The organism is Specibacter cremeus (assembly GCF_003946885.1).
In the GTDB taxonomy this organism is placed as follows: Bacteria; Actinomycetota; Actinomycetes; order Actinomycetales; family Micrococcaceae; genus Specibacter; species Specibacter cremeus.
Genome location: NZ_RWKQ01000036.1, coordinates 1 through 48,125, shown reverse-complemented (window position 1 = coordinate 48,125; position 48,125 = coordinate 1). Strand labels below are relative to the sequence as shown.

General features: G+C 68.1%; 50 protein-coding genes and 2 pseudogenes. 19 read left to right on the top strand and 33 right to left on the bottom strand.

What is annotated here, in order from left to right; all coding sequences use genetic code 11:
* The 4 genes from EJC77_RS21370 to EJC77_RS14125 all read right to left on the bottom strand — a co-directional run.
* A partial coding sequence (locus EJC77_RS21370; RefSeq protein WP_276309079.1) for a recombinase family protein occupies positions 1–469 on the bottom strand: 469 nt, incomplete at its 3' end.
* Positions 470–850: 381 nt separating this feature from the next.
* A complete protein-coding gene (locus EJC77_RS14135; protein ID WP_125613839.1) occupies positions 851–2,026 on the bottom strand; it encodes a cupin domain-containing protein in 1,176 nt (391 codons plus the stop codon).
* 32 nt (positions 2,027–2,058) lie between these two features.
* Entirely contained in the window at positions 2,059–3,039 is a 981-nt protein-coding gene (locus tag EJC77_RS14130; protein WP_125613836.1) for an ester cyclase, read from the bottom strand.
* Positions 3,040–3,151: 112 nt separating this feature from the next.
* Positions 3,152–4,147, bottom strand: a complete 996-nt coding sequence (locus EJC77_RS14125) for a LacI family DNA-binding transcriptional regulator (protein ID WP_125613833.1) — start codon at positions 4,145–4,147, stop codon at positions 3,152–3,154.
* 89 nt (positions 4,148–4,236) lie between these two features.
* Between EJC77_RS14125 and hisD (EJC77_RS14120) the strand changes: the two genes are divergently transcribed.
* Genes hisD (EJC77_RS14120) through EJC77_RS14110 form a run of 3 tightly spaced genes read left to right on the top strand, consistent with a single transcriptional unit; the run spans position 4,237 to position 7,096 of the window.
* On the top strand, positions 4,237–5,589 hold the full coding sequence (hisD, locus tag EJC77_RS14120; protein ID WP_205787348.1) for a histidinol dehydrogenase: 1,353 nt from the start codon (positions 4,237–4,239) through the stop codon (positions 5,587–5,589).
* Positions 5,586–6,344 (top strand): SDR family NAD(P)-dependent oxidoreductase, encoded by a 759-nt coding sequence (locus EJC77_RS14115; protein WP_125613826.1) that lies wholly within the window; start codon positions 5,586–5,588, stop codon positions 6,342–6,344. Before hisD (EJC77_RS14120) ends, EJC77_RS14115 begins: the two co-directional genes overlap by 4 nt.
* Positions 6,341–7,096, top strand: coding sequence for an HpcH/HpaI aldolase family protein (locus EJC77_RS14110; protein WP_125613823.1), 756 nt, complete (start codon positions 6,341–6,343; stop codon positions 7,094–7,096). The genes EJC77_RS14115 and EJC77_RS14110 overlap by 4 nt, the downstream gene beginning before the upstream one ends.
* A gap of 133 nt (positions 7,097–7,229) precedes the next feature.
* Here the strand turns inward: EJC77_RS14110 and EJC77_RS14105 are convergent, their stop codons facing one another.
* The 10 genes from EJC77_RS14105 to EJC77_RS14060 form a co-directional block, all read right to left on the bottom strand.
* Positions 7,230–7,892 carry an alpha/beta fold hydrolase gene (locus EJC77_RS14105; RefSeq protein WP_125613820.1) on the bottom strand — a complete coding sequence of 221 codons (663 nt, stop codon included), beginning with the start codon at positions 7,890–7,892 and terminating at the stop codon, positions 7,230–7,232.
* Positions 7,893–7,936: 44 nt separating this feature from the next.
* Positions 7,937–8,827, bottom strand: coding sequence for a carbohydrate ABC transporter permease (locus EJC77_RS14100; protein WP_125613817.1), 891 nt, complete (start codon positions 8,825–8,827; stop codon positions 7,937–7,939).
* Complete coding sequence (locus EJC77_RS14095; RefSeq protein WP_125613814.1) at positions 8,824–9,696, bottom strand: carbohydrate ABC transporter permease; 873 nt, start codon at positions 9,694–9,696, stop codon at positions 8,824–8,826. Before EJC77_RS14095 ends, EJC77_RS14100 begins: the two co-directional genes overlap by 4 nt.
* Positions 9,697–9,779: 83 nt before the next feature.
* The gene (locus EJC77_RS14090; RefSeq protein ID WP_164520428.1) at positions 9,780–11,096 is read right to left on the bottom strand and encodes an ABC transporter substrate-binding protein; all 1,317 of its coding nucleotides are present in this window, start codon (positions 11,094–11,096) and stop codon (positions 9,780–9,782) included.
* 76 nt (positions 11,097–11,172) lie between these two features.
* Positions 11,173–12,525: a histidinol dehydrogenase gene (gene hisD / locus EJC77_RS14085; protein WP_125613809.1), complete on the bottom strand. Its 1,353-nt coding sequence runs from the start codon at positions 12,523–12,525 to the stop codon at positions 11,173–11,175.
* Positions 12,526–12,636: 111 nt separating this feature from the next.
* Complete coding sequence (locus EJC77_RS14080) at positions 12,637–13,512, bottom strand: carbon-nitrogen hydrolase family protein (protein WP_125613806.1); 876 nt, start codon at positions 13,510–13,512, stop codon at positions 12,637–12,639.
* A 265-nt stretch (positions 13,513–13,777) separates the two neighbouring features.
* Entirely contained in the window at positions 13,778–13,951 is a 174-nt protein-coding gene (locus EJC77_RS14075) for a helix-turn-helix domain-containing protein (RefSeq protein ID WP_125613802.1), read from the bottom strand.
* Positions 13,952–14,322: 371 nt separating this feature from the next.
* The gene (locus EJC77_RS21140; protein ID WP_240630262.1) at positions 14,323–14,490 is read right to left on the bottom strand and encodes a hypothetical protein; all 168 of its coding nucleotides are present in this window, start codon (positions 14,488–14,490) and stop codon (positions 14,323–14,325) included.
* Positions 14,491–14,786: 296 nt separating this feature from the next.
* Entirely contained in the window at positions 14,787–15,239 is a 453-nt protein-coding gene (locus EJC77_RS14065; protein ID WP_125613799.1) for a hypothetical protein, read from the bottom strand.
* The gene (locus EJC77_RS14060) at positions 15,239–15,697 is read right to left on the bottom strand and encodes a MerR family transcriptional regulator (RefSeq protein ID WP_205787346.1); all 459 of its coding nucleotides are present in this window, start codon (positions 15,695–15,697) and stop codon (positions 15,239–15,241) included. The genes EJC77_RS14065 and EJC77_RS14060 overlap by 1 nt, the downstream gene beginning before the upstream one ends.
* Before the next feature lie 825 nt (positions 15,698–16,522).
* Here EJC77_RS14060 and EJC77_RS14055 point away from each other — a divergent pair.
* The 4 genes and pseudogenes from EJC77_RS14055 to EJC77_RS14040 all read left to right on the top strand — a co-directional run bounded on the left by EJC77_RS14055 (position 16,523) and on the right by EJC77_RS14040 (position 19,225).
* Positions 16,523–17,695 carry an alkaline phosphatase family protein gene (locus EJC77_RS14055; RefSeq protein WP_164520426.1) on the top strand — a complete coding sequence of 391 codons (1,173 nt, stop codon included), beginning with the start codon at positions 16,523–16,525 and terminating at the stop codon, positions 17,693–17,695.
* A gap of 135 nt (positions 17,696–17,830) precedes the next feature.
* Complete coding sequence (locus tag EJC77_RS14050) at positions 17,831–18,367, top strand: hypothetical protein (protein WP_125613793.1); 537 nt, start codon at positions 17,831–17,833, stop codon at positions 18,365–18,367.
* A gap of 104 nt (positions 18,368–18,471) precedes the next feature.
* A pseudogene (locus tag EJC77_RS14045) lies at positions 18,472–18,660 on the top strand (chromate transporter); the annotation flags it as partial.
* Between the two features lie 166 nt (positions 18,661–18,826).
* Positions 18,827–19,225, top strand: coding sequence for a nuclear transport factor 2 family protein (locus tag EJC77_RS14040; RefSeq protein WP_125613789.1), 399 nt, complete (start codon positions 18,827–18,829; stop codon positions 19,223–19,225).
* Between the two features lie 110 nt (positions 19,226–19,335).
* On the opposite strand, the gene EJC77_RS14035 is transcribed toward EJC77_RS14040, so the two are convergent.
* The 4 genes from EJC77_RS14035 to EJC77_RS14020 form a co-directional block, all read right to left on the bottom strand.
* Complete coding sequence (locus EJC77_RS14035; protein ID WP_125613786.1) at positions 19,336–19,995, bottom strand: GntR family transcriptional regulator; 660 nt, start codon at positions 19,993–19,995, stop codon at positions 19,336–19,338.
* Positions 19,996–20,115: 120 nt separating this feature from the next.
* On the bottom strand, positions 20,116–21,108 hold the full coding sequence (locus EJC77_RS14030; RefSeq protein WP_125613783.1) for a transketolase family protein: 993 nt from the start codon (positions 21,106–21,108) through the stop codon (positions 20,116–20,118).
* Positions 21,105–21,971: a transketolase gene (locus EJC77_RS14025; RefSeq protein WP_420820319.1), complete on the bottom strand. Its 867-nt coding sequence runs from the start codon at positions 21,969–21,971 to the stop codon at positions 21,105–21,107. Before EJC77_RS14025 ends, EJC77_RS14030 begins: the two co-directional genes overlap by 4 nt.
* 35 nt (positions 21,972–22,006) lie before the next feature.
* A complete protein-coding gene (locus EJC77_RS14020; RefSeq protein WP_125613778.1) occupies positions 22,007–23,344 on the bottom strand; it encodes an MFS transporter in 1,338 nt (445 codons plus the stop codon).
* A gap of 205 nt (positions 23,345–23,549) precedes the next feature.
* Between EJC77_RS14020 and EJC77_RS14015 the strand changes: the two genes are divergently transcribed.
* From EJC77_RS14015 to EJC77_RS14000, 4 genes and pseudogenes are all read left to right on the top strand, one after another.
* On the top strand, positions 23,550–24,440 hold the full coding sequence (locus tag EJC77_RS14015; RefSeq protein ID WP_125613848.1) for a sugar phosphate isomerase/epimerase family protein: 891 nt from the start codon (positions 23,550–23,552) through the stop codon (positions 24,438–24,440).
* On the top strand, positions 24,437–25,213 hold the full coding sequence (locus tag EJC77_RS14010) for an SDR family NAD(P)-dependent oxidoreductase (protein WP_125613775.1): 777 nt from the start codon (positions 24,437–24,439) through the stop codon (positions 25,211–25,213). The genes EJC77_RS14015 and EJC77_RS14010 overlap by 4 nt, the downstream gene beginning before the upstream one ends.
* Before the next feature lie 30 nt (positions 25,214–25,243).
* Positions 25,244–26,985 (top strand): annotated as a pseudogene (locus tag EJC77_RS14005) (dihydroxyacetone kinase family protein).
* A 2-nt stretch (positions 26,986–26,987) separates the two neighbouring features.
* Entirely contained in the window at positions 26,988–27,494 is a 507-nt protein-coding gene (locus EJC77_RS14000; RefSeq protein ID WP_125613772.1) for a ribose-5-phosphate isomerase, read from the top strand.
* 119 nt (positions 27,495–27,613) lie between these two features.
* On the opposite strand, the gene EJC77_RS13995 is transcribed toward EJC77_RS14000, so the two are convergent.
* The 4 genes from EJC77_RS13995 to EJC77_RS13980 form a co-directional block, all read right to left on the bottom strand.
* Complete coding sequence (locus EJC77_RS13995; RefSeq protein ID WP_125613769.1) at positions 27,614–28,666, bottom strand: NAD-dependent epimerase/dehydratase family protein; 1,053 nt, start codon at positions 28,664–28,666, stop codon at positions 27,614–27,616.
* Positions 28,663–29,571: an MTAP family purine nucleoside phosphorylase gene (locus tag EJC77_RS13990; protein WP_125613766.1), complete on the bottom strand. Its 909-nt coding sequence runs from the start codon at positions 29,569–29,571 to the stop codon at positions 28,663–28,665. The genes EJC77_RS13995 and EJC77_RS13990 overlap by 4 nt, the downstream gene beginning before the upstream one ends.
* A gap of 68 nt (positions 29,572–29,639) precedes the next feature.
* Positions 29,640–30,947: a uracil-xanthine permease family protein gene (locus tag EJC77_RS13985; RefSeq protein ID WP_125613763.1), complete on the bottom strand. Its 1,308-nt coding sequence runs from the start codon at positions 30,945–30,947 to the stop codon at positions 29,640–29,642.
* 99 nt (positions 30,948–31,046) lie between these two features.
* Positions 31,047–31,358: an ArsR/SmtB family transcription factor gene (locus EJC77_RS13980; protein WP_125613760.1), complete on the bottom strand. Its 312-nt coding sequence runs from the start codon at positions 31,356–31,358 to the stop codon at positions 31,047–31,049.
* A 54-nt stretch (positions 31,359–31,412) separates the two neighbouring features.
* Between EJC77_RS13980 and EJC77_RS13975 the strand changes: the two genes are divergently transcribed.
* Positions 31,413–32,345 carry a cation diffusion facilitator family transporter gene (locus EJC77_RS13975; RefSeq protein WP_125613757.1) on the top strand — a complete coding sequence of 311 codons (933 nt, stop codon included), beginning with the start codon at positions 31,413–31,415 and terminating at the stop codon, positions 32,343–32,345.
* Positions 32,346–32,495: 150 nt separating this feature from the next.
* Here EJC77_RS13975 and pgm read toward each other — a convergent pair whose 3' ends face one another.
* Positions 32,496–34,139: a phosphoglucomutase (alpha-D-glucose-1,6-bisphosphate-dependent) gene (pgm, locus tag EJC77_RS13970; RefSeq protein ID WP_125613754.1), complete on the bottom strand. Its 1,644-nt coding sequence runs from the start codon at positions 34,137–34,139 to the stop codon at positions 32,496–32,498.
* Between the two features lie 70 nt (positions 34,140–34,209).
* Positions 34,210–35,511, bottom strand: coding sequence for an SdrD B-like domain-containing protein (locus tag EJC77_RS13965; protein ID WP_125613751.1), 1,302 nt, complete (start codon positions 35,509–35,511; stop codon positions 34,210–34,212).
* 136 nt (positions 35,512–35,647) lie between these two features.
* On the opposite strand from EJC77_RS13965, the gene EJC77_RS13960 reads away from it, so the two are divergent.
* The 4 genes from EJC77_RS13960 (at position 35,648) to EJC77_RS13945 (ending at position 37,764) form a co-directional block, all read left to right on the top strand.
* On the top strand, positions 35,648–36,088 hold the full coding sequence (locus tag EJC77_RS13960) for a DUF4190 domain-containing protein (protein ID WP_240630260.1): 441 nt from the start codon (positions 35,648–35,650) through the stop codon (positions 36,086–36,088).
* Between the two features lie 76 nt (positions 36,089–36,164).
* The gene (locus tag EJC77_RS13955; RefSeq protein ID WP_125613746.1) at positions 36,165–36,491 is read left to right on the top strand and encodes a rhodanese-like domain-containing protein; all 327 of its coding nucleotides are present in this window, start codon (positions 36,165–36,167) and stop codon (positions 36,489–36,491) included.
* Positions 36,492–36,518: 27 nt separating this feature from the next.
* A complete protein-coding gene (pheA, locus tag EJC77_RS13950; protein WP_125613743.1) occupies positions 36,519–37,463 on the top strand; it encodes a prephenate dehydratase in 945 nt (314 codons plus the stop codon).
* A 118-nt stretch (positions 37,464–37,581) separates the two neighbouring features.
* Positions 37,582–37,764 carry a hypothetical protein gene (locus tag EJC77_RS13945; RefSeq protein ID WP_125613740.1) on the top strand — a complete coding sequence of 61 codons (183 nt, stop codon included), beginning with the start codon at positions 37,582–37,584 and terminating at the stop codon, positions 37,762–37,764.
* A 2-nt stretch (positions 37,765–37,766) separates the two neighbouring features.
* On the opposite strand, the gene EJC77_RS13940 is transcribed toward EJC77_RS13945, so the two are convergent.
* On the bottom strand, positions 37,767–38,828 hold the full coding sequence (locus EJC77_RS13940) for a diacylglycerol/lipid kinase family protein (RefSeq protein ID WP_125613737.1): 1,062 nt from the start codon (positions 38,826–38,828) through the stop codon (positions 37,767–37,769).
* 50 nt (positions 38,829–38,878) lie between these two features.
* Here EJC77_RS13940 and serS point away from each other — a divergent pair, with 50 nt between their 5' ends.
* Together serS and EJC77_RS13930 are read left to right on the top strand one after the other, a co-directional pair.
* Positions 38,879–40,156 carry a serine--tRNA ligase gene (serS, locus tag EJC77_RS13935; RefSeq protein WP_125613734.1) on the top strand — a complete coding sequence of 426 codons (1,278 nt, stop codon included), beginning with the start codon at positions 38,879–38,881 and terminating at the stop codon, positions 40,154–40,156.
* A 74-nt stretch (positions 40,157–40,230) separates the two neighbouring features.
* Positions 40,231–41,097 (top strand): HAD family hydrolase, encoded by an 867-nt coding sequence (locus EJC77_RS13930; RefSeq protein ID WP_125613731.1) that lies wholly within the window; start codon positions 40,231–40,233, stop codon positions 41,095–41,097.
* A 36-nt stretch (positions 41,098–41,133) separates the two neighbouring features.
* Here the strand turns inward: EJC77_RS13930 and EJC77_RS13925 are convergent, their stop codons facing one another.
* From EJC77_RS13925 to EJC77_RS13895, 8 genes are all read right to left on the bottom strand, one after another.
* Positions 41,134–41,397, bottom strand: coding sequence for a MerR family DNA-binding protein (locus EJC77_RS13925; protein WP_164520424.1), 264 nt, complete (start codon positions 41,395–41,397; stop codon positions 41,134–41,136).
* Positions 41,398–41,449: 52 nt separating this feature from the next.
* On the bottom strand, positions 41,450–42,298 hold the full coding sequence (locus EJC77_RS13920; RefSeq protein WP_125613725.1) for a class I SAM-dependent methyltransferase: 849 nt from the start codon (positions 42,296–42,298) through the stop codon (positions 41,450–41,452).
* Positions 42,295–43,896 carry a radical SAM protein gene (locus EJC77_RS13915; protein WP_125613722.1) on the bottom strand — a complete coding sequence of 534 codons (1,602 nt, stop codon included), beginning with the start codon at positions 43,894–43,896 and terminating at the stop codon, positions 42,295–42,297. The genes EJC77_RS13920 and EJC77_RS13915 overlap by 4 nt, the downstream gene beginning before the upstream one ends.
* A complete protein-coding gene (locus EJC77_RS13910) occupies positions 43,893–44,273 on the bottom strand; it encodes a hypothetical protein (protein ID WP_125613719.1) in 381 nt (126 codons plus the stop codon). The genes EJC77_RS13915 and EJC77_RS13910 overlap by 4 nt, the downstream gene beginning before the upstream one ends.
* Entirely contained in the window at positions 44,270–44,425 is a 156-nt protein-coding gene (locus EJC77_RS20425) for a DUF427 domain-containing protein (protein ID WP_164520423.1), read from the bottom strand. The genes EJC77_RS13910 and EJC77_RS20425 overlap by 4 nt, the downstream gene beginning before the upstream one ends.
* Entirely contained in the window at positions 44,422–45,210 is a 789-nt protein-coding gene (locus EJC77_RS13905; RefSeq protein WP_205787344.1) for a Crp/Fnr family transcriptional regulator, read from the bottom strand. The genes EJC77_RS20425 and EJC77_RS13905 overlap by 4 nt, the downstream gene beginning before the upstream one ends.
* Entirely contained in the window at positions 45,207–45,662 is a 456-nt protein-coding gene (locus EJC77_RS13900) for a DUF6789 family protein (protein ID WP_125613717.1), read from the bottom strand. Before EJC77_RS13900 ends, EJC77_RS13905 begins: the two co-directional genes overlap by 4 nt.
* Positions 45,663–45,782: 120 nt before the next feature.
* On the bottom strand, positions 45,783–47,237 hold the full coding sequence (locus EJC77_RS13895; protein WP_205787342.1) for a dihydrolipoyl dehydrogenase family protein: 1,455 nt from the start codon (positions 47,235–47,237) through the stop codon (positions 45,783–45,785).
* A gap of 192 nt (positions 47,238–47,429) precedes the next feature.
* Here EJC77_RS13895 and EJC77_RS13890 point away from each other — a divergent pair, with 192 nt between their 5' ends.
* Positions 47,430–48,071 carry a class I SAM-dependent methyltransferase gene (locus tag EJC77_RS13890; protein ID WP_125613714.1) on the top strand — a complete coding sequence of 214 codons (642 nt, stop codon included), beginning with the start codon at positions 47,430–47,432 and terminating at the stop codon, positions 48,069–48,071.
* Positions 48,072–48,125: the final 54 nt, after the last annotated feature.

Sequence of the window (48,125 nt, the reverse complement as noted above, 5' to 3'; positions counted from 1 at the left end):
CGACTGGAACTACACCGTAACCGCCGCTCCGAAGGAGAAAACGACACGCCCGGATGAACCGAAATAATTTATGTGCGAGCCCTAAGGCCTCCGCGGTCCCCATGGCCGGGACCCGCCGGTAGAGGGTGGGGACGGAGACGCCGAGGCTGCTGGCAACTTCCCGGGGCGGTGTCCCCTGGTTGAGGAGCATGCGGGCGGAGCGGACCTTGGACTCCGTCATGAGTCGTTTGCGGTCTCCGATCCTGCCTTGTTCCCTGGCAGCTTGCAGGCCGGCCTGGGTGCGTTCGACCATGAGCTCCCGCTCCATCTGGGCGAGGGAGGCCATCACGTTGAAGAAGAAGCGCCCGGAGACCGTGGTGGTGTCGATCGCATCGGTGAGGCTGACGAAACCGATGCCGCGCTCGTTCAGCCCGCCGGCGAAGTCCAGAAGGTCTTTCACGCTCCGGCCGAGACGGTCCAGCTTCCTCACGACAAGGGTGTTGCCCCAGGGCCGATGCAAAGTCGTGGTGGAACTGTCGGCCGGCTGCCGGCGACACGTGCCCTCGGGCCAGTCTGGATCATTTCTGGGCTGGGCATGAGGTGCAGGTATGCGTCGTGTGCGTGTCCCAGAGGACGGCATGTCCTTCGAAGGAGGGCATGAGGCTTCCCTCTGTGACGAAGCGTGCGCTGTCGTGCCCGACCGCAGTCCACCACCCGGTTTCGGTGCAGTGGTCCCCCGTGCGGAGCATGAGGGAGAGAGTGGTTTCACGTCGGGTGGCGGGGCAGGGCATGACGACATTCCTTGTGGATGGTGGCAAGCGGGAGGGCCCAGAGTGGGGATCCGCCGATGCGGCTCCCCACTCTCGCGTGGTCAGTCGTCCTCTGCGGCGTCTTCCATGACGGCTGTGGGGGCGATGTATCCGTTGGGGTCGATGACCCGGCCGGCGTCGTGAGCAGCGGCGGAAACCTCGGGCGCCCATTCGAGGCGCACCCTGTCGTCGCCCGCGTTGATCACCAGGAGCTCTCCGGTTTCCTCGGTTGCGGTGGTCTCGCCCGCTTCGAGGCAGCGGAACTCCCGCCATGCGCCGGCCGGGACCGAGAATGAATCGGAGGGGCCGAGCACGAGGCTCGTGTCCGGGTCGCCGTTGAGCGTGATCGACCAGCGTCCGGACTTCACGAGCACGACCTGGGGTCGCTCGTGGCGGTGCCGCAGCACGCCCTCGCCCGGCTGTGCCCGCAGGCATGCGAGGTTGAAGCTGTGCGGTTCGTGGATCGGCGGAACCTGCCGGCGGTCCTCGCTCATGCCGTAGCCGATGACCAGGGCCAGCTGGGCGCCGCCGCCGGGCACAGCATTGCACAGGAGCGCGTGGTCGCTGTAGACGCGGTCGCCGGACTGGATGACGCGGGAGCGCATCTGCTCGGGGGAGTAGCTCGTGAGCTCGTCGATGAATCGCTGCCGCATGGGCTTGATGAGCGCGGTGTCCTTCGGGATCTCATCGCCCGCCACGGTGTCGATGAGCCGATTGTCGGCGGTGAGGTGCAGGCCGTAGGATTCGGCGTCGCGGAGCACGGACGGGCCCCAGATGATGCCACCGGTGTCGTCGTGGCCGAGGACCGTGTACAGGACGCCGTCGTCGGGACCCTCGTTCGTGAAGCCGCGGAAGATCCAGGTGGGGACGGAGATGATGTCACCGTCCGTGGCGACGTATTCGCCCTGTGTGCCGTCCGCGCCCCAGCGGAGCCGGAACTCGCCGCCGAGGTTGATGAACACCTCGGCCGTGAAGTGCAGGTGGAGGTTGTTGCTGATGCCCTTCGGCATTCCTGCTGCTCCCGTGTTGAAGCCGTGCCGTTCGGTGAGGTTGACGTACTGGTTGGCGTTCTGTGAGACGCCGGGACCGATGAAGGCGTAGTTCTCCTTCTTGTCGGAGCCCGGGGTCCGGCAGTCAATGAAGGCCGCGTTGCACGCGACCCAGTCCGTGCGGCGGATGGTGCGGCGTTGGATCTCGGCGCTGTCGACGGATGGCTCCGAAAGGGTTGAGCTGGTCATGGTGGTTTGTCTCCTTCGGGGGCGGGGTGGGATCAGTAGATGTTGAGGGCGGGTTCGGGCCCGTCGCCGCGTGTGGCGTTGATCTGCGTGCGCAGGGCGATGTCGTCCCACAGCTTCACCTCGTTGACGATGCGGCCGTTCTGGACGAGGAACTGCGAGATGCCAAGGACGTCGACGGGCTTGCCGGTCGGGGCCCCGTACCGTGGCCGGCCGAGGTAGTCGCCCGTGAACTTCCACGTCACGGCGATCCGGAGGCCGCCGTATCGGGGGTCGTTGTGGGTTTGGAGGTCACGGACTTCGAACTGCCCGCCGGGGAAGGCGTCGAGGAAGCGCAGCAGTTGTCGGCGGTAGCCCTCGGGGCGGATGATGAGCTCGTTGCCGACCGTGTGGAGGGTGAGGTCGCGGACGAAAAACTCGTCGACCTTCTTCAGGTCGCGCCCGTTCCATACCTGCTCGATCATCCCCAGGACGTCCTCGACTTCGCTGCGGAAGTCGTCGGGGCGGGGGCCGGAGTCGCCGACGGCGATGACATCGGCCGGCGCGGCGCCCGTGAACGAGCCGGTGTACCCGCGGAACGACTTGGTGCGCGCGACCTCCTCCGGGTCGAGGCCCCGATGGAGGGCATGGGCGAGCTCGTCGCGGACGACCCACTCCTCGACCATGCGCCCGCGCCGGTAGAGGCAGTTGGCGATCGTGCGGCCCACGACCCTGAAGTCCTCCTCGCCGGAGAGGACGAGGTGGGAGCTGAGGAAGGCATCGTCCCCGCGCGCCTCCCAGATCACGTCGCCCGCCTGGCCGATGTGCTCTGGCGCATTCGAGATGCGCATGAGGCATCCTTCGATGACTTCCTGGCGGGTCGTGGAGGTGCCGTAGGAGCCGTGCACGATCGAGTCCGGCTCGTAGTTGTCGCGGATGAAGCCGATCTGGCGCTCGACCCAGATGTAGTCGGTGACCTCCCGGATGAAGTCATCGGGGTCGCTGTAGGGTGCGTAGGCAATCGGGTTGAGGGGCACGGGATTCGCTCGCTTTCAAGAATGTGACGAGTGGGATAATGCGAGTGTATGCGTATGCACAATGGCTGACAACCCCCTTCACCCGATCTTTCCGAAAAAGATCAGGACGCGATCAGGACGCGGTGCCGAGGGTGTCAAGCACAACGAGCCGGGATGGGAAGGACGCCTTCTCGAACGGCAGGTCGGGCTTCTCAATGCGCTGGATGAGCAGGTCTGCGGCGCGGCGCACCATGGCGTCCAGGTCGTACGCGATCGTCGTGAGCCGGATGATGGGCCACGAGGCGGTCGGGAGGTTGTCGAAGCCGATGATCGATACGTCGCCGGGGACGTCCACCCCCGCGACGCGCGCGGCGTTGAGCGCGCCGAACGCGACCACATCGTTGCCGCAGAGGATCGCGGTCGGCGGCTCCGGGAGCCTGAGCAGCTGCTGCGTGCCGTCGTAGCCCGTGGCCGTGTCGAACGGGCCGCGGTGAACGTAGTGTCCCGGGATCGAGATTCCGTGGTGTGCGAGGGCCTCGCGGAGCGCGAGTTCGCGGTCGAGGGCGGTGCTCGTGTTGGCCGGGCCGAAGATCCCCGCGATCCGTCGGTGGCCGCGATCGACGAGCGCTTCGGCAGCCTGTTCCATGCCCTGTGTCGGGTCGACAACGGCGGAATCGGCGTGCACGCCCAAGGAAGTGCGGTTGAAGTACACGAACGGCAGCCCGCGGTCGCGAAGACGCAGCGGCACGACGGAGTCGATGGTCGAAGTCGCCAGGATGACACCGTCAAGGCCATGGGAGATGAGCCGTTCCGCGACGACCTCGTTGTCGGCCGACTCGGTGTGGAGCATGAGGTGGTAGCCGCGCGACTCCAGCTGGTGGTGGGCCGGGGCGATGATATGCGGGTAGAACTGGTTCTCGAGATCGGTCAGCAGAAGGCCGATGCGTCGGGTCCGTCCGCTCGAGAGTGCACGGCCCACGTCGCTGGGCACGTAGCCGAGGCGTTCTGCCGACTTGCGGACGCGTTCTTTGGTCGCCGCGGACAGGCGCGGATCGTCCCGCAGGGCCCGCGAGACGGTCGGCTGTGAGACACCTGCGAGCTTCGCGACGTCCCGGCTCGTGACCACCATGGCGTTCTCCCTTCCCTCTGGGGTCTTGACCCCAGCCCCTATCACCACTCATAGTATATCGCATACGTATGCACATCTGAGGAGTGACTGTGGTCCAGTACCTGAAACAAGCACCGTCCAAGTCGTTCGCCGATACGGGCCACACCGACGTGGCCGAGCGTGTTGGCCAAATTATTGCCGATATCCGGGCGGAGGGCGATGCGGCCGTCCGCAAGTACGCCAAAATGTTCGATCACCAGAGCGTGGAGTCCTTCCGGCTCTCGGACGCGCAGATCGAGCAGATCATGGGGACACTCGACCCGCAGGTGATCGAGGACATTGTCTTCGTCCAGGGCCAGGTGCGCTCGTTTGCGCAGGCTCAACGCGACTCGATGCGCGACGTCGAGGTCGAGACCCTCCCCGGTGTCTTCCTCGGACATCGGCATGTGCCCGTGCAGGCGGCGGGCGCGTACATCCCGGGTGGCCGGTACCCGCTCACGGCCTCCGCGCACATGACGATCATCACCGCCAAGGTCGCCGGTGTCCCCCGTGTCGTGGCCTGCACGCCGCCGATCCGCGGCGAGATTCCCGCCGCGACGATCGCGGCGATGAAGCTCGCGGGGGCTGACGAGATCTACCTGCTCGGCGGCGTCCAAGCGGTCGCCTCGATGGCCATCGGCACCGAATCGATGCCACCCGTGGACATGGTTGCGGGCCCCGGGAACGCCTACGTCGCCGAGGCCAAACGGCAGCTTTTCGGCGAGGTCGGCATCGATTTGTTCGCCGGGCCCACGGAGATCCTCATCCTGGCCGATGCCGGCGCGGATCCGTTCACGATCGCCGTCGACCTCCTCTCCCAGGCCGAGCACGGCCCCGACTCGCCGGCGGTCCTCGTCACGACCTCCGAGGAGGTCGCCCGCGAGGTCCTCGCGCACATCGAGCGGATCCTGCCGGAGATGCCGACGAAGGACTTTGCCGAGCCCGCTTGGCGGAACTGGGGCCAAGTCATCCTCGCCGACGACCTTGACGAGGCGTTCGACATCGCCGATCAGCTTGCGGCCGAGCATGTGCAGGTCTTCACGGCCGACCCGGCCCGCGCGCTCGAGCGGATGCACAACTACGGCGCCCTGTTCCTCGGCGAGAACACCTGCGTCTCTTATGGGGACAAGGTCATCGGCACGAACCATGTCCTGCCCACCCTCGGCGCCGCACGGTATACGGGTGGGCTGTGGGTCGGCAAATACCTCAAGACCGTCACGTACCAGACCATCGAGAATCCCGAGTCCTCGGTGGAACTCGGCCGAGTCCTCGGGCGTGCAGCACGAGTAGAGCTCTTCGAGGGCCACGCACGCTCGGGCGACGTACGGGTGTGGCGCCACACGGGCGAGCGTTTCGAGTGGATCGACCGCGCGCTCGAGGGCACCGCCCGCGCCCGGGCAACCGCCGCGGGAGCCACCCCGTGAGTCTTCTGGCGGGGCGCACGGCCCTCGTGACGGGCGGTGGGACGGGCCTGGGCGCGGCCATCGCCCGTGCCCTGCACAGCGCTGGCGCCCGCGTCGTCGTGGCCGGCCGCCAACCCGGGCCGCTCCGGGTGATCGCCGAAGGACTCGGTGCCGGAGCCGAGTGGCGGACCGTCGACGTGGCCGATGAGGATTCGGTCGCACGGCTCGAGACGTCGCTGCGGGATACCGAGGTGTCTATCCTCGTGAACAATGCAGGGATCGCCGGCCCCGTCGCGCCGCTGGTCGACATCACGGCGCAGCAGTGGGACGAGGTGTTCGACGTCAATGTCCGCGGCACGTTCCTCATGTGCCGGGCCTTCCTGCCCGCCATGGTCGGCCGCGGCAGCGGGGATGTCATCAATCTCGCCTCGGTGTCCGGCAAGCGCCCCCTGGCCCGCCGGACCCCGTACTGCGCCTCCAAGATGGCGGTGATCGGGCTGACCGCGACCCTCGCATTCGAAGTCGGACCCGCCGGTGTCAATGTCAACACGCTCTCACCGGGCCCCGTCGACGGGCCCAGGATGGACCGGAACTTCCGCCTCGAAGCCGAACGGACCGGGACGAGCTACGAGCAGGCGCAGGAGGCGTTCGTGTCTCGCGCCGCACTCGGGCGCATGGTGACCGAGGACGAGGTCGGTGCGGCCGTGGTCGCCATGCTCGGCATGCCCGGCCTGTGCGGAGCCGACGTGGACCTCTCCGCGGGAATGGTCGCATGAGGGCGCGCAGGCGCCCCCTGCGCGAACGCGTCCTCACCGGGGAGCGGTTCTGCGGGGCGCTCGTGCGCATGCCGTCCGAGGAGCTCGTCGAGATGCTCGCCGTCGCGGGGTTCGACTTCGTGCTCATCGATTGCGAGCACGGGCCCGCCGACGTGGTTCCCCTGCGCCAGCACATCGCCGCCGCGGCGATGCACGGTATCGACGTTCTGGTCCGCGTCGGGGAGCGTGAGGACACCCTCATCCTGCGGGCCCTCGACTGCGGCGCCGCCGGGATCGTGGCACCCCATCTCGACAGTGCCGAGCAGGCGCGGGCGGTTGTTGCGGCCGCGCACTACCCGCCGCGCGGGCGCCGGGGATTCGCCACCTACGGGCGCGCCGGGTCGTTCGGCGCCGTGACCGGAGCGGACCACAAGGCCCGCTTGGCCGAGGAGACCCTCGTGATCGGCATGATCGAGTCGCCGCAGGCCGTCTCGGCCGTCGAGGACATCCTGGCCGTGGAGGGGCTCGACGGGATCATGCTCGGCGCGGCGGACCTCGCCGCATCGAGCGGCCCGGACGATCCGACGGTGTCTGAGGCGCGGACGCAGGTCAACGCCGCGCTGGCAGCTGCCGGATCACTGCGACTTGACCTCGTCGGGGACGCGGACGCCGCGGCTGCGTCGTACGCCGACGGCGCGCACATGGTCGCCTACAACCTGACCCAGGCACTCATGGCGCAGTTCGCCACACTCCTCGCACCGCGCCCTACGTAGGGCATGACCACCTGTCCCCGAGTGCGACGCAACGCCACAAACAAGGCCGGCCCACACCCCCTCGAGCCAAGGGAGGGCGTGGGCCGGCCATGCTTCGCGGGTCGACATGGCCTGATTGGTCCCCGGGTCGTGCCTAGCCGCTTTGCGCTTGGGCGAGCCAGCCGCGGATGAGCCGGCCGACGATGTGGGGGCGCTCCATCGGCGCGAGGTGGCCGGCGTCGACTAAGACGAGTCGGGCTCCCGGTGTGGCGGCCGCGATGTCCTCGTGAAACCGTGGAGGGCAGATCGCATCGGCCGTCCCGGAGAGGACGAGCACGGGCACTCGCAGTGCCCCGAGCGCCGTGGATTCGTCGATTCGTGTCTCTTGCATGCGCAGTTGCGTGTCGAGGCGCGTAGTGCCCGTCTCGTCCCCCATGCGCAAGGCCCGCTCCACGAGGCCCGCATCGCGCTCCCGCGCCGGGACGCTCAGGAGCGCGTCCAGGATGTCGCGTTGGAGGTCCCGGGCGGACTCCCCGGCCGCGAGCCGGTCCCGCCACAACCGCCAGCCCTCACGTTGCTGTTGTGTGGGGGCCTTCGCGTTGGTCGAGATGAGGCAGAGCCCTGCGACCCTCTGGGGGGCCCGACGGGTGAGCGCCATCGCGACGATCCCGCCGAGCGAGAGGCCCGCGAGGGCAAAGCGTGGGGGCAGGACGTCGAGGAGTTTGTCGACCTGGCCGTCGATGCTCGCCTCGTCGAGGTGCGGGGTGAGCGCGTCGTCGAACCCGCACCCTGACCAGAGGTCCGCGGTGCAGTTCATGCCGGGCAGGAGGGCAAGGGGGGCAGGGGTGTCCACGCGAGGGCTCAGCCCTTGACCGAGCCCTCGCTCAGGCCCGCCACGAGGTACTTCTGTGCGATGAAGGAGATCGCGATGACGGGCAGGGTGAGCAGCATGGCCGCCGCCCCCGCTTGCTGGAGCATCGGCAGGGTCTGGCCGAGCTGCGTCGTGATGAAGACCGGCACGGTCTTCGACGACGTGTCCGTGAGCACGAGCGCCGTGAGGTACTCCTGGAACGCGAACAGGAAGACGAAGATCCCGGCCGTGAGGATCCCGGGCCGCATGAGCGGGATCATGACCCGGTAGAGCATGCCCACACGGGTGCACCCGTCGATCATGGCCGCCTCGTCGAGCTCCTTGGGGATCTCGGCGAAGAAGTTGCGCAGGAGCCAGATCGTGAACGGCTGGTTGATCGCCACGAGGGCCGCCGCGAGTGCGAACGTCGTGTCGTAGATCCCGAGGGCCTTGCTGATCTCGTACATCGGGAGCACCACCGAGAAGCGGGGGAGGGAACGGAAGACGAGCGCGAGCAGCAGGAGGATCGCCGAGACATAGCCGGGGGAGCGAGAGAGCGCGTACGCGGCCGGGATCCCGATCACGAGCGCGACGACGGTCGACATCACTGCGACGACGAGCGTGTTGGTGAGGTATTGGGCGAAGTACGTGGTCTCCCACAGGTCCCGGAAAGCCTGGAGGGTGGGCGTGTAGCCGCTCAGGACCGGCGGGTTCGCGAACGCGACGTCGGTCGGCTTGGTCACCGACAGGGCGGTCCAGATGAACGGCGCGAGCATGAGCACAGAGGTCAGCAGGAGCAGGACCGCGGCGGTGCGGCTTCCTCGGTTGCGGCGGCGGCGCCGAGGCTTCTTGACGGACGTGCGTGGCGGGAGGGTGGACGCCTTGGCGGTGTCGGCGATCATGCTTTGGCCTTCGCTTCCTTGAGCAGACCCCGGATGAAGGGGAACAGGCAGGCCAGGATCAGCAGGATCGAGAGCACGTTGATCGCGCTGCCGAGGCCGAGCTGCTGCGAGCCGTTCCGGAACGCCACGTCGAACACGTACAGCATGATCGACTCGTTGCCGATGGCATCTGCCTGGGGGGAGAGGGGGATCAAGCTGTCGAACGTCCGCAGGACGTCCATGATCGTGATCAGGCACACGAAGCCGAGGACGCCGCGGATCGTGGGGATGATGACGTAGCGGTGCGTCGTCCACGCCGTTGCGCCGTCGATCTTTGCCGCCTCGCGCAGCTCCGCGGGAACCCCCTGCAGGCCCGCGAGGATCATGAGCATGGAGAATGGCAGCAGGTGCCACACGGTGTGCGCGATCAGCAGGATCCGGTTGGGCCACGTCTCGGTGAACCAGAGGACGTCTGCCCCGGTGAGGGCATGGATGACGTAGTTCACGACACCGCCGAAGTTCTCATCGACCAGCCACGAGAACGAGACCGCACCGACCACGTTCGGCAGCACATAGGCGACCAGCATCGCGCCCAAGACCACGGGGCGCAGCTTGCCGAGCCCGTTCATCCCCGTCGCGACCAGGTACCCCAGCACAAGGATTGCCACTGTCACGACAACCGTGAGCAGCAGGGTGAACAGCACGGCCCGGCCGAAACGGGGGTCGGACAGCGCCTGGCTGTAGTTCTTGAGGCCGATGAACTCTCCCGGGGTGCCGTACTGGACCTTCTGGAAGCTCCACTGGATGGTCCGGACGAGGGGGACTACCAGCAGCCCCACCATCACGAGCAGGCTGGGTGCCATGAGCAGCGTGAACTCGCGTCGTCGCATGGTTTTTCTCCTTTAGGAATCGTCTCGGTGTGCCGCGGCTGCCGCGGCCGGCGACATCGTGTCAGCCGGCCGCGGCGGCACCGTCAGTTGCCCGCGGCAGCCTTCTCAGCGAGGGCCTGCATCTGCTGCATGCCCGCCTCGACGTCGACCTTGCCCGTGATGATTTGGACCAGGACCGGCCTGATGGCGTTCGTGACCGGCGCGGCGGCCGGGTTGCCCGGGGTCGGCATCGTCTTGCCGATCGTCCCGTTCGCGGCGGTGGCGTACTTCGAGCTGTTATCGCCGACCATGCCGCTTCGCGCCGGGTAGGCCGCCGGGACAGCCGCCTTCGATGCGTCTTCGCTGACCGAGGAGGCGATCATCTGGAACAGCATGTCCTTGTCCAGCTTCGTGTTTTTCGGGATCGACCACCCGTCCACCGACAGGCGGCTGTAGAGGTACGGGGCCCCGGCCGCGACGGCGGGGGGAGCGGCGAACGCGAAGTCATTGGCGAGCTTCGTGTTGGTCGGGATCGTGAGGTCGTTCATGCGGCCCGAGAACATGATCGCCATCGCGGCCGTGCCGTTGAACATCTGCTGCTGGACCTTTGGCTGGTCGAACGTGGTCACCTGAGGATCCATATACGGCAGGAGGGACTTGAGGCCTTCGAGCGCCTTGCGCGACGCGTCCGAGGTGAACTGGGGCTTGCCGCTGCGATCGAGGAAGTCCGTCCCGTAGGAGTTCATCGCGGCCTGGTAGCTCGTCGTGATGTCGGCGGTCGCGTTCCAGGGCAGGGCAATCGGGTACTTGATGCCGCCTTGGGCCTGGATCGTCTGCGCGGCGGCGATCATCTCTGCGAAGGTCGTCGGCGGCTTGAGGCCGAGCTTGTCGAAGACGTCCTTGCGGTAGGCGAGGATGAACATCTGCGCCTGCATTGGGAGCCCGTAGAGCTTGCCGTTGTAGGACATCGCCTCGCGCATCTGGGAGCTGAGCGCGTCGAGCTTGTACTTGTCCTTGTATTTCGCGACGTAGTCGTCGAGCGGGACGATGCCGCCGTTGGCGGCGAAGCCGGGCACGACGAACCCGTATGTCTCGATGATGTCGTAGCTGCCGGTGTCCCCGGCGAGCGTCGCCGTCGTCTTGGTCACCTGGCCACCGAAATCGATCGGGTCGTGCTTGAGCGTGACCTTGTCCCGGGTGCAGCTCTTGACCATGGTGTTGGTGAACGGGTCGATGGCCGAGGAATTGTAGGCGAGAACGTTCACGGTGGTCGACTCTTTCGGCATCGTGTAGTCGCACTCGACCGCCGTGGCGTTCTGCGCCCCGGTGCGGGAACCGGCGCCGCAGGCCGTGACGCCGGCCACGCTGGCGGCAATCGTGAGCGCGGCGATGCCGGCCCTGAGGTGTCTGGGAAATTGCATGATGGGGCCTCTCATCGGTGAGCGGTGGGCGGGCCAGCCACGCCGGCCCGCCCAGAATAAACATACGTATGCACAGTTATGGGGTTGCCGCGAGCCGGTCCGCGTCCCCGGAGCGGATGAGGTCGAGGCGCAGTTGCGCGCTGTCCCGGTGCGCGGGCATCTGCTCGAAGCCCGCGATCGTGACCACGGGCCCGGCCTGGGCCTCAGTGGCCTCGCGGGTTGCGCGCTGGTAGGTGAGCTGCTTGAGGAAGCGGGCCACCGAGAGGCCCTCCGTGTAGCGCGAGCCGCGCCCGGTGGGCAGGACGTGGTTCGTGCCCGACATGCCCTTGTCCGCGTAGGCGACGGTGGACCACTCGCCGAGGAAGAGCGAGCCGTAGTTGGTGAGGTTCGCCAGGTAGTAGTCGAGGTCCGCGGTCAGGATCTCGAGGTGCTCGGGCGCGAGGGCGTCCATGACCTCGACCGCAGTCCGTGGCGAGTCCGCGACGTAGATCGAGCCCCAGTCCCGCCATGCGGCACCGGCGATCTCGCGGGTTGCGAGGCCGGCGAGCTGCCGGTCGATCTCGGCTTCGACCTCGGTGGCGAGGCGGTGCGAGGTGGTCACCAGGCATGCGGGCGAGGTGGGCCCGTGCTCGGCCTGGGCCAGCAGGTCGGCGGCGACCATGGCCGCGCTGGCGGTCTCGTCGGCGATGACGGCCACTTCCGATGGCCCTGCGAGGACGTCGATGCCCACCTTTCCGTACAGCTGCCGTTTGGCCTCGGCGACGAACGCATTGCCGGCTCCGACGAGCATGTCCGCGGGGTTCGTGTCGAGCAACCCGAAGGCCATGGCCGCGAGGGCCTGCACGCCGCCGAGGGCGAAGATCCTCTCGGCCCCCGAGACGCGGGCGGAGTAGAGCACGGCGGGATGCACGTGCCCGTTGTTGGACGGGGGCGTGCAGGAGACGATGTTCGGCACCCCCGCGGCCCGCGCGACGCCGACCGTCATGAACGCACTGGCGAGCAGGGGAAACCGGCCCGCCGGGAGGTAGGCGCCGACCGTGCCGACGGGGACGTACTTCTGGCCGCACACGACGCCAGGAATGACTTCGTCCTCGAAATCGGTCAGATGCGCGCGCTGCATCTGCGCGAAACGGCGCGTGCGCTCCGCGCCGGCATCGAGAGCCTCGCGCAGGTCTGCGGGGAGGCCGGCGGTGAGCCTGTCGGCCTCCGCGGGCGTGATCTCGAAGTCCATCCCGCCGGACCAGCCGTCGAGTCGCTCGGCGTAGTCGCGCACGGCCTCGAGACCTTTCGACTCGATGGCCGAGAGCATTTCGGAGACCGTGGAGATGACCCTGGGGTCGGATTGGGCCGCCACGTCCGGGCGGTTGGGTTCGCGGACGACGGTGACCGTGCCCGTCAGGCGTGTTTTGTCTGCAGGAGTGAGGTGCATACGTATACAGTAAGGCTCTGCGGCCGCTGTGACAAGGGGCACATCGGGGTATGGTGGCGGTCCGCCACTGTACGGGCGCGGACGCAGTGAGGCGGGAGGCTGCTCGCCACCTTATTCGCGGGGCTGGGGGGCCCAAGTGGCCGGGTCGATCCGTCCGGCGTAGACGGGCAGATCGATCGGTGCCTCGCCGGGCCGGAACTGCGCCCACACGCGGCTCACACCGGCCGTACCGACCGCGCGAACGCGGTCGAGGGCGGTCAGGTCCAGGTCAACGGCGAGCAGGGTCGGTGCCGCATCTGGGGCCTCGGCGAGGACGGTGCCCTCGGGGTCGACCACAAGGCTGCGCCCTTCGCCGGTCGGCCCGGCGCAGTTGACGCTCACGACGAAGACCTGGTTCACGATTGCATTCGCCCGAGCCAGCACCAGCTCCAGGGCACGGTCCGGCGTCGTTGTCTTGACGACATTGAGAATGATGTCGGCGCCCATCCAGGCAAGCTGGCGCGTCGTTTCCGGAAACCAGGCGTCGTAACAGATGTTCAGTCCGACACGGCCCGCACCGTTCAGGTCGACAACGGCAAACCGGTCACCCGGGTCGTATGGTTCGTGGGGGCGCCAGGGGAAGATCTTTCGGTAGCTGCCCGCAAGCTCACCAGCGGGCGAGAGAACGATCTGTGTGTTGAACAACTCGCCCCGAGTGCCCGCTTCGCACAGGCTTCCCGGCACCAGCCAAACGCCAAGCTCCCTCGCGAGGTCTGCGAGCCCCTCAACGCGAGGGCCGTCGAGCGGCTCGGCGGAGCTTCGGAGGGCCTCGACGCGTTGACGGTCCGGCACGCCGTCGCCGAAGAGGTGAAGCTCCGGGAAGACGAGCAGTTCCGCGTCGGGGTGCCGGTCCATGGCCCGGCAGGCCTCGTCGGCGAAGTCTGAGAGCGGGGCGCCGATGAGCTGGGGAGGAGCCTGGGCGGCCACGAGGGGGATGTGTGTGCGCAACGGAGGAACCTCTTCGTTTCCTGCTGGTAACTGTTCAGATGGGTACCGGGGTCCAGGGAGGCCGAGCTCGTTGTGGACCTTCCTGGTCAGGATGGACGACTTCGTATGGAGCGGGGCGGCCAGCTCGCACGGGTAGAACTCCTCCCCCGCCGCGTCGAGGGCGCGCACCCCGTCCGGCACCAGGTAGCCATCATAGCTTTCGTCCCGGCGGGCCTGCTACAACAGGCAGCCGATCATTGAAGTCGCCTGCACCAAACGGCAGTGACTACTGCGGTGGGGCCCCCGCGGTCCCCGTGGCGGGGACCCACCGGTAGAGGGTGGGGACGGAGACGCCGAGGCTGCTGGCAACCTCCCGGGGCGGTGTTCCCTGGGCGAGGAGTTTGCGGACGGAGCGGATCTTGGACTCCGTCATGAGTCGTTTGCGGCCGCCCACCGTCATTTTCCGAAGTCAACTGCACGAAATGTCCAAAGTCGCCTGCACGGCCGCCACCTGTCCGTAAGGCAAGCCTTGACCTGGCGATCGACACCCGGTCCAGCAGTACGACTGGGACTGCAGCGCCTGATGTCATTTTTCGAAGGCGAGTGCGCGGCCCAACGGCTGCCGTGGACGGTCGAGGGTCGCGATAAACCGTGGAACCCCATCGCGCGTGCCACGGAATCCGAATCAGGCCCAGGATCTCCAGCAGCGCAGAAAGATCGCTTGCCTGTCAGCGCTCAGTCATCAAGGCGAACCGCGTTCAACTAGGCCCGCCGTGCTTCGAAGAGATGATCTCCTCCCGCGGCATATCCATCGGGCGCCTTCCTGCCGGTTCAGCCCGTGGGACCGGTGCGGGCCAGCGCCGCGCGAACTACCTCGCGCAGGGATTCCAGACTCGGCAGCCCGGACAGGCCCTTCGGTGTCGGGTAGACGCGGCACGTCACGGCTGGGTCGGTATCCGTAGGGAACATGTCCGCCCCGTCAAGGGTGAAGGTGGGCAAGCCGTGGAAGTCCAGGACGAACGCGTCGGCGTCGGTGGTGATTTTACGGACCGTTAGTGCTGCCGGGTCGGCGCCTTCCAGATCCGGGCCCGGGCAAACAGCTCGGCGGCGGAGGTTGCATGGGGGCAGTCAGCAATGGTGCGCAATTCGAAATCCATGACCCTATTGTCCCCCGGGCCGAAGACAGCGGCCCTCAGGCGCGCGAACCGCTGAGTTCAATAACCAGGGCTTGGCTCCTGGCCTGGATGTCCCCGTCGGGGCCCGGACAGAATCCGTCAAAGATCCTCAAACCTTCTCTACGTCGGCACAGCGGAAATCCCTACGCCGTGCGGTCTCGATCGTGAGATCGTACTGGTCCCATGCACCAGATACCAGAGGTATTCAAAGGCAAACCCGGCGCCGAGGACGGCCATGAACACCGGCTCCTCATAGCCGCCGATCAGGCTGTGGCCAAGCTCGGCCCCGATGCCGGCAAGGGCCGCGATCCCCAGCCACCCGACGGCTGTAATCACGCAATGAGCCCTGTGGCACCGCCAAAAATTACGCCCGCACCAAGTCCCCGCCACAAGCGACGCAAGTCCCACCATGGCCAAATCCAAGCGTGCCGGCAGGTGCGGCGCAATAGCCAGCAGCGCCGCCACCGCGGCAAAATAGAGGACACACGATATGCCCCAGCGGCGCAACACGCCATGACCGCCGAACCGCCTCACCGTAGTCGGCGGCACTTCCCCTGCGTTGAACACTGCCATCACCTCAAGATCAGGCTAGGACCTGCCCCCGGGGGAGAGTCAATCCCCTTGTGCGCGAAATGCGGGTCGTGCACATGCGGGTCCGCGCGACCGGCCAGCTCGTCAGCATGGAGTGCGTCAAAGCCGTCAATTCGGGCGAGCAGACTTTCCAGCTCCATGATCCGCTCCTGGGTCCGGGCTCGCACCGCATCGAGCAGGCCTGCCAGCCGGAGACCGGCAGGCTCATCAAGGCGCTGCAAATACATCTGGGCAAGGTCTTGGATCTCTGAGAGCGTCAGCCCCACGTCCCGCAGGGCTCCCACCACCCCGACGCACCACAATGCCTCATCGTCGAACAAGCGGTAGTTCCCCGGGCTACGCCCCACCGTGTAGATCAGGCCCAGTTCCTCATACTTGCGCAAAGCCTTGACCGGCACCCCGGTATGTCGTGCCAAGGCCCCGATCGTCATGACGGTCATCCACACCCCTCCCTGAAACATAAGACCTTCACAATTCATCGTAGGCTCGCTGCCCGTGTGTTGCGGTGAGCAGGCCGCAACTGTGCGGGGTGGGCCACGGGCTGCAAGGCGCGGCACCCATCGTTGTCGCCGACACGGCTCTGTCAAAGGTGGAAGAAACCATCCACGATGCCGAACACCGGCTGGTCCCCGCGCTCCCCACACTCGACGGCGTAGCCGTCAAGTCCGCCACCGGGCTGGCTGATCACGGACACCGCGTGGAATGATGCTCCAATGACGACGGCGGAACCCGGCAGTGAGGCTGAGCAGCAGGGTTTTGAAAACGGGCAGCGGAGAACGATCAGGCCAAATAGCACTACAACAAATGAGCCAGATAACTCTGCGACTCACAGGTCAGGAGTGCACCTACTTTGGGATCCGCTACTTGGCTCTCGATAACGAATGATTTCGAGAATGACTTGAATTGAGAATCCCTGAGGTCTGAGTCTCGTCATCCATGTGCATTGACCGGACAGGCAGCTCGTCCCGTTTCGGGAGCGCTTTTCCGGACTCACTTTTGTGCCAGTGCCCCATTCCAGCGCCTGACCAGCTCCCGATTCGCGTAAGCGTCCCGGAACCCGACGGCACGCTTCTTGGCGGTCACCAGGCCATGACTATTGCTCGAGCAACTCTTACTCCGACCATAACCATCGGGCCAAGGAAGCAAGCCATAGGGCTGGCTCTGGTAAGTGGATGGCGGGTGTGTTTCGATGGGGGAACGGCACCCGGTAGAGGACCGGGGCCACAGGCGGAGGACATGACATGGCTGCGATCCCAGGACACCGCGTGGTTGTATTCATCCAGGAGAACAAGACCACCGACTTCTACTTCCCTACCATGGCTGCCTGGGGTGCCGCCGTCGCCAACCACGGCAGCCTGCTGGACGCGCCACCCAACTTTGACCAGCCCCATGACCGCAACGCGTGGGTGCACTATGCCATGGGCGACTACCCGGCCCTGGACGCCCAGGTCAACAATGACACCGTCATCCCCTTCTACAGTTGGCTGGCCAAGCAGTTCACCTTTTGCGACCACCACTTTGGCTCGGGATCAAACTCCACCCCGGGACATATGCTCGCCATCGGCGGCCAGATGCCGACCCTGAAAAATCCGCCGTTCGTCGGCCCCCATCCGGTCTGGGACCTGCCGTCCATCTTCACCGCTGCCGAGGCCGGCGGCGTCCCTTGGGCCGCGTTTCCGGATGGGTCCGGGTATCCGACCAAGTTCTACAAGAGCCTGGGCACCGCACCGGGCTCCTCGCAGGTTTTCCCGCCCAAGGACTTCATCCCCATGGCCAAGGCCGGCACCCTCCCGCAGATCTGCTATGTCTGGAGCCCCGCAGGCTACGACGAACACCCACCGCACGTGAGTACGCCCGACTACGTGACCAAGGGACAAAACCTGGTGTGGGACAGGGTTCAGGCGGTCATCGACGGCGGCGGCTGGGCAGACACCACTTTCATCCTCACCTGGGACGACTGGGGTGGTTACACCGACTCCGTTCCCACCCCGGGCATTGAGACCGTGCCGGATGCCCTTCACCCGAGCGGCTTCGCCGCCATCGGCGGATCCCGAATCCCGCTGATTATGTTCGGCGGCAAAGTCAAGCAGAGCATCGACCCCCAATGGCACTCCCACGCATCGATCCCCAAGACCATCATTGACCTCCTCGGGCTCCCCGCCATGGGCGTCGCCCGCGTCGATGCCGCACCCTCCCTGGCGGCACACGTCGACCCGACGCTGGCACGGCCGGAACCGCCCGCCCCGGGCACCATGATCACCCAGCCGGCATCCCCGGATCCCGCACCGGTCCCGGTCCCGCCCGACCCCTGGAATGGACCCGCCGGACAAGCGATGCCTGCCCTGGCCACCCTCGACGGCTCCACAGTCCCTGCCCCCACCGACGGAACAGTGAACAAAAACCCACCAAAACCCCCGAAGCCTGCCATCCTCGGTTGATGTCCGCCAACCAGGGGGCCCGTGGCCGGTCAATGTTAGGGCTGTACCGGTCCGTGATGGCCCTCGATGTCGCCGAGCAGCTGGGCGGTGCTCGCCGCCTGACGTTTTCGGGCAACTCGTTTGGAGACTAGTAAAATGGACCAAGCCATCACGGATCTCGACCTCGCGAGTTACCGTTATACGGAGGCGATGCGAGTCATCCACCAGGTCCAGCAGGATCTTGCAGATTTGGAGCCAGGGAAGCTCACAGCGGGTGCACGAAAGGGCCTAGAACAAAAGGGCTACGCAGCGTACAGGGCGACGATCCCTCCGCTATCATCTGTCGTTGCGGCAGCGCCTCCTGCCGCCAAAGCGGCAGACAGTAGTTACCCCAGCTCCTGGCAGGACGATCAAGTTACGGCCTATTTGAAGAGTAACGGCTTTACGGACAGACAGGCGGCCTGGGTGCTGGCCCATGCCCATCAACGGGGATATCACCAACCCGGAGCACTAACTACACACTCTGCGATCTTTGAGGGCGTTCAAGAAGCCGACATTCAGCTCTGGTCGAGCCGTTCGCCGCGGCAATACGGCACCCTGTCGCAGAAAACCGACCCTGTATGTCATTTTCGAAGTCATCTGCACAACCCCCGTACTTCCGCGGGTGCCAGTGCAGACGACTTCGAAGAATGACAGGCACGGCTGCACCAGGGGTGGAGCGGGGCGATTCTCGTTTCGCGGCGTTCTCGAAATCCTTCGTTTTCGAGAATTGCTGACGGGTCACAAACAAACAGGTCAAGGCCTTCGTGGCCGGCGCCACCGCCGCGGCCGCCGGCGCCCTCTCCGGCGCTGTCGTCGTCCTGACCCGCGAAGCCGTCACCGACTGGACCACCGCAGCCATCGCCCTGGTATCCCTCGGGCTGCTCTGGCGCTTCAAAATCAACGAACCCTACATCGTCATCGCCGCAGGGATCCTCCTGCACTGACGAGCGGACCTGGCCCAGACAGCCCCGTCCCGGTTCCTTGAAACCCGGACGCACCGATGCATCGAACTTTGCTGTCCGCGGCAAATCCGGACATTTCGTCCATGCTGCGAACAGACTCTGCTGGCACGCCTGTGCAACCCACTGGCCCAGGAGCATACTGATGGGCATGACCGACCGCGACGACTTTTTAGCCTGGGTCCAATCCGCGCTGTACCAAGCGGAACTGGCCCTTCACAACGGCGACCTGGCCCCGCGCCGGGCGCTCTGGTCCCGCAACGAGCCCGTGAGCATCCTGGGTGCGTGGCGCAACGCCTATGGGCTGCAGGAGGTGGACGAGGCCTTCACATACCTCGAGCGGACGTTCTCCGACTGCACGTCGTACGCGTTCGAATTGCAGGCGTATGACGTGGTGGATGACATGGCCTATACCGCCGGCCTGGAGCACATCTCCGCCTCCGTCAACGGCCAGCCGCGCCGTTTCACCCTGCGGGCCACCCAGGTGTATCGCCGCGAAGGCGGCGCATGGAAGGTAGCCCACCGGCATGCCGACACAGTGACCGAATGACGGACCGGCCCTGGTCGCCGCCTGGCTCAACACCCGCCCCAGACCCTGGGTCTGGGGACGGCCCGCCCCGCACCCTGCGTCGCCATTTTGTCTACCTCCTTTGAGGAACGCTAGGCGACGAGATTCTCGGCGGCCGTGTCCATGTGCTCGCGGATGGTCTTGCGGGCCAGGGAGGCATCGCCGGTTTCGATGGCGGCAACGATGTCGTGGTGCCGGTCCACGCTCATGTTTTTGACGCCCTTTTCCAGCCCGGCGAACATGATGGACATCCGGATGGATCCCTCCAGGGATTCCCAGGAGTGGAGCAGGGTTTCGTTGCCGGTGAGGCGGCACATGGTGCGGTGGAACTCGAGGTCCGATTCGATCCGCTCTTCGAGGCTGCCCCGGGTTGCCGCTGTCATGGCGTCGATGGCGGCCCGCAGGGAGGTTATGACGTGCTGGCGGTCCGGCAGTTCGCACAACGTCCGGGCGGCCAGCGATTCCAGTGCTGCGCGCACGGAGTAGATGTCCCGGATTTCCTTGGCATCCAGGTGCCGGACGGAGAGGCGGCCGCGCGGCCCCGCGGACAGGAGGCCCTCCTGTTCCAGTTGGCGCAGTGCCTCCCGCAGGGTTCCCCGGCTGATCTGCAGCATGTCGGACAGCTCGGTTTCCACCAGGTGCCTGCCCTGCTCCAGCTCCCCGCTCGTGATGGCGGTGCGCAGCGCCGACAGCGCCTGCTCGCGAAGGCTTTTCTTCTCAAGTCCAAGCAGCGGTGCCGTTGTTCCGGCCATCGTTTTCGTCCTCAATGTCAGTGGTCGACTGTTTACAGTCGGCGTGTTAACTGTTGATGTTACGGCAGAAGCGCGGAACCGGCTTGAACCGGCTCCGCGCCTCCGCCGTGCAGATCCGGCTCAGCCCAGTTCCGCGAGAACCTTCGCGACGATCCGCTGCACGGACAGGCCGTACCGATCGTGCAGGGTGGGCAGGGCGCCGGCGTCGAGGAATTCGTCCGGCAGTGCCACGGACACAACCCTCTTGCCCAGGCCGGCGGTGACCACCGCCGAGGCGACGGTTTCGAACAGGCCGCCCACCACGCTGTGGTTCTCCAGTGTGACCGCGAGGCGGTCGGTGTTCAGTTCGGCCAAGACCGTCGCGGTGTCGAACGGTTTGATGGTGGGGGCGTGGACGACGGCGACGTCCACGTTGTGGGCGGCCAGCGCCCTGGCGGCCTGCAGCGCCCGCATGGTCATCAGCCCGCTGGAGACGAACACGACGTCGTTGCCGCCGCGCAGCACCTTCGCCTTGCCCAGCTCGAACGTGTAGCCGTACTCGTCCAGCACCGTGGGGACATTGCCGCGCAGCAGCCGCAGGTAGGTGGGGCCGTCGCTGGCCGCGAGCTGGGGGACCGCCTGCTCGATGTCCACTGAATCGCACGGGTCCACGATCGTCAGGTTGGGCATGCCGCGGAAGATCGCCATGTCCTCGGTTGCCTGGTGGCTGGGCCCGTAGCCCGTGGTCAGGCCGGGTAGGCCGCCGACGATGTTCACGTTGAGGTTGGGCTCGGCGCTGTCCAGGCAGAGGAAGTCGTACGCGCGCCGCGCGGCGAACACGGAGTAGGTGGACGCGAACGGCACCAGGCCGGTCTGCGCCAAACCCGCGGCGGCGCCGACGAGCAGCTGCTCGGCCATGCCCATCTGGAAGAACCGCTCCGGGAACGCCTGCGCGAAGATGTGCATGTCCGTGTACTTGCCCAGGTCCGCGGTCAGGCCCACGATCCTGTCGTTCTCCCGCGCGGCCTTCACCAGGGCGTGTCCGAACGGGGCGGCCGCGGTTTTCTGGCCCGGCTCGGCGAAGGACGCGATCATGGCCGACGTTTTCAGCCTGGGTGCGGCGGCGGCGCTCATCGGGCGGCCTTTCCTTCGTATCCGGCGCTCAGTTGCTGGCGGCAGAGCCGCCATTCGTGGTCCTCGATGCGCATGAAGTGCGCCTTTTCGCGGTTCTCGAGCAGCGGCACGCCGCGGCCCACCTTCGTGTCGCACAGGATCACGGAGGGACGTCCGACGGCGGCCGCCTGGGCGGCTGCGTTGTCGAACGCCGCCAGCAGCGCACCGACGTCGTTCCCGTCCACCCGCTGGGTGTACCAGCCGAAGGCCTCCCACTTGTCAGCCACGGGTTCGGTGCGGAGCACCGTGTCCGTCTTGCCGTCCGCCTGCAGGGCGTTGATGTCCACCATGGCGGTGAGGTTGCCCAGCCGGTGGTGGTGGGCGCCCATGGCGGCCTCCCACGTGGAGCCTTCGTCCAGTTCGCCGTCGGAGAGGAAGTTGTAGATCCTCGCCTCGGACCCCCGGTGCCGCAGGCCCAGGGCCATGCCGACGGCGATGGCCAGGCCATGGCCGAGGGAGCCGCCGGAGATTTCCATGCCCGGGGTGTAGGTGGACATCCCGGACATCGGCAGCCGGGAATCATCCGAGCCGTAGGTGTCAAGTTCCTCAACGGCAATGAGGCCGGCTTCGGCCAGGGCGGCGTAGTGCCCGATGGCGTAGTGGCCGGTGGAGAGCAGGAACCGGTCCCGGCCCTCCCAGTCGGGCTGGTCGGCGCGGAAGCGGAGCTGGTCCGTGTACACGGCGGCCAGCATGTCGGCCGCTCCGAGGGCCTGGCCAACGTAGCCCTGGCCCTGGACCTCGCCCATGGTCAGGGCGTGGTGCCTGATACGGTAGGCGGCACTGCCGACCCGTTCAGCGCGGTCCGTGGCGGTTTCTCCGGGCATTCTTCCCACCTCGTGCAGTTCCTGGGTGGTTGCCATCAGACGATCACCGACTGGGGGGTGCTTTTGGTGGCCTCGTCCGCCAGTCCACGCTCACGTTTGCCCCACGTTTCCCGGGTGGCGACGGCGGCCCACAGCCCGATGGCGGCGTATACGCTGAACAGCAGCGCCGGACCCATCCAGCCGAAGCTGACGAACAGCAACGTGGTGATGAAGGGCGTGAATCCGGACACCATGGCCGAGATCTGGTAGGCCAGTGAGGCGCCGGAGGCGCGGGTCTTCGCCTGGAAGAGCTCCGGGAACCAGGCGCCCTGGGCGCCCGCCAGGGAGTTCTGGCAGACGGCGTAGGAGATCACGATGGTGGCGATGATGAAGATGAACAGGCCCGTGTTGACCAGCAGGAACATGGGGATGCCGAACAGCAACGCGAAGGCGCAGGACCAGACGTAGAGCGGGCGGCGGCCGATTCTGTCGGTCAGGCGGGCCCAGGCGCTGGTCGCGAAGATCCCGATGGCGGAGGCGATGGAGAGCGCGATGAGGGTCTGGGTCTTGTCGGCCAAGTGCTGGCTGTTCAGGTAGGAAATCATGTAGGTGACCGAGACGGCGTAGCCGGCGGTCTCGGCAATACGGAGGCCGATGCCGCGCACGATGTTGCGCCAGTCCGTCTTCAGCACCTCAACGATGGGGGCCTTGGCGATGGTGCCGCTGTCCCTGACGTCCTCGAAGACCGGGGACTCGGGGACCTTGGAACGGATGATCAGACCGACGGCGACCAGCACAATGCTGGCGAGGAACGGGATGCGCCAGGCCAGTGAGCTGCCGAGATGGACGCTGACGAGGAAGACAAGGTTGGCCAGAAGCAGCCCCACCGGGAAGCCGGCCTGGACGATGCCCGTGTACTTGCCCTTGGCTTTCCAGGGGGCGTGCTCGTAACTCATGAGGATGGCACCGCCCCATTCGGCGCCGAAGGCAAATCCCTGGACAATGCGGACGAAGACCAGCAGGGCCGGCGCCAGCAGGCCGACCTGGCTGTAGGTGGGCAGCAGGCCGATGGCAAACGTGGCCAGACCCATCAGGATCAGCGAGGCGACCAGCACGGGCTTGCGGCCGAGCTTGTCGCCCAGATGACCGCCGATGATGCCGCCGATGGGCCGTGCGGCAAACCCGACGCCGAGCGTGGCGAAGGCCGCCAGGGTTCCCGTGACCGGATCCGCCCCGGGGAAAAACGCTGTTCCAAAGTACAGGGCAGCCGCGGTGCCGAAACCGATGAAGTCGTAGGTTTCGATGACTGCACCGACGGCGGAGCCGACGGCAACCCGCTTGGCGTCCCTGGTGCCGTGAACCGGCCCGCGCATGGCCAGAGCTTCTTTGCTCATTGGTGAATCCCTTTCGAAGAGCGACCAACGTTTCGATGTGTTCGATGCGTTAGCACTGTCGACTGTTAACAAATGATACGCCAGTGTGACCTGCGCCATCCACTTCTGTCAACAGTCAACTTTAGGAGTTGACTGTTGACAGTCAACGTACATATTGTGGTGCCCACCACCTAAGCCCGTGGGCATGACCAGAGGATCAACGACGATGTTCCATACCCGGCTCGGATGCTCGTCCATCAGCTTCCGCCATCAGGATCTTCCCGCCGCCCTGCGCACCATCGGTGGCCTGGGCTTTGAGGAGATCGACCTCGGCGCCCTCCCCGGCGTCTGCAACCACGTCCCGTATGACCTGGACGCCGACGCCATCACGGCCGTTGCCGCCGATGTTGCCGCCTCCGGGCTGCGGGTCCGCTCCGTCAACGGCGACATCGGCGATCTGAACGCAGCGCTCGACGCCGACCGGCAGGCTGCCCGCGATCTTCACCTCGATGCGCTGCTCACACTGACGGCCAAAACCGGGGCGAAGGCGCTCGTCCTGCCGTGCGGCGCACTCAACCACGAACCTGTCAGAAGCCTCGAAGAGGATCTGGACACCATCGCCGCCCAGCTGGTCCGCGCCGGAGAGCGGGCGGCGGAGTTCGGCGTCGAACTCTGGACAGAATCCCTGCACTTCCTTCGCTTCTGCTGGAACCTGGAACGCGCGGAACGGCTGGCCCACCGGCTGGCGGGATCCGGTGTCGGAGTCGTCATGGACTTCAGCCACATCGTGGCCTCCGGCGAAGACCCGCTCGAATACATCGAACGGCACCAGGGCCGCATCACCCATGTTCACCTGCGCGACGCCGTGCCAGGGAACATCAACCTCAGCATCGGCAACGGCCGGGCGGACTTCGCCGCCGGGCTCCGTTCACTGGCGGCCCGCGGGTACTCGGGCCACTTCTCACTTGAATTGGAGACCCGGGACGTCACCCATGACGAACGCCCCGCGGCCGCAGCCCAAGCGGCCAGCCTCATCACCGACCTGATCCGGCCACGGACCCCGGCCGGGGACCCCAACCACCCACGCAACCTCAACAACCGTCAAGGAGCATCATGACCACCACCATCCAGCGCACCGCCGTCCTCACCGGGGCCACCTCGGACCGGGGCATCGGCCTGACCACCGCACGCCGCTACGCCCGTGAAGGCTGGGCCGTGGTGATCCTGGACCTCGACGGCGAGAAGTCCGCCAAGGTCGCCGCGGAGATCGGCAACGAATTCAACGTTCCCGCCTTCGGCCACGAGATCGACGTCGCCAGCGAGGACTCCGTCAGCGCCGCCTACAAGGCAGTGGCGGCGGAGGTCGGCTCCGGCACGCTTCCGGCGGTCGGAGCCCTGGCCAACATCGCCGGCATCACCTCGCCGGTGCCCTTCCTGGAAACCACGCTGGAACTCTGGAACAAGGTCATGGCCGTGAACTCCACGGGAACCTACCTCGTCACCAGGGCCTTCCTGCCGGACATGATCGCCAACGGCTGGGGCCGGATCGTCAACATGTCCTCCGTCTCCGCGCAGCGCGGCGGCGGCGTCTTCGGCAAGGTCCCCTACTCCGCGGCCAAGGCGGCCATCCTGGGCTTCACCAAGGCCCTGGCGCGCGAGATCGGCAGTACCGGGGTGACGGTCAATGCCATCACCCCGGGCGCCGTGGACACCAACATCCGCGTCGGCAGTACCGACGAGCAGGAGGCGGCCATCGCCTCCAGCATCCCTGTGGGCCGCACCGCCACCACCGAGGAGATCGCCGCCGTGATCACCTTCCTGTCCTCCGAGGACTCCGCCTACCTCACGGGCACCACCATGGACATCAACGGCGGAAGCCACATCCACTAGCAGCCCTTCCGGCAGCCGAGAGAGCCCACAATGACCAGAATTTTCAACGACCCCGCCGATTTCGCCGAGGAAGCCCTCGCCGGGTTCTGCGACCTCCATGCAGACCTCGTGCGCCAGGTCCCGGGCGGCGCCGTGCGCCGGCTCCGGCCCGCCAACCCGAAGGTCGCCGTCCTCGCCGGCGGCGGCTCCGGCCACTACCCGGCCTTCGCCGGGCTGATCGGCGCCGGACTGGCCGAAGGCGCCGTGATCGGCAACATCTTCACCTCTCCCTCCGCGCGGCAGGCGTACTCCGTGGCGAAGGCCGCGGACTCCGGCGCCGGTGTGGTGTTCGCCTACGGCAACTACGCCGGCGATGTCATGAACTTCGGCATGGCCAGCGAACGGCTAGGCGCCGAAGGACTGGCCGTCGAAAACGTGCTGGTCACGGACGACATCGCCAGCGCCCCGCCGTCGGAGACGGACAAGCGCCGCGGCATCGCCGGCGACTTCACCGTTTTCAAGGTGATGGGGGCCGCTGCCGAAGCGGGAGCCGGCCTGGCCGACGTCGTCCGCCTGGGCCGCAAGGCCAACAGCCTCACCCGGACCATCGGCAGCGCCTTCTCCGGCTGCACCTTCCCCGGCGCGGATGCCCCGCTGTTCACCCTCAAGGACAAGGAGATGGGGCTCGGCCTGGGCATCCACGGAGAACCAGGCCTGTCCGACACGGCCCTGCCTCCGGCGAAGGGGCTTGGCCGGGAACTTGTTTCGCGGCTGCTCGCGGAGACACCCCCCGGCGCGGGGCATCGCATTGCCGTGATCCTCAACGGCCTCGGATCCACCAAACATGAGGAACTCTTCGTGCTGTGGCTGACGGTCGCCCCGCTCCTCCGCGCAGCCGGCTACACCCTGGTCATGCCCGAGGTCGGCGAACTGGTCACCAGCCTCGACATGGCCGGCGTTTCCTCACCATCACCTGGCTCGACGACGAACTGGAACCACTGTGGACGGCGCCCGCGCAAACGCCGGCCTTCCGGCGCGGCAACGCCGCCCCGCAGCCCGCAGACGCCCACGCCGAACCCGAGCCCGGCGGCGGCACCGCAGCGGTTCCGTTCGAGGCCGCCGAAGGCTCCCGCCAATACGCAGCCAGCGCCCTGGCGGCCTTGGAAGCAGCCCGCGACACACTGCACGGCGCAGAGTCGCGGCTGGGGGACATGGACGCCATTGCCGGTGACGGCGACCATGGGCGCGGCATGGTCCGCGGGATCGACGCTGCCACCGCCGCGGCATCCGACGCCCTTGCACAGGGCGCCGGGGCCGGCGCGGTGCTCGTGGCAGCCGGTGATGCGTGGGCCGACAGGGCCGGCGGAACATCCGGCGTGCTGTGGGGTGCGGGCCTGCGGGCCTTCGGCGAATCCCTCGGGAACCATCAGGCACCGGGCCCGGGGGAACTCGCCGCCGCCGTGACGGCGTTCGCCACCAGGATCACCGCGCTCGGCAAGGCCGAACCCGGGGACAAAACCATGGTGGACGCGCTGCTGCCCTTCGCAGAGACCTTCAGCCGTCTCGTCGCGGAAGGCGCCGGAGCGGGACCGGCCTGGGCCGAGGCCGCCGGAGAATCAACTGCTGCGGCGCAAGCCACGGCCGCGCTCCGCCCGCTGAAGGGACGCGCGCGCCCGCTGGCGGAAAAGAGCGTGGGCACGGCAGACCCGGGAGCCACCTCCCTGGCAATGGCCTTCACCGTCATGGGCCCCCACCTTGCGGCGATCCGGCGGACAGCGGGGGCACTCTCGTGACGATGGAAGGACAGCCCGTGGGCCTTCGGCTTATCCTGGGTGCCGACGAGGCCGGCGTCGACTACAAGAACCAGATCATGGCGGACCTTCGTGCGGACCCCCGCGTCGGCGAAGTCATCGACATCGGGGTCAACCGCACCGATGCGCCCGAGCAGTTCACCAAACCCTACCCCTACGTGGGCATCGCGGCCGGCGAGATGATCAGGGACGGTCGCGCCGACCGGGCCATCCTGTTCTGCGGCACGGGAATCGGTGTGGCCATCGCCGCCAACAAGGTGGATGGAATCCGCGCCGCAACGGCCCACGACTCGTTCTCGGTGGAGCGCTCCGTGCTCTCCAACGACTGCCAGGTTCTCATCATGGGCCAGCGGGTGGTCGGTGTGGAACTCGCCCGCAGGCTGGCCCGCGAGTGGATCGGCTACACCTTCGACCCGGAATCGGCGTCGGCTGCGAAGGTCAAACTCCTCACGGACTTCGAAGGCTGCCAGGGCCGCGCAACGGGGTCGTAGGGTTCGGTGGAACCCTCCCCAGGCTTCACAGGGCGATCCCGGCCAGCCGCGCCCGATGGCGGTAGTCTCAGCGGTGCAGCGACTGTAGACATCCCGTGCAGCCGTCTTCGAAAATGGCATCAATCGCCGCGCAATGGCGACGCCGCGAACTCCCGCATGCCACGCTCGAAGCCGTGCCGTGGAACCCAGCCGAGTTCGGCCCTGATCCGGGCCGAGCTGGCGGTGATGTGCCGGACGTCGCCCAACCGGAACGCGCCCGTGACCACGGGCGCGGGGCCGCCGGTGAGGGTGCTCAACACCCGGGCCACCTCCCCGATCGTGTGGACCTCGTCCGCGCCCACGTTGTAGGCGCGGAACCAGCCGGGCGCGGCTGCGGCCAGGGCGCCAACGGCCAATACATTGGCGGCGGCGACGTCGGCCGCGTGCACGAAGCTGCGCCGCTGGCCCCCGTCCTCGAACACCTGCGGGGGCAGGCCCTGTGCCAGGGCGGAGCGGAACAGGCTGGCCACGCCGGCATAGGGGGTGTTCCTGGGCATCCGGGGCCCGTACACGTTGTGATAGCGCAGGGCGATGGCCCGCCCGCCCGTGGACCGCGCCCACGAGCCGGCCAGATGCTCCTGGGCGAGTTTGGAGGCGGCATAGACGTTGCGCGGGTCGAGGACGGCGTCCTCGGTGACCAGCGCGGGGTGCAGGGGCCGGCCGGATACCGGGTGGCGCGGCTCAAACAGGCCATGCGCCAGGTCGTCCGCCAGGCGGGGGCCCGGGCGCACCGGCGTGCCGGCGTCGTCCGTGTACGCGCCCTCGCCGTAGACCACCATGGAGGAGGCAAGCACCAGCCGTTCGACCCCGGCGGCGGCCATCCCGGCCAGCAGGACGGCCGTGGCGAGATCGTTGTTGCGGACGTAGTCCGGGGCGTCGGCAAACGTCACGCCCAGGCCCACCTTGGCGCTGTGGTGGACCACCACGTCCACGCCCGCCAAGGCGGTGGCCACCGTCGCGGCGTCGGCGACGTCCCCGGCCAGGAGCTCGGCCCCGGCGGGCAGCCGGGGCGGCCGCGGGTGCACGGACGGGTCCAGCAGGTCCAGGACCCGCACGTCCCAGCCCTGCCCCAGAGCGGCCTCGACAACGTGGGAGCCGATGAAGCCGGCGCCGCCGGTGACCAGGATTCTCACGGCCGGCCCGGACCGTGCCCCGGGGCCGGTGCGGCGTTCATGACCGCCGCCACCGCGGCCGCGGCGATCCACCGCGGGGCGCGGTAGCCGTCGTCGACCATTCCGGCGACGGCGGCCAGGACGCGCAGGATGCGCGGCTGGGCGGCGGCCAGCCGGCCCAGGACAAGCTCCGCGGTCACGGGTTCCGAACCGTCGTGGCCCGTGTCCGCATCGGTGACGAAGGCCAGCGTGGCGAAGCCCATGTTGAGCTCCGCGGCCAGGACGGGCTCCGGGTACGCCGTCATGCTGACCAGGTGCGCGCCCATGCCGGCCATGGCGGCGGACTCGGCCCGGGTGGAGAACCGGGGGCCCTTGATGACGGCCACCGTGGCGGCGGGCCGGAAGTCCTCCCCCAGTCGCCCCAGGGCGGTGTGCAGCAGGGTCCGCAACCGTGGACAGTATGGCTCGGCGGCGGGCAGGTGCTGGACCCCGGCCGGCACGGTCCCGTCGTAAAACGTGTCCGCCCGGCCCCACGTCCTGTCCATGAACTGGTCGGGGACGGCAAACGAACCGGGGCGGTGGGTGGCGACCAACGCGCCCACCGCCGATGAACCGAGCACCGCCGCGACGCCCAGGCTCCTGAGCGCCCACAGGTTGGCGCGGTAGTTGATCTGCTGCGGCGCCACCGTGTGGCCGTGGCCGTGCCGGGCCAGGAAGGCGACGACGGGACCGGACCCGCCAACGCCGGGGAGCTCGGCCACCGTGACCGGACTGGACGGGGCGCCGAAGGGCGTGTCCACGCCCACGGTTTCCAGGATCCGGGCGCCCGGCAGCCGGTACAGCCCGGTGCCGCCAATGATCCCCAGCCGAACGCGGGGGACGGTCGGCGGCCGGTCGGCGGACTGGTTTTCGGGTTGCGGGACCATGACACCCATCCTGCCAAGTCCGGGCGCCGGCGCGGGGAGTGAATCCTTACAAGAGCGAAACGGCGCCGTCAGCCCTTCGGCGCGTCCTCGAGCTCGGGCACCAGCGGGTCGCCGACCGTGCCGCGCCACTTCGCCAGCGCGTTCATGCCGTGGTAGACCACCAGGGCGGCCGCCGTGCCGAGCGCGATGCCGGCGAACTGCAACGTGCCGACGTTCCACTCGAAGTTGGCGATGCCGACCACCAGGGCGACGGCCGCCGTCGTCAGGTTGATGTTGTTGGAGAAGCTGACCTTGTTCTGCACCCAGATGCGCACCCCGAGCACGCCGATCATGCCGTACAGCAGCGTGGCCGCGCCGCCGAGCACCCCGGCCGGGACGGTGGCGATCAGGGCGCCGAACTTCGGCGAGAAGCCCAGCAGCAACGCGGCGATGGCGGCCACCCAGTACGCGGCCGTGGAGTAGACGCGGGTGGCCGCCATGACGCCGATGTTTTCCGCGTACGTGGTGGTGCCGGAGCCGCCGCCCAGCCCGGCGAGGGTGGTGGCGATGCCGTCGGAGACCAGCGCCCGGCCGGCGTACGGGTCCAGGTTCTTGCCGGTCATCAGCGCCACGGACTTCACGTGCCCGATGTTCTCGGCCACGAGCACCAGCACCACGGGGATGAACAGGCCGGCCACGCCGAGGTGGAACGTGGGCGTCTGGAACTGCGGCAGGCCGATCCACGCCGCCTTGTCGATGGCGGAATAGTCGACCTCGTGGCGGGCCACGGCCACGAGGTAGCCGACGATGACGCCGGCCAGGATGGACAGCCGCCCGAGGATGCCGCGGAACAGGACCGAGACCAGGATGATGACCGCCAGCGTGGCGAGCGCGGTGACGGGGGCCAGCTTGAAGTTGCCCCACGCTGCCGGGGCCAGGTTCAGTCCGATCAGCGCCACGATGGTGCCGGTGACCGGCGGCGGCATGAGCCGGTTGAGCCAGCCGGCGCCGAACTTCTGCACCACGAGGCCCACGATCGCCAGCGTCACGCCGGCCATGACCACCCCGCCCAGGGCGCCGCCCACGCCGAACCGGGTCTGCGAGGCCATGATCGGGGCGATGAACGCGAAACTCGAGCCGAGGTAGCTGGGCACCTGGCCGCGGGTGATGAGAAGGAACAGCAGCGTGCCGATGCCGGAGAAGAACAGCGTGGTGGCCGGGGGCATGTGCGTGAGGATGGGGACCAGGAACGTGGCGCCGAACATGGCCACCACGTGCTGGAGCCCGATCCCGATGGTCCGCGGCCAGCTCAGCCGCTCATTGGGGGACACCACCGCACCCGGAGTGATCGTCTTGCCATCGCCGTGGACCGTCCATTTGGTGCCCAGCATGCTCATTTAGGTGCCTTTCCCTGCCGCGCCACGGGTGCGTGGCCACCGACAAGGATATCGGTCGCCGGGTGCGGCGGTGATGGGCGACGGCGGCGCTGCCGCGGCTCAGGCTGTTGTGGCGTGGTCGGGATCCACCAGCAGCGCCAACCCCAGCAGGTCGCCGAGGGCGTGCGCGAGCGCCGGGTGGGCCAGTTCGTAGCGGGTCCGGCGGCCCTCGGCGACGCCCTGGACCAGGCCGCAGTCGCGCAGGCAGGCCAGGTGGTTGGACATGCTCTGCCGGGACACGGCCAGTTTCTCGGCCAGCGCGGCCGGGTAGTTCGGTCCGTGCGCGAGCTCCATGAGGACCTGGGCGCGGGTGGCATCCGAGAGGGCGTAGCCGAACCGGGCCAGCACGGCGGCATCGCTAATGGTCTCCATTCTCAATATGGTACACGTTTCCATGGATTCAGTCGCGGATGTACTATTGAGGGCATGAGCGGACACGACCACTCCCACGCGCACTCCCATGCTCTCGGTGCCGAGACCCACCAGGGCCGCCTCGCCGTCGCCCTCGGCGTGACACTGGCCGTCTTCGTGCTGCAGGTGATCGGCGCCGTGCTGACCGGTTCGCTGGCTCTGCTCTTCGACTCCGCGCACGTGCTCACGGACGCCGGCGGCCTGGCCATGGCGCTGGTCGCCGCGCGCCTCATGGGCCGCCCGTCCACGGACCGCCGGACGTGGGGATTCGCCCGCGCCGAGGTGCTTGCCGCCACCGCGCAGGCCGCGATCCTGCTGGCCGTGGGCCTGTTCGTGCTGATCGAGGGGGTGCAACGGCTGTTCCACCCGGCCGAGATCGCCTCCGCGGAGATGATCGTGTTCGGCGCGATCGGCCTGGCCGGCAACGTCATCTCACTGCTCGTGCTGGCCGGTGGGCGCGGCAGGAACTTCAACATGCGCGCCGCGTTCCTGGAGGTCGTCAACGACGCGCTCGGCTCCGTGGCCGTGATCGTCGCCGCGGTCATCATCGCCACGACCGGGTTCCTGCAGGCCGACGCGATCGTGGCCATGCTGATCGGCGTGCTGATCCTGCCGCGCACCGTGAAACTGCTGTGGGAAACCGTGAACGTGCTGCTCGAGGCCACGCCGGCCGGGCTGGACCTGGCGCTCGTGCGCGAGCACATCCTCGCGGTGGACCACGTCCGGGAGGTGCACGACCTGCACGCCAGCCAGATCGCCACCGGCCTGCCCGTCCTGACCGCGCACGTGGTCGTCGATGACGGCTGCTTCCACGACGGGCACGCGCCCAAGATGCTCGACGCCCTGCAACAGTGCGTGGCCGGGCACTTCGCCGTCAGCGTGGAGCACTCCACGTTCCAGCTCGAGCCCGTCGGGCACACCCGGCATGAGGCCGGCATCCACGAGTAGGTCTCGACAGGCTCGACCACCGGTGATTGAGCCGACCCCCGGTGATTGAGCCTGTCGAAATCCCGGGTCTCGACAGGCTCGACCACCGGGTCTCGACAGGCTCGACCATCGGGTCTCGACGGGCTCGACCACCGGTGAGCCCGACCACCGCTACGAGATGACGGCGTCCACCAGGGCCTTCGCCTCGGCCTGCACCTGGGCCAGGTGTTCGGGGCCCTTGAACGACTCGGCGTAGATCTTGTACACGTCCTCGGTGCCGGACGGGCGGGCCGCGAACCACGCGTTCTCGGTGGTCACCTTCAGCCCGCCGATGGGGGCGCCGTTGCCGGGCGCCTCCGTCAGCTTCGCCGTGATGGCCTCCCCGGCCAGCTCCGTGGCGGTCACGTCGGCGGCGGACAGCTTCGCCAGCGCGGCCTTCTGCTCCCGTGTGGCGGCCGCGTCGATGCGCGCGTACGACGGCGACCCGAACTTCTCCGTCAGCGCCCCGTAAAGCTGGGACGGGGACTTGCCGGTGACGGCCGTGATCTCGGCGGCGAGCAGGGCCAGCAGGATGCCGTCCTTGTCCGTGGTCCAGACGGAGCCGTCGCGCTTCACGAACGACGCCCCGGCGGACTCCTCCCCGCCGAACACGCCCTCGCCGGACAGCAGGCCGGGCACGAACCACTTGAACCCGACCGGGACCTCGACCAGGTCGCGGCCCAGGTCCGCGGCCACGCGGTCGATGATCGACGACGACACGAGCGTCTTGCCGACGCTGGCCGTGGCCGGCCACTGGGCCCGGTGCGTGTACAGGTATTGGATGGCGACGGCCAGATAGTGGTTCGGGTTCATCAGCCCCGCGTCCGGGGTGACAATGCCGTGCCGGTCAGCATCGGCGTCGTTCCCGGTGGCCACATCGAAGGGGGCGCCGCCGGACAGCTTGGCGATCAGCGAGGCCATGGCCGACGGCGAGGAGCAGTCCATCCGGATCTTCTCGTCCCAGTCGAGCGTCATGAACGCCCACTGCGGGTCGACGAGCGGGTTGATGACGGTCAGGTCCAGGTGGTGGCGTTCGGCGATCTCGCCCCAGTAGTCCACCGAGGCCCCACCCATGGGGTCGGCCCCGATGCGCACGCCGGCGTTGCGGATGGCGTCCAGATCCAGCACGGTCGGCAGGTCGTCGACATAGCCGGACAGGAAGTCGAACTTGCCGGTGGTGCCCGCTGCCAGCGCGTCGGCCAGCTGGATGCGGCGCACGCCGCGCAACCCGTCCGCCAGCAGCTCGTTGGCGCGGTTGGCGATCCAGCCGGTGGCGTCCGAATCGGCCGGCCCGCCGTGCGGCGGGTTGTACTTGAACCCGCCGTCCGAGGGCGGGTTGTGCGACGGCGTGACGACGATGCCGTCGGCCAGCTCCTGCGTGCGGCCCCGGTTGTGGCTGAGGATGGCGTGCGAGAGCGCCGGTGTGGGCGTGTACCCGTGCCGGGCGTCGATGAGCACATGCACCCCGTTGGCCGCCAGCACCTCGAGCGCCGTGTTCTGCGCCGGTTCGCTGAGCGCGTGCGTGTCCTTGCCCAGGTAGACGGGTCCCGTGATGCCCTGCCCGGCACGGTATTCGATGATGGCCTGCGTGATGGCCGCAATGTGGGCGTCGTTGAAGGACGCGTTCAGTGACGTGCCGCGATGTCCGGACGTGCCGAACGCGACACGCTGGGCCGGGTCGGCCAGGTCCGGGGCCAGGTCGTAGTACGCGTCCAGCAATGCGGTCAGGTCGACAAGGTCTTGGGGGAGGGCGGGGGTGCCCGCGCGGCTAGCCATGGACCCAGCATGCCAGAGCGGTCCGGCTTTGGCACCCGGCCGCCACAGTGTGACCGTCGCCGGCCGGCGCTCAGTGCCTGGACCGCCGCCGATTCATGGACACGGCCCCGGCGCCGACCGCCAGGAGCAGGGCGGCGACGCCGATCAGCGCGGATGTTTTCGAGGCACCGGTGTGGGCGAGCCCGCCTTCCAGGTTCGACGGCGATGAGGTCGCCTCGGCGGGGCCGGCCGTCGGGGTGCCGGCCGTTGGGGTGCCGGGCACGTGGGCCGTGCTGCTTGGCATCCCGGCCGGCGAGGCGGTGCCCGTAGGTTCGTCGGTCGGCACGCCCGTGGGGTTGGTGGGCTCCGTCGTTGCCGTTGCCGTTGCCGTCGGGCCGGTGGCGTCGGCCAGCTTGAAGTCCACGGCCCTGACGTCGCCGTGGCTCAGGTCGACCGGCTGGGCCGACGCCCCGACCATCGTGCAATCCGTCGGAGCGTCGGCCGCAACCGTGTAGGAATCGGAGGCGACGAACCCCTGGAACGCATAGTCGCCGTTGGCGTCGGTGACGGTCGCGGCCACGACGCCCCCGTTCGCATCCCGCAGCTTGATGGGAACCCCCGCCACGATGCAGCCGGATACGGTTCCGGAGATGTCATGGGCCGCCGTGGCGAACCAGGTCTGGTAGACGGGGAACCCGGAAATCATGGTGTAGGTGATGGTCAGCGTCTTCAGCGGCACCGTCGGCATGAACCAGCCGGAGGCGCCGGATGTGTCCATGTTTGAGCCGAAACCGCTGCCGCGCAGCGTTCCCGTGACCGCATCCCAGGTCGGGAGGTCGAACCGGGTGACGCCGCCGACCACGTCCCCGGTGCAGGGGCGCGGTGCGGGTGCGTCGCAGTAGTTGAACACGCCGCGGAAACCGAGGCCGGCGATGGCAACCGGCTTGCCGTCAGCGTCCGTGGCGGACACCGTGGCCATGTCCGCGTCGATGTCGCCGAGAACGAAGCCCCAGCCGGTGGACGGTGTCGGGGCGCCGAACGTGTAGGTGGTGGTGCCGGGCGCCGTCGGGGTGTCCCTCAGCGGGCGCTGGTTGAGGTACTGCTGGTTCTGGCTGGAGCCGAAGACCTGGCCCGGGGCGCTGCCCGCCGGCAGGAAGACCGTCTTGCCGGACTGGACCGTCGCCTGCCGCGACGTCGCCGCGAACGTGGCCCCCGGAAACCCGCCACCGAGCGTCACGGAGCCGATGAAGGCCGGTGCCGCCCCGGACAGGGCCCACGCACCGTACCCGCCGCCACCGCCGTCGACCGTGTCCGCCTGGGACGCCGTTGCGCCCGCAACGAGCAGGGACAACAACACGACCGAGGCAGCCATCGCAGCCAAGTGCTTCTTCACGAGGACCCCCAAGGTGCATGGATGCCGGCTGTGACCGGCTGATCGAATTCCAATGTACTCAACTATGATGGAACGGAAAATCCTCACAGCGCGAGTGGCCGTTCCGGGCGTTCGCGAAACCCGCAGGGAGAAGTTCGTGACGAATCAGCCGGAACAGGCCGGCCAGAACACCGGCCCACTGCCCGTGCCGCCGCCGAACGGCCACATGCCCCAGCCGCCGGCACAGAACCCATACGCACAGAACCCCTATGGGCAGATTCCGTACGCGCAGCCCATGCCGTACCCGCCCCAGCAGGTCGCGCCCCCCGTGCCGCGGACGTTCAGCGTGGCGTCCATGGTCATCGGCCTGGTGTCCCTGGTCTTCCTGGGCTGGCTGATCGTGCCGCAGATCGTGGGCATCGTGTTCGGGCACATCGGACTGAAGAAGGAGGACCCGCAGGGCCGTGGGTTCGCCATTGCCGGCCTGGTCCTCGGCTACCTGGCGCTGCTGCTGTACGTGGCCATCTACATTGCCGGCATCTACCTGTTCACGCAGTACGGCAGCAACCTCGAGCGGCTGGAACCCACCCCCGTCTGAGGCCCCTTCCGGGGCATAGGATTGACATCGGGGAACAACGCCACCCACGGACCGCGATCGCAGGAGCAACGAGCACATGTCGGACATCTTGAACGTCACCGTCACCGAACTTGGCACGGACGCCTTGATCCTGGACGTTCGCGAGGACTACGAGTGGGAGGCCGGGCACATCGACGGCGCCCTGCACATCCCGCTCGAACAACTGCCCGGCCGGCTTGACGATCTTGATCCGGACGTGGACGTCAACGTCATCTGCCGCACGGGCGGCCGGTCGTTCCGCGCCACGACCTGGCTGACCGAGAACGGCTACTGTGCATTCAACGTGGTTGGCGGCATGGGTGCCTGGTTCGAGGCCGGCAAGCCCATGGTGTCCGGCACCGGCGAGACACCGCGCGTCCTGTAGGTCCCCTCCCACCCGTTAGGCCATCGCATGACAACTGTTGCCGAACCGCGCTCATTCACGTTCCTCGGGCCCGAGGGCACGTTCACCGAGGCGGCCCTGCTGCGCGTCCCCGAGGCCGCCGCCGGGATCCGGGTGCCGTCGTCCAACGCGGCCTCCGCGCTGGCCAAGGTGCGCGCCGGCGACGCCTACGCGGCCATGCTGCCCATCGAGAACTCCGTCGAGGGCGGCGTGTCCGCCACGCTCGACGCCATCGCGACCGGGCCGGAGCTGCGGATCCTCAACGAGGTCGTGGTGCCCGTCAGCTTCGTGCTCGTGGCCCCCGACGGGGTGGCGCTGCAGGACATCCGGCGCGTCGGCACGCACCCGCACGCCTGGGCGCAGACACGCAACTGGTTCCAGGCGTTCCTGCCCGCCGCCGTGCACGTCCCGACCACGTCCACGGCCGCGGCCGCCTACGAGCTGCGCGGCAGCAGCCCCGCGTTCCATGCCGCCGTCTGCGCGCCCAGCGTGGCCGAACAAACCGGTTTGAGGGTGCTCGCCGCCGGCATCGAGGACAACGTCGGCGCCGTCACCCGCTTCATCCTGGTCGGCCGGCCGGGCGAGCTGCCCGCACCGACCGGGGCGGACAAGACGACCGTCGCCATCCCCCTGCCGGAGGACCGCCCCGGCGCCCTCATGGCGATCCTCGAGCAGTTCGCCAGCCGCGGCGTGAACCTCAGCAGGATCGAATCGCGGCCCACCGGCCAGTTCCTCGGCCACTACTTCTTCAGCGTCGACGCGGACGGGCACATCGCCGACGCCCGCGTGGCCGATGCGCTGCGCGGGCTGCACCGTGTCAGCCCGGGACTGCGGTTCCTGGGCTCGTACCCGCGCGCGGACCGGCAGCCGCCGGCCGTGGCCGCCCACAACAGCGACGGCGCCTTCCGCGAGGCAGGGGACTGGGTCACCGCGCTGCTGGAGGGCCGGGCCTGACCGCGGCCCGCGGCGCAACCCGGCTGCCGGCCCCTATGCCGCGGGCACGTGCGTGCGCGTAAGCTGTGCTTAATCGCTCCCGTTTTGGGGGCGCGATGCACCAGGCAGGAGGTTTCCGATGTGCCCACATGTAGCCAACGACAGCAACTCAGACGGCACGATCATCAACCCGGGAGCCAAGCTGGGCCGCGACGATTCGGTCGGGGACGAGGGAGACAACGCGAACGACCTGCGCTTCGACGAGGAACAGCGTCTCATCCGCGAACAGTCCCGCCGCCGGGATGACGCCAAAGACGACTGAACTTACTGGCCCGGCGCCGGCACGCGCACCAGCACGGCCTTGGGCTCCACGCTCACGCGAACAGTCGTCGCCAGGCCGGCCGGGTCGCCGTCGACCTGCGTCTCGACCGGCAGGACGGTGCGGATGGTCAGGTTCGTCGACCGGTAGAAGTCGATCACGGGAAGCCGCGCCTTGTGCTGCAACACGACCTTCCCGAGCATGGCCACCCAGCCGAGGGCGCTGCGCGGGCTGACCACCACGACGTCCAGCACGCCGTCGTCGATCAGCGCGTCCGGCACGAAGTTGAGGCCGCCTGGCAGCATGCCGCAGTTGGCGAACATCACCGACCGGACCTTGCGCTGTTGCGCGGGCTGGTCGTCCAGGGCGATGCTGACCTTTTTGCGCCGGCCGGCGAGGTGCCGCATCCCGGCCTCGCTGTACGCCAGCCAGCCGACGGACTTCTTCAGTTTGTCGTTCGTGTCGCCCATGACCTCGGCGTCCATGCCCATCCCGGCGATCACCATGAACGACGCGTGCGAGGACTCCCCGGTCACGCCGTTCTTCAGTTCCATCAGCCCGGCGTCGATGTGCCGCTGGTGGCCGAACAGGGCCGCCTGCACGTTCGCGCCGATGTCGTTCACATCCAGCTCCAGGTTGCGCGCCAGCAAGTTGCCGGTGCCCAGCGGGATGATCCCGAGCGGGATGCCGGTGTGCCGCAGCTCCTGCGCCACGGCGCGGATCGTGCCGTCGCCGCCGCCGGCAAGAACGACGTCGGCACCCTCCTGGACCGCGCGCTGCGCCGCCACGGTGCCCGGGTCCGTCTCCGTGGTGTTCAGGAACAGCGGTTCGGGCCAGCCGGCCAGCATGACAGCCCGGCGCACCAGCGTCGTGACCGCGTCGGCGCCGTCCTTGGTGGGGTTCAGGATGACCACGACGCGCTGGTGCTCGGCGTTGATCTTGTGCGGTTCCTCCGCGGCGGCGCTTCGGGTGTGCTTTTGGGACAGCTTGCGCACGCCCAGCCAACTGGACAGCACGGCGATGAGAATGAGTGCCGCGATGATGAAGACCAGATCCCAAGTAGCCATGATCCCCAAGGATAACCCGTCGGTGCGTTCGATTGGATAGGCTTGGACGCGTGATCGATGTACGAGACCTCTGCGAGAATCCCGAAGTGTACCGCGCCAGCCAGCGAGCCCGCGGCGCCGACCCGTCCGTGGTGGACTCCATCATCGCCGCCGAGGCGGCCCGCAAATCCGGGATCAGCGCCTACGAGTCGCTGCGTGCCGCGCAGAACGCGTACGGCAAGAAGGTGGCCGCGGCCAAGGGCCACGAGAAGCAGGCGCTGCTCGCCGAGGTCAAGGAGCTGGCCGCCCGGGTGAAGTCCGCGTCGGCCGCCGCCGACGCCGCCGCAGCCGAGCAGGACGAACTGGTCCGTGCCCTGCCGAACCTGGTCTCCGACGGCGTCCCGGAGGGTGGCGAGGACGACTACATCGTCGTCAAGACGGTCGGCACGCCGCGCGAGTTCCCCGACTTCGAACCCCGCGACCACCTGGAGATCGGCGAACTGATCGGTGCCATCGACATGGAACGCGGCGCCAAGGTGTCCGGCTCACGCTTCTACTTCCTGAGGGGCGTCGGGGCGCGGCTGGAGATGGCGCTGCTGCAGATGGCCATGGACCAGGCCATCGCGGCCGGGTTCGTGCCCATGATCACGCCCACCCTGGTGCGCCCGGAGACCATGGCCGGCACCGGCTTCGACGTCCAGCACGACGCCGAGATCTACCGCCTGGCCGAGGACGACCTGTACCTGGTCGGCACGTCCGAGGTGTCCCTGGCCGGCTACCACGGCGACGAGATCCTCGACCTCTCCGATCCGCTGCGCTACGCCGGCTGGTCCTCCTGCTACCGCCGCGAGGCCGGTTCGCACGGCAAGGACACCCGCGGCATCATCCGCGTCCACCAGTTCAACAAGGTGGAGATGTTCGTGTACACGACCATCGAGCAGGCCGCCGCCGAACACGAGCGCCTGCTCGCATGGGAAGAGGAGATGCTGGCCAAGGTCGAGCTGCCCTACCGTGTCATCGACACGGCCGCCGGCGACCTGGGCATGTCCGCGGCGCGCAAGTTCGACTGCGAGGCCTGGGTCCCCACGCAGGGCAAGTACCGGGAGCTGACATCGACGTCGAACTGCAGCACCTTCCAGGCGCGCCGGTTGAACATCCGTGAGCGCGTGAGTGCCGCCGACGGCGGCAAGGGCGGCACCCGCGCCGTGGCCACGCTCAACGGCACGCTGGCCACCACGCGCTGGATCGTGGCCATCCTCGAGCACCATCAGAACGCCGACGGCTCCGTCACCGTCCCGGCAGCGCTGCGGCCGTACCTGGGCGGCCTCGAGGTGCTGCCGGTCCTGTAGGAATTCACTGCTCGTTCACCGGTTCGCGGCCTGCGGTCCGACCGGTGCGCGGACGCGTCTGCTTCACTGGAAACATGACAACAATGACTGGACACGCGGTTCCCGGCATCGATGACCGGCTGAATGACCGGACCAATGCCACCCACGCAACCGGCAATCTTGTGGCCCTCGACGTGGACGGCACGCTCGTCGACCACGACGGCCGCATGAGCGACGCCGTGCGCACCGCCGCCCGGGACGTGGTCGACGCCGGGCACGACGTCGTGATCGCCACCGGCCGCTCGCTCGGCGCCCTGCTGCCGGTCGTGGAGCAGATCGGGCTCACGCGCGGCTTCGGCGTGTGCTCCAACGGCGGCGTCACCGTCCGCATCGACCCGGCGCTGGCCGCCGGCTACGAGGTGATCGAGCGCGAGACCTTCAACCCGGCGCCGGCCCTGAACGCGCTGCGCCACCGCATCCCGGGCGCCCGTTTCGCCCTGGAGGACGCGGACGGCAACTTCCTGTCCACCGAGCGGTTCCAGGATTCCAGCTTCGGCATCGAGGCACGCGGTGTCGATTTCCACCACCTGCTCCACTCGCGCGCCGTGCGCGTCGTCGTCAACAGCGTCGACGCCAGCACGGAGGACTTCGCGGCGGCCATCGGCGAGGCCGGGCTGGCCGGGGTCACGTACTCGGTCGGCTGGACCGCATGGCTCGACATCGCCGCGGCCGGCGTCACGAAGGCGACGGCGCTGGAGAAGGTCCGCCGCCGGCTTGGCACGCCCCAATCGCGCACGGTGGCCGTCGGCGACGGCAGCAATGACATCGACATGCTCGGCTGGGCCGCCCGCGGCGTCGCCATGGGCCAGGCTGATGCGGTGGTGCGGGCCGCCGCCAACGAGGTCGCCGCCTCGGTGTACGACGACGGCGCCGCCGCCGTCCTGCGCAGCCTGCTCGCGTAGCCGCCGCGGTGGTCGAGCCGGTCGCGGCCCGTACCGTCAGGTGGTGTCGATCCCGTGGATCCGCTGCGAGATCATCACCCGGACGCGGCGGCACGGCATTTGGCCGCCGTCGGAAATGACGAGTTTTTCGCGGATGTCGTCCAGACCAAATCCAAGCACGAGGGTGTTGCGAATGAACTGGAGGCGCCGGGAGTCGGATTCGTCGAAGAGGCGGTGGCCGCCGCGGGTCCGGTGTGCTTCGCGACGTCGCCGATGGTCATCGGTGTGCCCATGATGGTTTCCTCCGTTCTCTTTCAGCAAGCCCTTGACCCTCACCCGGGGTCAAGGTTCGACGACGGTGCCCCGTGGAGATTCAAGGTTCAGTGACTTGTGCATCGTGTCGCGGGCGGGTCGGGGAGATCGGTTTTCGGGCGGTCATCAGGGTGTAGCCGATGATGCCTGCGGTGGCGGCTTCGCGCACGAGGCGGGTGTAGTGCCTGATACGGGTCGGGTCGGCGCCGGCGGCTTCCAGGTCGGCTGGCGCCGTCATGGCGAGGAGGCCCAGTCTGGCCTCGATCTGGTCGATCATGCGTGTCAGGGCGTCCCCGTGGTCTTCGACCCGCTCCACGCCCAGGCCTGCCGTGGAGAGGATGGCCTGGTAGCCGTCGATGCTGCGGGCGTCGGCGATGCATGCAATCCATGCGGTGAGGGTTGTCAACTCTTCGGGTAGGCCCTCGTCCGTGACGGTGATGTCCGTGAGGCCGAGCCAGCCGCCGGGTTTGAGCACGCGGGCGAACTCGGCGGCCGCCTGGTTCTTGTCCGGGAAGGTGCAGAACGCGCATTCGCACACCACTGCGTCGAAGGATCCGTCCGGGATTGGCAGGTGTTCGGCGTCGGCCTGCTGGAACGTTACCGTCGCGTCCAGGCCTGCCTCGGCGGCGGCCCGCCGGGCCTGCTCGATCTGGGCGGTGCCGAGATCCAGGCCGTGGACGGTGCAGTCGTATTCGGCGGCCAGCACCAGCGCGGTCCGGCCCGTGCCGCTGGCCACGTCCAGGATAGCGGACCCGGGGTTCAAGGCAAGGGCTCGGGCGAGGCGGCGGGTCAAGGGGAGACCACCGGGATGGTAGCTGGTGCCCAGCAGCAGCGCCACCGCGTCGGATCCGTACCCGGCGGCGCAGCAGGCCTTGATGCCGTGGCCCGCGATGTCCCGGGGTGTGCTCACGTACGCACCGCCGGCATGCCCAGATTGGTTTGCCCTGTTCCGTGCGCCGATCTGGCTGCGCCGGATGTTGGGGACCCGGCAATTTTGGTGCCGTGCGCGGAGGTGGTGAGCAGTTCCTGGATGCCCGTGGCGTTCGGGACGACGTCGGCGACCTCGACCCCGGACATCCGGGACCTGACCTGCTCCCGGTAGCCCACGGAGTTGTAGGCGCAGAACGGGATGAGGTGGCCGTCCGGGGTGATTTCCTCGACGCAGCATTTCATCAGCTGCTTCACGTTCAGCGTGTAAGGGTCCTGGAAATCCTGGATGACGATCATGAAGGCGTGATCGTCGAGGTCTTTGACCGCCGCGGGCAGGTCGATGCCGCAGCTGGTGCATTCCAGCTCGGCGGCCGTGGTTTCCAGGCCGGCCGTGGTGGCGGGTCCGCCCATGGTGGCAGAGGCGCTCCACAGGGTTTCCAGGGCGGCGCGCACCTGCACGTCGGGCAGGACGCGGTTCGTGACGTAGTCCAGGTAGTCATCGAGGTTGATCAGGCGTGGGATGGGAACCACGGTGGTCTCGCCGTTGCTTTTGTCCACGAGAAGGTAGGTGATGGACCGGCAGGTGGGGAAGCAGCACGGGACGGGGAAGAAGTCATCGGCCCGGAACCAGTCGGGGCACTGGTCGACCAGGAATCTGATGACGTCGGGGTTGGTCAGACGGGTCAGCGGATCGAATTCGAGGTGCCGGCCGGAGTGGGTCACCGGCTGGAACACGACGGAGCGCACGGCGGGGTGGTCGATGCCGTAGCGGACGATCTCTCCGACCTCGTGGTCGTTCAGGTCCCGTTCGATGGCCGCGACCAGGGTGACGGAGAGCCCGAATTCGGCGCAGTTGTCCAAGGCCCGGCGTTTGCGTTCCCGCAGGTCCTTGCCCCTGATCTGCAGGTGGGTCCGTTCGTTGAACCCATCGAACTGGAGGTAGATGTTCACCGTTTTGCCCTCGATCCGGTTGCGTTCGGCCAGGGCCTGAACAAATTTCCGGTCGGAGGCCAGGCGGATCCCGTTGGTGTTCAAGTTCACGACCTTGATCGGGCGTGCCTGGGCCAGGTCGATGAACTCCAGAATGTTTTTATGGATGGTCGGTTCCCCGCCGGAGAGCATGACCACCTCCGGTTCGCCCTCCGCCTCCACGAAGACGTCGAGCATCCGGGCGCACTGCTCCACCGTGATGGAGTACCCGTCCGGTTGGTGGCCGGAGCCGGCAAAGCAGATCGGACAGTCCAGGTTGCAGTTCGTGTTGACCTCGATGATGCCCAGGCAGGCGTGCTGTTTGTGGGCCGGGCACAGCCCGCAGTCCGACGGGCATCCGTCGACGATCTCGGTCTGGGTTGCCAGGGGGATGGTGCCGGGCTTGTTGTATTTCCCGGACTCCAGGTAGGCCTTCGCGTCGGAGTAGACGAGGGCTTCGAACGGGCCGTGGTCGCGGCATCGCTTCCGCAGGTAGACCTTGTCTTGGCGGATGTTCACCTCGGCGTCCACGACGACCTTGCAGACCGGGCAGATGCTTTTGGTGTATTCGATGAAGACTTCGTTCCGGGTTTCGCGTTGTGTCGTCATGAGGCCAATCGTCCTAACCAGGTAGTGATCCAGTAGAGAGCGAGGTAGGTGCCGAGGCCGATCAGCAGCGCCCCGGCGATGCGTTTCCAGGCCTTCTTCACCCCGGGAAGGGTGCATGCCCGGCGGCGCCGCAGTGCCCACCAGATCAGGCCGGCCGTTACGACCAGACCGGCCAGGCTGAACACCCAATGCCATTGGTCGTACAGACCGGTGGCCAGGGTGAACGCCGAGGCTGCGCTCAGCACACCGATGAGCGCAAGTACTGTCGGTCCGACACAGCAAATGATCGCAGTCACCCCACCGGCCAGCCCGGCCCGCCACATGCCCAGCGGTTTGTCGGTGGTCAGTGAGCCTGATGGCTGATGGGAGGCGGTCACGTGCGGTCGTTCTCGATGCGGATACCGCTGAAAGGGGAGAACGCGACCTTGTTTTTGATCCGCCACGCCAGCGGGGAGGGCAGGGGATGGGACCAGGCTGCGTTGGGCGGGCGCTGTCCGTCGGCCGTGGCGTGGCAGGCGGCGGTGATCACGAGGTTCTCCTGGCCATGGTGCGCAGGGCCCCGGCGTCTTCGATGATGATCCGGCCGCGTCCCTGGCGGATGAGTCTCCCGGCGGCCAACTCGGCCATGGTTTTGCTGGTCGCCTCCCGGCTCGCGCCCAGTAGGCCGGCGAGCTGTTCGTGCGTGAGCCGGACCGCCGGTGCGTGGCCGAACCGCTGCGGTGGCGCGTTTTCCGCCAGATTGAGCAGCGTGGAGGCCGCCCGGGCGGCCAGGGGCCGCAGGGCCAGATCGGTCAGGCGCTCCTCCAGCCGGGCAACCTGTTCGCCCAGCAGCCGCGCAATGCGTATCGCGATGCGCGGGTCGGCCAGAAGGAACCGTTCCACCTCGGCCGTGCTGAGCCGACAGATCATAGAATCCTCGATGGCCTCGGCATAGTTGTCGTACATCCGCTGCCCGACCAGCAGCATCTCCCCGAACACGGCGCCGGGCTCCAGGATGGCCATGGTCAGCGCCTTGCCACCCTCGGCGACCCGGAAGACGCGCACCCGGCCGGACTTGAGGATGAACAGGGCCGTGACCGGCTGGGACTGGGTGAACACCATTTCCCCAGCCCGGTAGAGCCGGGGTGGGGCCATGCGGTCCATGGCCGCCATCTCGGCCGCGCTCAGGTCCGCGAACAGGTCCACCTCGGTCAGGCAGCTGAATGGGTCCGTGGGTCCGGGCATCAACGGGTCGGCCTCCCTCTCCTGCGGCGACCACGGGCGGCGGTCCCCCGTGGGGACCGCCGCCAAGTTGTTGCCGCAGTCGTCGGTCATGCACGGGCCTTGAGCACGCGCACAGCTGTCAGACCCAGAATAGCCCCGTAGACCAGATGACCCATCAGGGACAGGGCAGCCATCAGGTTCAGGGTGAAGACGGGCATGCCCAGGACCAGGGGCATGATCAGCAGCGCGCCCAAGACCCACCACACGACCCCGTAAACCAGGCCTGTGACGACGCCCTTGCCGTAGCTGGTGAGGAACTTCCCAGCGAAAAGGACCGTCAGAACAAGGCCGATCACGATCGAGATCAACAGATGGATGACGACCCCGACCCCAACCGAGTTGACGCCGACCAGGGCGGCGATCATGGGGAACATGCCCATCATCGCCATGAGGATGCCGAACACGATCCCTCCGGCGAGGCCGCCGATCACCCCGGCGGAGACGCGCCTGCCCAGGATGGACCAGAGGTGCGGATGATGCGCAAGCGTGTATGAAGCGGACATGGGATCCCGCCTTTCGTCGGTGGAAGGTACCTACGGATGAACGGTAGGCCCGCCACAGGGAAGAGTTCTGCAATCCCGGACACACAACCGGCACTCTTTCCCGGTTCCGGCGCCGGCGGCTCAGCCCCTGGCCGGGCGCCGGCGGCGGGCCGCGGCCACCAGGCGGGTCAGTGCCGCCGGGACGGGTGCGTGCAGGCGCCGCAAGACCTCCAGGATCGCCGCGTTCCACAGCGCATCGTTGTGTGTCGGGTAGGGGTGGGTGGCGCGCGCCAGGTTCGAGGTGCGCAGCCTCAGATGCACGGCAAGGGACAGTTCGCCGATGGTTTCCCCCGCCCGAGGGCCGACCACCGTCCCCCCGGTCAGCCGTCCGCGCCGGCCGACGGCCAGCCGGGTGAATCCGGCCGTCTGCGCCTGCGTGACGGCCCGGTCCAGGTGCGTGTGCCAAATAGTGCTCTGCCGGTGTTGTTCCGTGCCGGGGCCGGTCGGTTCACCCACGGCGGCGATCTCCGGGTCCGTGAACGTGACCCTGGGCGGGGTCACCGGGCTGATCGTGCGCCACGGACCCAGGACCGCGTTGGCGGCGGCGATGCCGGCATGCACACCCGCGGTGTGCGTGTACTGCGGGTGGGCCGTGACGTCGCCGGCCGCCCAGAATCCGGGTTTGCTCGTACGCAGGTGCCTGTCGGTCACGACACGCCCCCGTTCGTCCAGATCGATTCCGGCGGCGGCAAGGCCCAGGCCCGCTGTCCGGGGCGCCCGGCCGGTGGCCGCCAGCAGATGGGTGAAGCCCACCCGCTGCCCGTCGTGCGTCACCACGGTGCCGCCGCCGGTACCTGGCGTCACCGACGCCGCCCGGGTGCCCGTGAGCACCCGCACGCCGTCGGCCACCAGGGAAAGCCGCAGCAGCTCCGACGCGTCCGGGTCTTCGCGGGGCAGCAGCCGGGGTCCGGATCCGATGATGGTCACCGTTGAACCGAGGCGGGCGAATGCCTGGCCGAGTTCGCAGCCGACCGGGCCCCCGCCAATGACGGCGAGGCGCTCTGGGAGCTCTTCGAGCCCCCAGATGGTCTCGCTCGTCAGCACCGGCACCACGCGGATGCCGTCAATAACAGGAACGGCCGGAGCGGCCCCCATCGCCAGCAGCACCTGACGCGCGGCGATCCGGCGCCCGTTCACGGCCACCGTGCCATCGGCGCCGATCACCGCATGCCCCAACACGACCGGCACGCCGGTTGACTCCAGTGCTTCGGGGGAATCCGCCGGCGCAAGGGCGGCAATGGCCGCCCGGACATGGGCCATCACCCGGGTGAAGTCCACACCCACCTCAGCAACATCGATGCCGAGTCTGGCAGCGTTCCGGGCCGCGGCGGCCGCCCCGGCCGCGGCCAGGACCGCCTTGGAGGGCACGCAGCCGGTGTACAGGCAGTCCCCTCCCGTTCTGTCCCGCTCGACAAGCAGCACCCGGGCACCCAAGCCCGCCGCGGTCCTGGCCCCGACGATGCCAGCCGTCCCGCCGCCGACGACCACAACGTCCCATAACCCGCCCCAATCCAGTTCCACGTCGTGGCCTTTCATTCGAGTTTCCAATGGCCCCGGCGGCCATCGCCTGACTTCGGCCGTTCCGTCGGCATCCATCGCATAATGGGACTGGAACGTCCGGACCCAACGATGCCGCTGCCGGCGCGAACTGTCGAGCAGCCGAGGTCGCGTGGGACGAATCAGGTTTCATCGAAAACCCCGGGCCGGTCACAAGGGAGGGACCCGCGGATGACGCGCGACCGCTACGAATCCTTCGCCCGCGTCTACGACCTGCTCTCGGGCGAATGGCCCATCTACCGGGCCGGCCGGATCCGCGGCATCAGCGACCTGCACCTGCATCCGGGCATGGCCATATTGGACCTGGGATGCGGGACGGGACTGAACTTCGGCCCGGTTGAGGACATCATCGGCCCGGGCGGGAGGATCGTCGGCGTCGACAACAGCCAGGCCATGCTCGCCCAGGCCCGTCGCCGCGTCCGCCGGCATGGCTGGTCCAACGTGACACTCGTCCGGGCCGACGCAACCGTCATGACTCCCGAGGGCTGCACAATCGACGCCGTCATCGCCACCTATGCCCTGTCCGTGATGCCGGACTGGCGCACCGCCTGGCGTTCCGCGGCAGCGCTCGCCGGCCCGGGTGGCAGGGTCTGCATTGTCGACATGCAACAACCCACGGGTGCAGCGCGGCTGCTCTCGCCCCTGGCCCGGCTGGCCTGCACCGTCGGCGGTGCCGACATCAACGCACACCCCTGGACAGCTCTTGAGCAATCAACCGTCGGCACCACCCGGGCCTCATTGCGCGGCGGACACATCCAAGTGCGCACCGGCACGCTTAAGCCACCGAAAAAAGTAACTGGTCAGGTTCTTTGACGGCGTGTCATCCTGCGACTTTGGTGAGGTTGCGGAAGACTGGCTTGCATGTCC

Excerpts from the sequence above, each read along its gene's own strand:
- EJC77_RS14135 (WP_125613839.1), bottom strand. The coding sequence starts at position 2,026 with ATGACCAGCTCAACCCTTTCGGAGCCATCCGTCGACAGCGCCGAGATC.
- EJC77_RS14125 (WP_125613833.1), bottom strand. The coding sequence starts at position 4,147 with ATGGTGGTCACGAGCCGGGACGTCGCGAAGCTCGCAGGTGTCTCACAG.
- EJC77_RS14110 (WP_125613823.1), top strand. The coding sequence starts at position 6,341 with ATGAGGGCGCGCAGGCGCCCCCTGCGCGAACGCGTCCTCACCGGGGAG.
- EJC77_RS14105 (WP_125613820.1), bottom strand. The coding sequence starts at position 7,892 with ATGAACTGCACCGCGGACCTCTGGTCAGGGTGCGGGTTCGACGACGCG.
- EJC77_RS14100 (WP_125613817.1), bottom strand. The coding sequence starts at position 8,827 with ATGATCGCCGACACCGCCAAGGCGTCCACCCTCCCGCCACGCACGTCC.
- EJC77_RS14095 (WP_125613814.1), bottom strand. The coding sequence starts at position 9,696 with ATGCGACGACGCGAGTTCACGCTGCTCATGGCACCCAGCCTGCTCGTG.
- EJC77_RS14090 (WP_164520428.1), bottom strand. The coding sequence starts at position 11,096 with ATGCAATTTCCCAGACACCTCAGGGCCGGCATCGCCGCGCTCACGATT.
- hisD (WP_125613809.1), bottom strand. The coding sequence starts at position 12,525 with ATGCACCTCACTCCTGCAGACAAAACACGCCTGACGGGCACGGTCACC.
- EJC77_RS14075 (WP_125613802.1), bottom strand. The coding sequence starts at position 13,951 with ATGACGGTGGGCGGCCGCAAACGACTCATGACGGAGTCCAAGATCCGC.
- EJC77_RS14065 (WP_125613799.1), bottom strand. The coding sequence starts at position 15,239 with ATGGCAGTGTTCAACGCAGGGGAAGTGCCGCCGACTACGGTGAGGCGG.
- EJC77_RS14060 (WP_205787346.1), bottom strand. The coding sequence starts at position 15,697 with ATGACCGTCATGACGATCGGGGCCTTGGCACGACATACCGGGGTGCCG.
- EJC77_RS14050 (WP_125613793.1), top strand. The coding sequence starts at position 17,831 with ATGGACCAAGCCATCACGGATCTCGACCTCGCGAGTTACCGTTATACG.
- EJC77_RS14040 (WP_125613789.1), top strand. The coding sequence starts at position 18,827 with ATGACCGACCGCGACGACTTTTTAGCCTGGGTCCAATCCGCGCTGTAC.
- EJC77_RS14035 (WP_125613786.1), bottom strand. The coding sequence starts at position 19,995 with ATGGCCGGAACAACGGCACCGCTGCTTGGACTTGAGAAGAAAAGCCTT.
- EJC77_RS14030 (WP_125613783.1), bottom strand. The coding sequence starts at position 21,108 with ATGAGCGCCGCCGCCGCACCCAGGCTGAAAACGTCGGCCATGATCGCG.
- EJC77_RS14025 (WP_420820319.1), bottom strand. The coding sequence starts at position 21,971 with ATGCCCGGAGAAACCGCCACGGACCGCGCTGAACGGGTCGGCAGTGCC.
- EJC77_RS14020 (WP_125613778.1), bottom strand. The coding sequence starts at position 23,344 with ATGAGCAAAGAAGCTCTGGCCATGCGCGGGCCGGTTCACGGCACCAGG.
- EJC77_RS14015 (WP_125613848.1), top strand. The coding sequence starts at position 23,550 with ATGTTCCATACCCGGCTCGGATGCTCGTCCATCAGCTTCCGCCATCAG.
- EJC77_RS14010 (WP_125613775.1), top strand. The coding sequence starts at position 24,437 with ATGACCACCACCATCCAGCGCACCGCCGTCCTCACCGGGGCCACCTCG.
- EJC77_RS14000 (WP_125613772.1), top strand. The coding sequence starts at position 26,988 with ATGGAAGGACAGCCCGTGGGCCTTCGGCTTATCCTGGGTGCCGACGAG.
- EJC77_RS13990 (WP_125613766.1), bottom strand. The coding sequence starts at position 29,571 with ATGGTCCCGCAACCCGAAAACCAGTCCGCCGACCGGCCGCCGACCGTC.
- EJC77_RS13985 (WP_125613763.1), bottom strand. The coding sequence starts at position 30,947 with ATGAGCATGCTGGGCACCAAATGGACGGTCCACGGCGATGGCAAGACG.
- EJC77_RS13980 (WP_125613760.1), bottom strand. The coding sequence starts at position 31,358 with ATGGAGACCATTAGCGATGCCGCCGTGCTGGCCCGGTTCGGCTACGCC.
- EJC77_RS13975 (WP_125613757.1), top strand. The coding sequence starts at position 31,413 with ATGAGCGGACACGACCACTCCCACGCGCACTCCCATGCTCTCGGTGCC.
- pgm (WP_125613754.1), bottom strand. The coding sequence starts at position 34,139 with ATGGCTAGCCGCGCGGGCACCCCCGCCCTCCCCCAAGACCTTGTCGAC.
- EJC77_RS13955 (WP_125613746.1), top strand. The coding sequence starts at position 36,165 with ATGTCGGACATCTTGAACGTCACCGTCACCGAACTTGGCACGGACGCC.
- pheA (WP_125613743.1), top strand. The coding sequence starts at position 36,519 with ATGACAACTGTTGCCGAACCGCGCTCATTCACGTTCCTCGGGCCCGAG.
- EJC77_RS13945 (WP_125613740.1), top strand. The coding sequence starts at position 37,582 with ATGTGCCCACATGTAGCCAACGACAGCAACTCAGACGGCACGATCATC.
- EJC77_RS13940 (WP_125613737.1), bottom strand. The coding sequence starts at position 38,828 with ATGGCTACTTGGGATCTGGTCTTCATCATCGCGGCACTCATTCTCATC.
- EJC77_RS13930 (WP_125613731.1), top strand. The coding sequence starts at position 40,231 with ATGACAACAATGACTGGACACGCGGTTCCCGGCATCGATGACCGGCTG.
- EJC77_RS13915 (WP_125613722.1), bottom strand. The coding sequence starts at position 43,896 with ATGACGACACAACGCGAAACCCGGAACGAAGTCTTCATCGAATACACC.
- EJC77_RS13905 (WP_205787344.1), bottom strand. The coding sequence starts at position 45,210 with ATGACCGACGACTGCGGCAACAACTTGGCGGCGGTCCCCACGGGGGAC.
- EJC77_RS13900 (WP_125613717.1), bottom strand. The coding sequence starts at position 45,662 with ATGTCCGCTTCATACACGCTTGCGCATCATCCGCACCTCTGGTCCATC.
- EJC77_RS13895 (WP_205787342.1), bottom strand. The coding sequence starts at position 47,237 with ATGAAAGGCCACGACGTGGAACTGGATTGGGGCGGGTTATGGGACGTT.
- EJC77_RS13890 (WP_125613714.1), top strand. The coding sequence starts at position 47,430 with ATGACGCGCGACCGCTACGAATCCTTCGCCCGCGTCTACGACCTGCTC.